This window comes from Candidatus Nitrosotenuis chungbukensis, assembly GCF_000685395.1.
Taxonomy (GTDB): Archaea; Thermoproteota; Nitrososphaeria; order Nitrososphaerales; family Nitrosopumilaceae; genus Nitrosotenuis; species Nitrosotenuis chungbukensis.
In genome coordinates this window covers 1-57,671 of the sequence record NZ_AVSQ01000021.1, presented here as the reverse complement: position 1 = coordinate 57,671, position 57,671 = coordinate 1, and the positions used below count along the sequence as shown (strand labels likewise).

Sequence of the window (57,671 nt, the reverse complement as noted above, 5' to 3'; positions counted from 1 at the left end):
ACCCCGGCACAAAAACGCCTAATTTCATGGCGCAATTAAATGATTCTACAATTATTTTGGTTCAGGCAGGTTTTGGCAAAATCTGAAAAATGTGATCTGGTTCAAAAAATTACTGGGACATTATTTCTTTCCAACTGGTGTTTACGTTTTTTACCCAGAGGAATTTTCTCTGAAGCGAAGTGGTGTAGAGTTTTTCCCACTCTGCTTTTACCTCGTCTGTCCAAGCCTTGAATACGCGTGGGTCGATATAGTTGCGAAGCGACGTTCCCAAGTTGTAGTCCTTTGTCTGCTCTGTGAGCGTGATTGCAAGCTCGAGTTTTTTCGCCCTTTCCTTTAGGCGCTCTTTTTGCTTGTCTGTTTTTACCTTTACCTTTTCAAGATTTTTCAGGGTCTCTCTTTTCTTTTGCAGCGTCTCCTCAAAGTTCTTCGGGATGGTCCTCTTGTGGTTGCACATCATTGCGGCCTGCAGGTTTGCCATTTTTGCAATGTATAGTTTCTCAGTCTCGCTTTTTCCCTTTACGTCAAGCTTGTCCTTGAGATAGTTCTTCACCTGTGTCGTGGCAAGGTATGTTCTGAAGACCTTTGCAGTCAGGCCCTTTACTATTCCGCCCAAAAACGCGTTTACGTGCCTTGACGTGATGTCGTGAAAGATCTCGTCCTTTGGGCTCTTGTTTGCAGTCAGTTTCTTCAGGTTTTCATACAGCGACTTGTCGTTTCCCTCGGCACGTATGGTTTCCTGCCATCTGACACTGTCTTTTCCCAAAAAGTCAAAGTGAATCTTGTCATCTTCAAGCTTTACGTGCTCCTTTCGGAGTGTTGTGGCACCGACGGTGTCTGCCTCGTCAGGGTCCTTTTCGTCTCCGACTCTCATCGATGTCCTGTAAATGATATAGCAAACAGTTGCAATGCGGCTGACCTTTGGGTCCTTACTGTTCATTCCTTTTGTGATGGCGTCCTCTATCTTTTTGATCTCTTTTCCAAGCTTTGCAGCCTTGTCGTATTTTGCCATGTCTCGCTCCTGCTTGAGTCCTGCCGTGTCTGCAAGCCACACGTACTTTATCTTCTCAGAAAGAACATCGGTCCAACACGCAAGCCACATGGAATCGTGTTCATGCACTATTTTTTTCCAGTCTCCTGGAGGGACCTTTGCCTCCTTGCCTAAATTCAGAATTACGTCCCTATGAGTGATCTTCGGCTTCCACTTTCCCCTCATCGGGTGATCTCCCCTCCCTATGAAAATTCCAGGCGGCTCTGCCATGTAGTTTGCAACCTCCACCTCATGTCCGTCAAGTATCGCCTTTCCGTAGATTCCTTTCATCTTTTCTCGCAGCTCCTTTCTTTTTTGCGCGATTGATTTTTTCTCCTCCTTTGTCATCAGTTCACGGGAGGACTTTTCCTTGTCCACTAGCTTGAATGCCTCGGTAAAATCGATATCAGAAATGCTCAATCCCTTGAACTTGCCGCCAAACGTGGCAGCAAAGTCCGCAACAAAGTTCTTTTGAAAAACTGCGTCCTTGACATACGGCGTGTCCTTTTTCTTTGCCCACTGGTATGCCATCTCCTCCTGGTTTGCGTCAAGCTTTACTGGCTGGCCCTTTATCTTGATCGTAAACCCCTTTGGCTCGTAATCAGGCGGAAATATTATCCCATTGTGTTGTAGTGTTTTCCATTTCATAATTTATCATGCCTAAATTGCAGACTTTGATAAAAACTCGTTATCTAGCATATATCAATTTAACCACTGGTGGCTTTTGCCGAATCTCATCCTGTCAAATTATCTGTTCAGTATGCCCGCCTTTTTTATAAAAATCTGTGAAATTTTAGAATTTAGGGGGTAACGTACATTTACAAAAAAACCATCTGATGTGCGCGGTTTTTATTTTGAATAAATGCCTAAAATCTGATCTAGAACAGTTCTTTTTTGAGATAGTTCTCAAACTCGATGTCAGTTTTCATCTTTTTTGCCTCAAGGAACATTGCAGCGTCATTTCCTACCGGGTATCTTGGAAGCGGGTTTTTCTCCTTTAGCACCCGAACTATCGTGTCTGCCACTTCTTTTGGAGGGGTTCCCATCTGCGCCATCATCTTGATCCCGCCAACCACCTTGTCTGTGAGCTCCTTGTACGGCGAGTCAGGCCTTGGGCTCTTTGGCATTCTCATGGAATCAAGAAAGTTTGTCTTTATCACTCCCGGTTCAATGATTATGGTGTTTATTCCAAACGGCGCCATCTCGTACCTCATGCACTCGCTTAGCCCCTCTAGTGCAAACTTTGAGCTAATGTAAGCAGGTGAGCCAGGAAATCCTATTCTTCCGGCGACAGAGCTCACATTCACAATTGTGCCCGCCTTTTGATTTCTCATGATTGGCGCAACCTCGTGAATCAGTCTTACCGCCCCAAAAAAATTCGTCTCAAACTGTTCCTTTAACTCCTCAACTGAAATATCCTCAAGACATCCGAAAATTCCATATCCTGCATTGTTTACCAGAACGTCCAGCCTGTTTTTCTCCTTGACTATCTGTGACACTGCGTTTTTTATCGAGTCCTTGTCATCGACGTCTAGCTGGATTACCTTTAGAGTGAGGTTTTCTTTTTTTGCGGCCTGCTCAATTTTAGACGACTTGGATGTGTTGCGCATTGACGCATACGTAAAGTAGCCGTCACGTGCAAGTCCTAGTGCGGTCTCTAGCCCTATTCCGCTTGAGCATCCAGTAACCAGGGCAACTTTTTCCATGTGTAGTGTTTGTTTGTGGTTCTTAATTAATTGTAAAATCACTTGCCTTGCAAATTATACCAGCGGCCTATCTCCCTCTGTTGGCTCTATGATGTCTGTGATTTCGCCGTCGTTGATTCTCTGCAGTATCTCGTTTGAGGCCTTTTTGTGCAAGAATTCGTTGTTGTTCCCGCATCTGTACGAGAACGTGCAGCGGGGGCATCCTGCCTCGTTTGTGCACGGGCACTCCTTTACGATGTGCAGGCTGCGCTCTAGTGCTTTTTCCAGCCTGTCGTACAGTGCCTTGCTTGCGCCATTTCCGCCTATTGCCCCGTCATAGATGAAAATTAGCCCAGACGTTCCAAGCGATATTCCGCCCAAGTCCTGCGACACTCCGCCTGTCACCATGTTGCTTCCCTCAATTATGATGTGCTCTGTCGCGTGGTACCCGCTTGCCTCCGTGTATTCAGAGTTTTCTGACTTTTTCATCTCGTCTGTAGGCCTTGGCGCGTGTATCACGATTCCCTTTGTCACAAAGTCGTATTCTAGCGGATTCTCAAGGAGGATCTTTTGTCCCTGGGTCACCTCCTGCCCAAGCTCGATGTTGACATAACCGTATACCTTCTTTTGGATATGCAGCTTGCAAAAGCAGACCTCTGCACCAAATGCCCTCCTTTTCTCGTATATTGTCTCAATTGTAGGCCATTCCTCGGTAAGCGCCCTTGTATAGTACGGGTAGTTCCGCGGGATGGAAACAATCTTTGCAAACTGTTTTTTCGGATAATCGAACTCCTTTACCTTGTAGCGCATTCCTGCAAGAAAATAGATTGCAGACTCGTGCAATTCCTCTAGTGCCATCGGGAGGACCCTGTCGCCTACCTTTTTCTCGTTTAGGAAAATATCAATTGACTTTCCAATCCCGCGTATGCTGTATTCACTTTGCATGTCCTTTATGGCAGGATAGTTGGGGACATACCGGTTTTCCTGCAAAACCAGTCTTCCCGACTCTACATGTTTTCTTATCGCCTCTGAATGCTCTGCCATCTCGTGCATGGCAATTGGCTTGTCGCACGCCATTGCAAGCACTTGGAACTCCTCCACAAACGGATTTTTTGGATCGATGTATGTCTGCTCTACGTCCTCAAAATAGTTGTCAGGGTGGTTCTTGTAGTACTGTGAAATCGGATCATTTCCAAGCGCCAAAAAAGCAAATCCCCGCTGCCCCTTTCTTGCAGCCCTCCCTATTCTCTGGAGCAACCTGTTGATCGGGATGGTGGACGATATCACGCCGTCAACGTTTCCTACGTCTATTCCAAGCTCAAGTGTTGGGGTGCACGATATTGCAGAAAGCCTGTCCTCCTTGAATGACCTTTCTACAAAGTTCCTATAGTTTGCCATCAGCCCAGCTCGGTGCACCTTGATGTCTATCTTCTTTTTTCTTGCCTGCATCGCTATTAGCTCAGAGTTTAGATGCGAATTTGAAAACACCATTGTCTTGTGCTTCTTTGATGTCAGTTTTTCAAGCAGGTCGATCATGAGCGCCCTCTGGGTCCTAAGCGACGGAAATATCATGACCAAATCCGTCTCGCCTTTTTTTCCGGAGCCCTGTATGAGGTCCATCTTTGCGCCAAAGAGATCCTCGCAAAACTCTTTTGCGTTATCCAAGGTGGCAGACGATGCGACAAACTGGATTTTCTTGCAGATTCGTTTGAGGCGCTTTATGATATAGTGCACGTTTGAGCCAAATATGCCAGAGTACACGTGCGCCTCGTCCACCACTAGGAACTTTGCAGTGGTACATGCGGACGCAAACTTTGTCCTGTACATCATGTGATAGTGCAAGACGTCAAAATTTGTAACTATTATCTGGGGAGGGAAGTCAATGATTTTTGCCCGCTCTGATTCCTTTGTGTCGCCGTCAAAGACGTCTGCCAAGACGCCGACGCTTTTTGCAATTTCCATGATCTTTGGGATCTGGTCCCGGGCAAGTGCCTTTGTAGGGTACACAAATATCGCAAGTATTCCCCCCTTACTGCTGTCGCTTGCAACTTTCTGTATCACTGGGATGGCAAATGCCTCTGTCTTTCCAGACGCAGTTGGCGCAGTAATTACAACGTTCTGGCCGAAAATTATCTCCCGTATTGCCTCTTCCTGGAATCTGTAGAACTGAGTGATGCCCTTTTCACGCAGGTATCTTGTCATTCCGTCATCTAGCCCCAAGTCCTCGACTGGACTTCCCATTTCTGGCGGCGGGCTTGTCACTGCCTTGTAATATGAGATGTAGTCTTTTTTTGAATAAAGCACCTCCTTTGTTATGGGATCTGGGGAGGCATTTCCGATCATCTTCTTTATCTCAGATTCGTCGCGGATTATTCCTGATTCTTTTAGCTCTGCCTTTAGCTGCTTTTTGCCCGGAGTGGACCCATCGTCGTACCTTGCCAAGAACTCCAGGTACACCTCGTCCATGTTTTTTGCAAACTCGACTAGGTCCTCAAGGCCGCACTTGCACGTTATCATGTATTTTTTGTTGAACGTCTTTTGGATCTCAAGTGCCGACTTGCACTTTGGGCAGGAATACTTCATGTCTTCCACCCTCTTAGGTATGGTATGGATTTATCGTTTGGTGGTACGGTGGTGCTAGTTTGGGGTCATGCATTTGGTCTATTGGGGAATAACATACCCATTGGATCTAGTCAACCTTAACTCAGTAAATATGACAATATGGTAAACTTCGCCTAGTTATGTATAATGATCATCCCCTACGTCTCATGGGAAGTAGTGCAGGAAGCTACGCAAGAGGCGTAGCTGCAATTCACAAAAAATACCAGTCTGCCATAAAACATGCAAAGACAAGGCAAGCGGTTCTGAACGCCTATTGGAAGCACAAGAAGGAATCAGAAACATTGCTGGCAAAACATCTCAGAGAAGAGATGGGCGAAGTCAAACGCATAAAGGCAAAAATGGAATATAGATAAACGGAGACCGACAGGACGCCTAGTCCGAAATCTCCCTACTCTTTTTGTATCATGCTTTGAGCCGGTACTGGTTCCTATCTAGCCTGTTCTTGGCAAAATCATAGTATTCAGGGACGATTTCAAATCCGACATACTTGCGCTTTAGCATCTTGCTTACCACTGCAACCTGTCCTGAGCCCAGGAAAGGATCAAACACCACGTCCCCAGTCTTTGAGGAATACTGGAGAATTTTTTTTATGATTTCCGCAGGTAGTTTGGTCGGGGTCTTTTTGTCGCCAGTCCAGTACTCGCGCTTTATTTCCCAGACGTCTTCCTTGTCCCTGTAGTGGAGGCTGTGCCCGTCTTGAGTCCTGTCTGTCTTTTTGAATCTCACAAACGGGTAGAACTTTCTTTTTTTCTCGTCCTTGCAAACATAGATGCAGTGGTAGTGCGACGTGACGTATTTTCTTGACGTGACTACGCCAAACTGGTATTTCCAAATTATGTGGTTTATCGTGGTAAATCCGACGCTGTCTAGCGCGTTTAAGATGTCCTTGAGGTTGTTCCACCCAGAAAAAACATACATGCTTCCGGATTTTTTCAGAATTCTAAATGCCTCTGACATCCACTGGAATGTGAAATCGTAATAGTCCTTTTGCTTGATCTCGTTGTACCCCTGCATCACCCTTGACGCAGTCCTGTTGTAGTTTTGCCTGGTTGCCTTAAAGTCGATTGCAAACGGCGGGTCTGTCACTATGAGATCTATTTTGTTTGGCAAAATGGATTTCATTCCATCAATACAGTTCGTGTTGTAAATCCTGTTAAATGAAATGTTTTTCAAGACTGCTTTTTGTCCTTTTGGCCGGGGTCGTTTTTTGGCATTTTTTCCGATACTGCCTTTTTTATCTCGTCGTCTGTCTTTGCTGCAAAGTCAATGCCAAGTGACTTTGCCATTGCCTCCAGCTTCTGCCTTTCGTTTTGCACGGGATTTGTTATGTTGAGGTTTGCGTTTGTGATTCCTGAGATTTGGTTTTGAATCTCCTCCTTTGCCCTGTTGTATTCGCCGACTGTCCGTCCAAGCTTTTTTGCCACGTCTGGGATCTTGTTTGTACCAAAAAGCACGATTAGGGCCACAAGTACTATGATTACCCACTCGCTTCCCAAGATGTTAAGGGCGTAATCCTGCATGGTTGATTTTTCACCTGTCGAAAAATAAAGTTTGGCACTAGTCTAGATCTGTCCAGCAACCACTGCACAATTATGCACAATCTAGTTAAAGATCCTAACGCCTGATTCCATTTCATAGGGTTGAAAACACTAGCACTAGTCCTGTCACTGTTGGTAGTAAGCATGGCAGTTTCTCCTGCATTTGCCGTGATTCAGACGCTTCAAACAGACAAGATGGCATACAAAAAGGGAGACAAGATTACCTTTAGCGGCACAACCGATTCCGAACATGCAAACAAAATGGTCTCAATCAAGATTTACGGCCCCAATGGCCAGTTTGTCACACTGCTTGGCGGTACGTCTGATTCAGACGGAATATTAAAAATTAATCCTGTGGACACCTCTTTGGAGAAATATTCTACCAAGTTTGCACAAAAGGGGGTTTACAACGCAACTGCGTTTTATGACGCAGAGCCAAACTACAAAGGCAAGTTCACGCTATTTGATTATTCTGCCGATGGTTCCCCTGTCAGCCCGTCTGCAGCCGACTTGATGAAAGGAAAGTCCTCAACTACAACTACACCTACAACGCCAACTACACCCACGACACCGACAACACCCACGACACCGCCGTTACAGCCGCCGACAACTGAACCACCAAAGACAGAAACCCCAAAGACTGAGGAGCCAAAGACGACAGAGCCTGAGCCGCAAGAAAAACCAAAAACAGTCATACCGGGATTTCCAGATCCTAAAAAAGACCCTCAGACGTATGTTGACAGATACAAAAATGAACCTGCGTTCAAGGAATGGTTTGACAGGTACTTCCCAGGCGAATCGATCTATGATGTAGTGGGGCTGCCTGATCCTGCAAAGACGCCGGCAACAGTTCCGGGATTTCCAGACCCGTCAAAAGACCCTCAGACATATGTTGACAGATACAACAGCGATTTGGCGTTCAAGGAATGGTTTGACAGGTACTTCCCAGGGCAGACGATCTATGAGGTGGTGGGACTGCCAGAGCCCCAGCCGATAGTTGGGGTGTGTGGCGAGGGAACCGTTCTTCAAGACGGGGTCTGTGTAGTCGAGCAAAAGAGCGGAGGCGGATGCCTTGTAGCTACTGCAGCATACGGGACGGAGCTTGCGCCCCAAGTGCAGAACCTAAGGGAGTTGCGCGACGGCATGCTGTACAGGACAAATTTCGGCTCTGCATTTATGGACGGATTTAACGCATTTTACTATTCGTTTAGCCCCGCTGTGGCTGACTGGGAAAGGCAAAGCCCACTGTTCAAAGAAGCGACAAAGGCCGCGCTGACACCGCTGCTATCCTCACTGTCAATTCTGAACTATGCAAACATCGACTCAGAACAGGAACTGCTCGGATACGGAATAGGGGTAATTCTGCTAAATATCGGAATGTACTTTGCACTTCCTGCGTTTGTCATACTGAAGATTAGAAAGCGACTTGCGTAAAGGCACGTCAAATCTGCGCCTTGATCTTTTGTAAAAAAACACGCTGATTAGTTGGCTGCCAGTTTCAGGCGTGTTTTTCTAATCATCCTGACCTAGGTGACAGATTAGTCAATCATACTGACAAACTCATCCATAAAACTAACACAAACGTAAGCGCGGCTTAATAGCATTGCATGCAAACAGACTGCATGGCAACTGTGAAGCGAGTCCTTGTACTTCCTACCGTGATCGCCATGATTTCCATGATGTTTTTCTCCGTCCAAACCGTTGCGGCAGACCCCGTGGTCACAAGTAACCTAAAAGTATCCAAAGTTTGCGGCGACGGACTGTGTCCTGCAAAACCATACCCCACGTCTGATAAAGTGACATCTGACAATAAAATGTACGATAAAAAAACATCCCACAACAAAGTATACGACAAAAAAATGTCCGACAGAAAGGTAATTGGTAAAATGATGTATGACAGTAAAATGTTTGACAAAATGATATCTGAGAAGAAGGCAATGTCTGACAAGAGAACGTTTGAAAAAATGATATCTGACAATAAAATGTACGATAGGATGATGTCTGATAGTAAAACTTATGATAAAATGGTATCTAACAAGAAAATGTCAGATAAACTAATGTCTGACAAGATAATGTTTGATAAACTAATGTCTGACAAGAAAATGTCCGACAAACTAATGTTGGACAAGAAGATGTCTGACAAGTAATCTGAAGTAACCGCCGTTAACCGTATCAGATCAAAATCGCTGATTTTATAAAAACGTGCAAACTAGGATGCCTGTTCTAGCGACTTTCTTTTTATCGCAGTCATTGCAGAAATTCCAATCCCTGCCCCAAAGAACACCAAGTACGGGATTGCGTTTCCTGAGAACTCTGATATCAGGCCTGATGCTATTGGGCCGACTGCCCACCCAATCCCAAACGTGGTCTCGTACGCGCCAATTATCACGCCTGACGTTTCCCGCCTGACCTTTCTTAGGATTATCTCAAGGGTGAACGGGAAAATCACACTAAACCCAAATCCCATGATTGCCATCGCTATCCCAAACTGTATGATGGATTCTGAAAAAAACGACAGCAAGAGTCCTGCCGAAATGCAAAGGGTTGAGGAGACCATGGTTCTTGTAATGTGCCTTGCAAGTCTTTCTGCCAGTGCAAGCGTTATGACGCGCGAAACACCAAACACGAAATACAGTATTTCTATTGCAGTTGCCGACATGTGACGGTCGTTTAGAAATGCAGGATGTATTGCCAGGATCATCCCAAACGATGAAGCGCAGTAAATCAAAATTGCAATCACGTGAGGAAACTTGGTCATCTCCATGATTCCTGAAAACGAAAACTTGGAGTGGGGCAGCGGCGTGTGATTTTGTGCAACCTTGATTGAAAATATTATGGATGACGCAAGGACAAACGTTGCAATCTGGAACAAGAGCCTGTATGACGCATCCATCCCCTCGAGGAGAAACGACCCTATTAGCGGGCCAATCATAAACCCGCTGACAAAAAACCCCGTGAACCTTGCGATGTTCTTTATGCGGGACTCGGGCGTGCTTGCGTTTGATATGATTGATTCTGCAGGGGGCCAGAAAAACGCGTGCGCCACGCCAGTCATTGCCCTAAATGCCATTACCTCTGGGACAGACCTTGCAAGCGCAAGCAGGTACACTGACGACGAGTTTATGATGATTCCAAGTGACAGGATTCTTCCGTTGTTGAATCTTCCAAGCAGAGCCCCTACAAAAACCGGGATGAATATGTACGGGATAAAGTTTGCAAGGCCAATCAACCCCAAGTCTGCATACGATGCCCCGAGCTCGTTTTTTGCAAATATGGGAACAAGCGGATTGTGCATCCCGTAGGAGGTGCCAATCAAAATGGCCGTGATGTTTACAAGGACTAGTGTTCTGTTCATTTGTATGCTGCAACCATTATTGCGCCGCCCATTAGATCCGTGTCAAATTCGACGCGGGAGAACTTTTCTAAGATCAGCGATTCGAGCTTTTTGTTTTGCGGCCACCTCTTAAACGTCCCGTGCAAGGTCCCGAACTTTAGTCCGAGCCTGCCGCCTACTGCAAACGCAATGATTGGCAAAATAACTCTGAGATAAAACGAAACGCCTGCGCGGATTAATGCGCTGTCTGGCTTTCCCAAATCAACTATAACAAAGCGGCCACCGTTTTTTAAAACCCGGTGAATTTCTGAAATTGCAATTCTGAGATTTATTGCATCCCGCAGCGAGTACCCGCACAGGACTGCGTCAAACTGCCCGTCCTTGAACGGTATGTGCTCAAAGACCCCGCACGACAGGTCTGGAGTTTTTTGAAAATACGTGCTCGTGTTTTTCAGCATCGGAACAAGCGGGTCGTAAAGTGTAATGGCAAGTTTGCCGCCGCAGATTTTTTCTGCAGTCCTTGACATGTTCCCAAAGCCGGAGCCTGCATCCAATATCGAGTCCCCTGGATTTACTCTTCCATTTATCCCCCTGTTCCTGTGCTCCGTATCCTTTCCAAGGGAGATGTACTTGTTTACCTTGTCATAAATCGGGATTATCTGCCGCAGGACCTCGATTACCTCTCCCCAATAGCTTCCAAGACCCATTAGTACTAGGTACTAATCAGCTATAATTTGTATTAATCCTCCGGAACCGTGCAAAAGCCCAGTCTGGTGTGATGAAATTCCAAAGTGTCATTTCATTTTGATCACGATTCCCTTTCCAAAGTCCGGCGCAAAAATCGTATACTCGTGCATGTTGATTATCTGCTGCATGAATTTGGCATTGTCCAAAAATTCCGTGTTGTATATTTTCAGGACAGAGATGTCGTGCTTCTCAAAGAGTGTCTGGATGTATTCTTCAAGTGACAATAGATCCTGCTGCTGTGCCCTGGTGAACCTGTCGTGCTGCAATATTATTCGCGAATGCTCTTTTGCGTTTTTCACAAACTCTTCAATTAGTTTGGAGATCTGATCCTTTCTGTGATTAGTTATGTTGTGAATTTTCAGGCTGTTGCTTGCCTTGTAGCCGGCCACGTCGATTCCAGCAGAGGCCATGTCTGCCTCCACGTTATGTGTGGCCTCGCACGAAAGATAAAGGCACATGTGACCGCTCCTCAGCCCTATGTCCAAGAAAAGGAACCCAAGCGACTTGGCGTAGCTTTGGTTGTCATAAAATACGAGCAGGCTAGATTTGTCCTTTAACTCTCGTATGAATTTTGCCGGCTCGCTTTCGTTTTGTGTCAAGAATTTCTCAGTACCTGATGTTCATTGATTTCATAGTTTGGGTAAATCTGCGCAACTGCTCAAGGAAAATCATCCCCTTCTCTGTTATGAAAAAAGTGTTCCCCCTGCCGTCCTTGACTGCATTTACAAGGTTTGCGTCAACAAGCTTTTGGCATTTTTCGTTTACCGAGCTGTGCGAGACGTTTGCCGCTTTGGTTATTGCCGATATCATGATTCCGTTTCTCCCCGAGTCTGCAATTACGCCCAAAATGTCGTTGAGTATTCCTATTTCTGAGCGGTACTGCTGCTTTGCCATCATGATCCCACCATAGCCGATGCGCCCGAAGTGTTAACTTCCATTAATCTGAATTTCAATTCACGCTGGATCTGTTTCATAATACTATAAGATTTTTGGTAAAATGTAAATTTATTTGTCGCCCGCAAGCAATCTCTAGGCAGCATCATTTGCAAGTATGTTGTCAGTTGCCCTATTTAGCTTGTTAATTAGGTAGGAAGTGCGTACTAATTTGGCGTCTGCGGTTGAGTCAAGTCGTCAAATGATAACTGAATGATTAGGTGCGCGGGGGTCTAATTTTGACTGCTCTTGCCTGAAAATGACTGCATTTGGAGCCAAACAAATGCGACGGAAACCTGTTGTTTGAAAAAGAACAAACTCCTGAATATAAGAAAATTAGTCCAAACTATTCTGTTGATGCAAGATACCCAGATTGTCTGCCCTGCGATGCCTGAGTGCAGGGAAGTCTCGCCATCGCTAATCAAGCACATACTGGTGCCCTTTGACGAGTCGCAGATTTCATACCGTGCCTTTGAGCTTGCACTGGACCTTGCCAAGAAATACAATTCCAAAATTTCGCTAATCACGGTAATATACAGCAGCATAATGTCAAGCTCGTTTCTTGACATGGCGAGCCACCAAACGATAATCGAGCGAAACAAAATAAAGCAAATGCAGTCCTTGTTTCAGGTCCTGCACAAGACTGCAGAAAGATTTGGGGTAAAAACCAAGTCTGACCTGATTCTTTCCAATCACATTTCGGACTCACTGCTTGCGTTTTCAGCCCAACAAAAGGTGGACCTTATCGTGATGGGGACAAGGGCAAGGGAAGGCCCAAGGCGGTTCATGATGGGCAGTGTTGCAATCGAACTTGTACAGCGAGCTAAATGCCCCGTAATATTGGTAAAATGATTCTTGCAGATCATTGCGTGAAATGGCTGGTAAGGCTAGGATGATTTTGGATACTTTTCTTTTGCAACCTTGGCGTATCTTTCCACGTCTGCGTCTGAGATTTTCTCAAGCGTTTTCTTGCTGTCGGTGATTTTTGCCATCTTGATGTGCTTTGATTCTTCCTTTTGCTCGCCTTTCATGTCTATTGCCGCAATTGCAAGTGCTGATGCCTCCTCAATTGACATGTCGTCTTTGTAGTTCTTTTCCAAAAACGAGTTTACGTCTTCAGAGCCTGCGCCTATTGCCACTGCCGCATATGAAAGAAACGTTCCGCTAGGATCTGTCACATAGATGATGTGCCCCCGCTGGTCTACCCCTGCAACGATGAGTGCTACGCCAAACGGTCTTACCCCTGAATACTGGGTGTACTGGTGGCACTTGTCTGCCAGATGCTTTGCAACTGTTTCTACGTCTACCTGCTCATCGTAAATGAGCTTGTGGCTCTGAGAAAAGGTGCGCGCGTCGTCCACCTGGGTTCTTGCGTCTGGAATGTAGCCTGCTGCCGCGACTCCTATGTGGTCGTCAACTTGGAATATTTTCTGCGTGACCCCAGCTGACTGGAGCTTTCGCGGGATCTCCTCTACTGCCATGATTACGCCGTCTTTTGCCTTGATGCCTATTGCAAGCGTTCCTCGCTTTACGGTCTCGATGGCATACTCTACTTGGTATATCCTTCCGTCCGGCGAATACATTGTAGGCGTCATGTCGTAGCCGCGTGCTGGCATCATAATGACTCAGCTAACCCCGTTGTCAATTTAAGCGTTAGTTGCTTTCCAAGCCTCATTGTTTTGGGTGAGATCTGGGGCGGATTTGGAAATAGTGTTTTATGCAATTGCGCGGCTCTGTATTTCACATGGAGCTAGTTGATATACGAAATCTGGCAAGGACGCGATCTGCTGCAATTTCGCACACCCCTGATCGAGATGCAAGGCGACTCTTGCTGTACGTGTTCACAGGAACGCGGGGCGGCCACACAAGACTGAAAATAATATCCCTGCTGTCTGACAGGCCGCTTAACACAAATCAGATTGCATCTGAAATGAACTTGGACTACAAGGCAATTCAGCACCATCTTGAGGTGCTGGAGAAAAACAACCTCGTTGCCAAACTGGGGGGAAAATACGGCGCACTGTTTTACCTTTCGAACTATCTTGAGGTAAACATTCTTGCGCTAGACGAAGTTGCGACAAAACTGGAGCGAAAGCTAAACGCAAAAAAGGTTTATCTGTAAAGTTTGCGCTTGTGCTGATCTAAAAATTCCAAAAAGACACCGTCTTACCGTACATGTCTATCCACCAGTGAAGATAGTTGTTTCCAATTTTCATATAGTCAATAGCAAGGTCAGCTTGGAATTTTTTATAATTTGCATATGCATCCATCCACTCCATTACGCCGCTAGTGCTTTTTTCGCAAAGCTCGCCGTACGCATCGATGACTCTTTGATCAATTCCCATTCTGTCAAAGTACCTCTTCTGCCAGATATAGCACGTGCCAAACAAATTGTCAATGGAATGCAGAAACTCTGAGTGCATCATGCTGTAGGCCTGAAGATAAATTGGCGTTTGGTATTCTGTTTTTGTGATTATCTTGTGAACGCTTTCCTTCCAAATGTCGCAAACAGAAAAATATTTTGCTAGTTGGGCCTCGCCGTCAGAAACGCCGTCTATCTTTTCCCACTCTGACTTTGCATCCTTGGCCTTGGCGTCGCTTACCTGCACACAGTAATATGCCCTTGAATGTAGATAACGACCAGTTTGTATTTTATGAACATGCTTTAGCTATGGCCGCTGACTGTGCTTGCCCTGAACCGCTTGCCTGCAATTTTGTGCCGTTTTAGGAAACTCCAAAAACAGGAAAGTGCAGCATTGCAAATTTACGAGCCGTTAACCAAAGACGCCGTTTTGGGCAGCCTGATTGTAAACCGCGCATATTTTCCAAGCTCCGTGTCTGCCTCGATTGAGCCTCCGTGTTGCTCCAGTATGGCCTTGCAGCTTGGGAGGCCAAGCCCGGTTCCTATCTGCCGCGTGGTGAATAGGGGATCGAAAATCTTGCTCATGTTTTTTAGGGGAATTCCAGGACCTGTGTCAGTCACGGTGATCTTTATCTCGTTTCCGTCTTGGGCCGTCTGAATTGTTATTGCTCCAACCCCGCTCATTGCCTGAATCGCGTTTGAAATCAGGTTCACAAAAACAATCTGAATCTTGTTTGTGTCGCACTGTATGGCCGAGTCTCCTATTACTTGGATCTTTACGGTGTCTGGAACTGCCACATCCTCAATTGAGTCGCCTATGATCTTTGATACTGTGGATTCTACAAGTCTTAATGGCCTTGGACTGACATAGTCTAGGACGTTTTCCACCTGGTAGTTGATCCTCTCCACCCCGCGCCCTATTCTTTCAAGCCAGTCTCTTGTCCTGTCGCTAGTGTTCTGGTATTCTGCAATCCTGATCATCTCTAATCCGTTCTTTATCATTGCAAGCGGATTTCTGATGTCATGCGATATGCGGGATGTCAGCTCTCCAATTACTTGGAGCCTCTTTATCTTTGGCCAATGGATTACCTGCTTTTCTTCGTTAATCTCTGAGATGTCAATCATGACGGTGTTGCTCCCAAGCAGGGCGCCACTTTCGTCATATGCGTTGGCTGCTGAAAGTAAAACCGGAAATATGGTGCCGTCCTTTCTTTTGAGCCATATCTCCATGTTGTGTACTGCGCCTGCGTTTTTCCACGCCTCAAATGCTTTTTGCAAGTTTGCTACGCTTTCTTGCGACACATGATCAAAAATTGACTTGCCTATGATTTCGTCCTTTGAGAAATTAATCTTGTCTGCATACATTTGGTTGCAATCCAGAATGACTCCGTCGGTGTTTACCCTTCTCCACATAAATGGCGCGCTGTTTAGAAATTTCTCCAAGCTTTCTTTACGTTGGCCTTGCCTGCCAGACACGTGTCTTGTACGATATTACTTTCTTATTAGAATATGGTGTTTTTAGAAAGTCAGATTTAGTTCATGGCATTTGAAATTGTTTGTTTACAAATAAACCAAAACAGCGGCATTCTGATTACGGTGTGATGATTTTTCTATTCTCTCAAATCGAAATCGCAATTACGACAGGCTCGCCCTTTCTTGCAACGAGTGCCCCGACTAGGCGCGCCTGGAGCCCGTACTTTTTCTTTCGAAGCTTTAGCGCCGTTTCGGCTTCGTCCTTTTCTGCAAACCTCGCAGTCCCCAAGACCCATTCCCCCCTCAGCTCACCCCTGAACCCGCACGGCGCAATTCTGACGTTTTTGTTGTTTTGGAGCCGCTTTACCTTGCCTGTCTCCTTTGTCGTGATCACGTAGATGGTATTGTTGTCCGTGACAAACCACACGGGGGTGCACACTGGTTTTCCACTTTTTCTATATGTCTCCAGGTTGATGTACTTCTGATCTAAAAGGCTGTCACTCATTGCAGTCAGTTGCCTGCTACTGTAATATCGATTTTGTGAAATCGTTTCTGATCGGCGATCCGAGCGACTCTTCCTCGAAAACTTAAATAGAATCTGGCTTCAGGATACTCGATAAATTTGATTTCAGCAGATCCATGGAAGAATGCATTAAAGCAACTTGACGACGCTTGCTCGATTCTAAAGATTGACAAGAGCCTGAGGGACTATCTGGCAGAGCCAAACAAGGTTCTAAGGGTAAAGATCCCAGTCAAGATGGACAACGGAAAAATTAGAACATTCATTGGATTTAGAAGTCAGCACAACAACGACAGAGGCCCGTACAAGGGCGGCATCCGATACTTTGATCCTGAAGGCGGAGTCGAGTACATGGAAAAGGAGGTCAAGGCGCTATCGTCTTGGATGACTTGGAAGTGTGCAGTAGTCGACGTTCCGCTAGGCGGAGGAAAGGGGGGAATCTACCTCAACGCCAAAAAGGAAAAGATTAGCGCAGCAGAGCTTGAGCGAATCACGAGACGATACGCCTATGCAATCTCTGAGATAATCGGACCAAAGAAAGACATCCCAGCTCCAGACGTTTACACGACTGGAACTGAAATGGCTCAAATCATGGACGTTTACAGCAAGTTGCATGGAAGCGAATCTGATCCTGGCGTCATTACCGGCAAGCCGCTCTCTATTGGAGGCTCGCTTGCAAGGAATGTGGCAACAGGCCTTGGGTGCGCATACTGCATCAGAGACGCCGCAAAGACAATCGGCCTCAAGCTGAGGGGCGCCAAGGTGGTGCTGCAAGGGTATGGAAACGCTGCAACCTTTGCTGCGGAATATCTGGAAAAGATGGGCGCAAAGGTAATCGCGGTATCTGACTCAAAGGGTGCAATCATAAATCCAAAAGGAATGGACTCTAAAAAAGTTCTGGAATTCAAAAACAAGACCGGCTCTGTTGTCGGATTCCCGGGCAGCAAGAAAATCAGCACCGAGGAACTGCTAACAACAAAGTGCGACATCTTGGTTCCAGCAGCACTTGAAAACCAAATCACTGCAAGCATTGCAAAGAAAATAAACTGCAAGATAATTGCAGAGGCGGCAAACGGCCCAACCATGCCAGACGCAGATCCAATTCTGTACGGCAAGAAAATACTGATGATTCCGGACATTCTGGCAAACTCTGGCGGTGTCTGTATCTCGTACCTCGAGTGGGTGCAAAACAACATGGGATACTATTGGACATTTGACGAGGTTGCAAAGAAGATGGAAGACCACATCACGCGCGGATTCCGCGACACGCTTGCCTTGTCAAAGAAGCACAAGGTGGACATGAGACGCGCAGCAATGGTTTTGGCAGTAAGTCGAGTTCTTGAAGCATTCAAAGCAAAGGGCCTCTGGCCATAAAATCCTCTTTTTCATTTTATAATAATCTGTGAAAGAACTCTAGGTTTAACCCGTTTGCCGGTTTTTTGTGATATCTTTGCAATTATCTCATGCCTTAATCTACGTGTAATTGTTGCATACTTATGATGCTAATTTTAGCATCTCGTCTATCGTTATGATCTTGATGGTGCGAAAGTTTTCAAGATTCAGTAGGTCTCTATCACCAGAAACTATGTAGTCTGCATTTCCATCGTACGCAGTATTGATTATGATGTTATCGTCAGGATCATCGGTTATGACTTGGAAATGTGATCTGATCGACACGTTCTCACTTGACGCTACTAGTGCGGATATGATGTGTGCAATATCCTCGCCAGTCGTCTTGAATTTCGGTCTTTGAAGAACTTCGGATACTTCTTCTAGAGTTTCTCTTGATGTCAGAATTTGATATTTCCCGTTAATTCCAAGCTGGAGTAATTTTCTGGGCTTTCCATTATGAATTATCGCGCTCACAATTACATTCGTATCGAGCACGATCCTCAACATCAAATCAGCCCGTTGATTTTTTGTGTTTTTCCTTCCTGTACGACCTGATCTCTTTTGCGATTTCCCTTTCGTCTAGTTTGAGGTGTTTTTTATCCATTGTCTGGAATATGCTTTTCCATTCTTTTTTTATGTCTGGCATGTCGAGCTTTCTCATTATTATGTTGTCGCCAACAACATATACTATGAATTTGGTCTTGGGCTTTATTCCAAGATGTTTTCTCATCTCCTGAGGTATGACTACTTGTCCTTTTTCACTCATCGTTGTAATCTCTGGGTCTTCTAATATTCTCATCAGTAAGACTATTTTACTTTCTTACTATTTATGATCATCGTAGATTAAAAGGGCCAAATACCTAAAATTACACCTAGGCCACTTTATCATTCGTGGCAGACAAGCACACCATAATAGTGATAGTGTCAATAATCGTAATTGCGTCCTCGCTTGGCTACTCGTCTCTGAATCTTGTTTCTGCAAGCAGCTTGCAGTTCAAGTGGGCCTCTGATTTTGACTATCTTTCAGTGCTGCACGGCAAAAACATGGCAGTCTGCAACGACTCTGACTATCCTGCAGTCTTTTCAAAATACCATTTTACCATATTCTACGACTCGAAGCCGATTGGGAAATTTACCGCCTCCGGGACTGCGGTGCAGCCGTACTCTGAGGCGCAAATAAGTGGCAAGTTTGAGGCAGATGACAAACAAGTCTCGCAGATATTTTTCTCGTTTCTTGACACCGAAATACAGGGAACCGACGTTACCCGCGTTGACACAGACAAGATGAGGGTGGTTGCAACACTAGAATATTCGCTGTTCTGGGCAATTCCGCTCTCTGTCACGCACGAGTATTCCGGCCAGGAGTTCTTGGAGATGATGAACAAGGACACAATCTGCTAAAGATGTCAGACATACTTGTCGTACAAAATGCAAGGCTTGAGGGGCCTGGGGAACTAGGCAGGTTGCTGGAATCTGACGGGTTTCGCCTGGATGTTGTTTTTGCAAAAAAGGAAAAACTCCCAAGCCTTGATCATTCCGCGGTGGTGGTGCTTGGGGCACCTGAGAGTGCAAACGACAATCTGGAATACCTCAAAAACGAAATGAGCCTGATCAGGGAGGCGTCTGGGAAAGACATTCCAGTACTTGGGATCTGCCTAGGCTCGCAGCTAATGGCAAAGGCCTTTGGGGCAAACGTGTTCTCGGGACCAATGAAGGAAATTGGGTTCTATGACGACATACGGGTGGACTCGGCATCGAACTTGTTCCGGGGAATACAAAGCCCGTTTACAGTGTTTCACTGGCACGGCGACACATTTGACATTCCAAAAAACGCAACCCGACTTGCATATTCTGGACTGTACAACCAGGCATTTCAGGCGGGAAGCGCAGTTGGCGTGCAGTTCCACCTCGAAGTTGACAGGGAAACAATTCTGTCCTGGCTTGAGAATGCCGCAGACGATCTGGCGAAAATCCCGTACATCGATCCAAAATCAATCCAAAACCAAATGGATCAAAATCTGCCCGGTGTCCAAAACAACATGAGAACTTTTTACCGGAACTTCAAGTCCGAGTTTAATCTTTGACCAAAGTTTAATATATTGAATCTGGAGGGATTCGATCACATTATGAGTTCTACTCTGAAAATTTTTGAAGAAACAATAAAAACAGATCACAAGGTAATCACCGAAGAAGCCTCGAAATCAATCCTCAAGACATACGGGGTAAAGGTGCCCCCATACGCGCTTGTCACGTCTGCAGACGAGGCAGTCAAGGCTGCAAAGAAAATCGGCTATCCTCTGGTGATGAAAATAGTTTCCCCGCAAATCCTCCACAAGACAGACGTTGGCGGAGTCAAGGTGGGAATTGACAATGACAAGGACGTAAGAAAGACATTTACCGACATGTACGGGCGACTCTCAAAGAAAAAGGGAGTCCACGTAAAAGGCGTACTTCTGGAGAAAATGGTTCCAAAGGGAATCGAGCTGATCGTCGGCCTTCAAAACGACCCGCAGTTTGGCCCCGTAATGATGGTCGGACTTGGCGGCGTGATGACCGAAGTGTTCAAGGACGTGGCATTTAGGATGCTCCCAATCACAACATCTGACGCAAAGTCGATGCTAAGCGAATTAAAGTCATCTAAAATATTCAAGGGCTTCCGCGGAAGCGAGCCAATTGACCAAAACATGCTTGCAAAGGCGCTAGTCCAAATCGGTAAAATCGGCGTTGACAATGCAAAATATGTCAACAGCATCGACTTTAACCCCGTAGTAGTGTACCCAAAATCATACTATGTGGTTGATGCGAAAATCATACTATCAAAGGAGGTAAACAAAAACGCAATATCAAAGGCAAAGCCAAACGACTCTTTCATGGAAAAATTCTTCACGCCCCAGTCTGTCGCACTGGTAGGCGCATCTGCCACACCTGGAAAGGTCGGAAACTCGGTCCTTGACAGTCTTGCAAAGCACGACTACAAGGGAAAGGTCTACCCGATTAACCCCAAGGCAGAGGAAATACTCGGAATCAAGTGCTATCCTTCTGTCGATGCAATACCTGAGCCAGTTGATCTGGTTGTGGTGTGCGTTGACCTGTCAGTCACACCACCGGTACTCGAAGCATGCGCAAAGAAGGGAATCCACAACGTCGTAATTGTGTCAGGCGGCGGAAAGGAGCTTGGAGGGGAGAGGGCCGACTATGAGGCGCAAATCAAAGAGTTGTCAGAAAAGCACAAAATCAGAATTATCGGTCCAAACTGCATAGGGATGTTCAATGCCGCAAACAGGCTGGACTGCGCATTCCAGGGACAGGAAAGAATGGTTCGCGCAAAGCTGGGCCCAGTCGCACTGTTATCGCAAAGCGGAACAATGGGAATCAGCTTTTTGGAAACTGCGGATTCCTTTGGGCTGTCAAAAATGGTAAGCTACGGAAACCGCTCTGACGTGGACGAGGCAGACATGATTTGGTATCTGGCAGGGGACGACCAGACAAAGGTGATTGCATTATACGTAGAAGGATTTGGCGACGGACGAAAGTTCATCGAGACTGCAAAACGGGTGATGAAGGAAAAGAAAAAGCCAATCGTGATCTGGAAGAGCGGAAGAACGGAGGCCGGCGCAAAGCAGGCAGCATCGCACACCGGCTCACTTGGCGGATCCAACGCCATCATAATGGGAGCATTCAAGCAGGCAGGAATCATCTCAGTTGACAGCTACCAGGAATTGGCAGCAGTGACAAAGGCACTTGCATGGCAGCCTGCTGCAAAGGGAAACAGGGCAGCAATGTGCAGCAACGGCGCAGGCCCGATGATTGGCGGGATAGACCACTTTGAGAGACTGGGACTGGATCTTGCAAAGGTAACTCCAAAGACATTGCAGGAAATGAAGGCGCACTTTCCGCCAACGTATGTGATTGGCAAGGGAAACCCGGCTGACGTGACTGGCGGCGCAAATGCAGAAGACTATAGGTATACCATTCAAAAGTTCATGGAGGATCCAAACGTGGACATCGTAATGCCGTGGTTTGTGTTCCAGGACGACCCGCTGGAGGAAACAATCATCCAGCATCTGGCAGAGTTCTCAAAACAAAAGAAAAAGCCTTTGCTAGTCGGAGGAAACGGGGGACCGTACACCCAAAAGATTTCAAAGCTGATAGAAAACGAGGGCGTCCCAGTGTATGACGACCTTAGGGACTGGGTGGCAGCTGCTGCAGCGCTTGCACAATGGGGCAAGCACCTGTAACCTACGCAATCCTAATCTATATTTTCAAAACTGTGGCTCTGGTCAAATCTGGCAAAGATCGATTTTACAAACTGGTTCTCGTGGGGATATATCATAAAATATTTAACCATTGAGTATTGAATTAATCCAACGTGGTCGTAGAAAGCAAGGCAACTATAATCTATGTTCAGCTACTCAAAGAGGATCTTGTAGTTTTACGTATAGCCCCAAACGACGGCATCATTCCAGACTATCTGGCAGGCCAGTTCATTACGCTTGGCATCCAGGTGACTGCTGAAAACTACAAGATTGTCCGCAGGGCGTACTCTCTGGCATCCCATCCTGAAAACAAAAAGTATTACGAGTTTGTGATAAGGTGGGTCAGAAAGCCTCTGCCTGGCCGTGTGACGACGCAGCTGTTCTATTCAAGCGAGGGAGACGAGGTGTACTTGGGCAAGCCCACTGGAAACGCCCTGACAATTAACCAAAGGCTGCCAGACGGCCGCAAGGATGATAGAAGAATAGTCTGCATTGGCGGCGGTACTGGAATTGCGCCCTTTGTTAGCTTTGCAAAGCACCTACATGCAGTGGGTGACAAAAGGGAGATCGTGGTTTTGCACGGTGCAAGTTACATTGATGAGCTAAGCTACAAGGAGACATTTACCAAGCTAGAGTACGAGTCCCTAGATAGGGGAAAAGACAAGTGGAATTTCAGATATCGCGCAGCAATCAGCAGGCCGCACGAATGGTTTAACCGTGCATGGAAGGGGCCAACTGGCAGGGTTGAAAACTTCCTAAGGGCACGCGACAACGGCAAGTCACCACTTGAGGAACTAGTAGGCGAAAAAATCACCAAGGACAACACCATGTTCTATATCTGCGGCTGGCAGGGAACAATTGATGGCGTGATGGACTTTTTGTCACCACAGGGATTTGTCACGTTCCATGACAAGCGCGACGACGGAAGCTTTGAAGTAAAGTACGAGTCGTACGGATAGATATTTCTCCCAAAATTATTTTACGTGTCTTTGGCAAACTGAATTTTACATCTGGTAATTTATTTTAGAAATAATCTTAGCCCTTTCTTATTATGAACTGCATGAGTGCTTCTTTGGAGTACTCGATTCCGTGCTCGTCAGTCGAATGCTTGCTAAATTCCTCAATTACCTTTTCAATGCTGTCTGCTTTTGCAACAAAATCACAGTCAAAACCATAATCCCTGCAGATGAATGTGGGCACTGTTCTTTGGTAAAAACTGATAATATTTATCTCATTTCGTTGGCTTTACGAACGATCAAAATATTGCCTGTTGTATTTGGCTAAACCGATTTGGTGTCGACTTGGGCTAGATTCTAGTTATGGTTACAAAATACATCATTATATCTTCCTGTTCAAACCGTTTCTTCAACACTTTCTTAAGTTTGTGGAGAAATTCCACATTCTTTTTTGTTTTCTTGCAAACTACCCAATAAGTTGTGTTTGTATCATTGATTCTATCCTTTGTCTTTGGATCTACCCATCCTCCTAATAGGGGGGTATCATCGACAGTACATCCCCCAAATCTGTCCATGAGATCATCAAAAGTCTCTGTAAATTTTGAGCCCTCTACTTCCTTACGCTTGCCTGATTGATCTTGATTATAATAAAGCGGAAGTAAAATCTCTACTTTAAGATCAGACAAAATTTATGGGATTCGTTCGTATTTTATGTGCTTACTTTCAAGAAACTGACAGTCCTTTTCTTGAATGATGATGGTATTCTTGTCAACACCACTAAAATGTGTTTTAGAATGAATAAGTTCGTAGAACGCTTTTTCCTTTTCAGATTTGTTTGGGAAAGTTATCATGCATGTCCCGAGATTTGACTTCATATTTGTCATATTACAAATGACTTCTTTCAATATAAGACTTGTTTCTGTATGCTTGAATCGCTTTTTGATTAAACATAAACCTAATCTTACTTTGCTTAACAGATGTTCAACGATGATACGTGCAATCGCTAAACAAAATATCTGAACTCGTTATTTCTATATTCTTCTTCGTTAGTTTGTACTGTGTTGTAAGTTTGCTACAACTTGTTGTAATCTGCATTGTCAAGATGTCGTCGGAGTGGTTGAGAATATCTTGAGCTCTTCTTTTGTTGGGGTTATCTGGACTCTCAAGCGGTAATCCTTAGTCAAAAAGAGGCACTCCCCCTTACCAAATGACTTTAGCATGTCTGCCTCAAGATCTGATAGTACCATCGCATTTTTTATCTTCTCAGAGGCCTGTTCTGTATTTTGCAAAAATATCTTTGTTCCAGCATTGTCTGCAATTGCCCTGCCAAAGTCATTTTCTATCACATCCTCCGGCCGCTGTGTAATGAACATGAAAATGACATTGAACTTTCTTCCCATCCTTGCAATCATGTTTAAGAATCGTCCAGCGCTAGCCATCTGGAACAACATCCATCCTTCATCGATTACAAGAATTTTAGGTATTCTTGTAGGCGACGAATTGATTTGTTTCCATATCTTGCCAAGTGTCAAGAGCAGCAGCATTGACACGCGCTCCTCCCCCGAAGTCCCCCTTAGGGAAATCACCATTCTGTCCTCAAATCTCGAGTCCCCTTGGAGCACGTTTGAAATTGGGCCCTCGACTAAATCCACAAGAAATTTTTTGGCCTCCTCGCTTGTCTTTTCGCACAATTCTTTTACACTGCTACATTTTTCGGCTTTCGCCCTGAACTCCTTTCGTACCGTGTCTGGCGCCTTTGTAATGTCGCCAAGTATGTCTGCAGCGTCAGAAGGAGTAAACATCTTGAACGGCTCTAAACCTAATTTTGATTCTTGCGTCACTCTAATTGAATTTAGTTTCAGGTATTCGGCAACTGCTTCATATTCGCCATTGGGATCGATTATGAATATCATGGCGTCTGGATATTTGCTTGATAGTCTAGTAAGGCATGTCTTGGCAGTAACTGATTTTCCTGCACCTGATGCCGCTAAGAACAAAATGTTATAGTTTTCTCTTTGGGTGTAATCGTATATGACTGGAGCCATCGTATTCAGATTAATTCCAAGTGGGACTCCGTTTGGAACCTCAATCATATCTGCACTCACAAATGGGTAGAAAATTGCAGTTGAACCTAATTCAAAATACAAAACTTTTCCAATCCCCTCGATTAACATTTGTTTCTGCATTGCAGATATGGCATCGAATGAAGCCAAGTTTGCTCTCATCGTAGTTTTGAAATTTTTGTCTGCAATCTTTAATGAAATTAAATCTCTTGTTACTATTGTTACAACGACTGAACAACTGAATAATTTTGTTTCTTGACGTGACAGTGCTTCTAGCACTTCCTGACTTTTTTGGAAAGAATGTTTTGCATTATATGATTTTGTAGCACCTGTACCAACTAATCCAGTGTATCTGATCATCTGAGATACAGCTTTATGATTCTCAATTGGTTTGATCCAAATAGAGACCATGTCTGTCCTTGATAACAATGAATGTGTCCACGCTGCAGGTAATGTGGATGGAATTTTGTATAATGTGTAGCACTTTGCGAAATTATTGTTCTCTAAAATAACATTGTTTAGATTCTCTGATTTAATCTTCCAATCTGGAACCGAAGATATCATCGAATACTCTAATCCGATTTGTTCGAGGATTAACTCTAATGGTTCGTTAGAAACAACATATGTTCTTGGTATTTGCAAATATCTTGTCTCATTTCCTATCTCTAATTCTAATGGTTCCTTTAGGATTATGATCCTAATTGGCTTTTGAATGGAACTTAGTGTTTGAAAGAACTTTGATAGAGCGAGCATTTTTTTATCGTCTGGAAGAGTGCCGAAATTAGTAGGTTTTATCTCATAGGCAAATGTTGAAATCTTAATTTTTTCTGGTAATGTTATTTTTACTGATCTCTTCATTAAAAGTAAAAATTTGTATTCTTTTAAACCTCTCATTGCATATTATTTATGAAATCATATGATCGCTATGGTAATAACAAAAAAATCAAAATTCGATCTACCAATCCATCAAAGTTCAACTTAATCCCAAATTTTGATGTTATCTGCCACGTTGCATCATATGCAGAAACTGACATAATAGATTCATACAAAGTTGGAGACGCAATTGTCTTCATAACACGGTTTGGTAAATACTTGATTTCAGAGCCTGTACTGAATACTGAAGCTCATACTGTGTACTCCAATATGATGCAACAGTTATTTTTATCAATGGAACCCATGATGAAAAATGACGACCCTGTAAATTATATTGAAAAACATCTCTGGGAAGAAGCACATCAACAAGGAATTACTGAAATTGTCTCAAAAAATTTTAGCCAACTTAGGTATTATCTTATTCGCGATGTTTTGGGATATGGAATTCTAGATGTATTGATGAAAGATAAAAAACTTGAAGAGATTACCGTAGAACGATTTGATAGAAATGTGGGCGTAATTCATCGACAATTTAGCGAATTCAATATTCTTGATACCAATGTCGTATTTGGTACCGTAGAACTAATGAATTCATACATTCAAAAATTAATGCAAAAAACAGGAAATAGTGTATCTTCTGCAACCCCTATCGTGAACGCTATGACTCCTGAAGGGCATCGAATTATAGTTACTTATGAACGCGAAGTTTCTCTTCCAGGTCCGACATTGGACATAAGAAAATTTGCCGAGGATCCGTACACCATAGTTCATCTCTTGAAGTGTGGTGCATTGAATGATTTGATGATTGATTTTAGAACACTTGAATACCTTATTTCCAAATGTGGAAATGAAATATACAAGTTGTGTGTATATTTGATTGGGATGTCATCGTGTTTAGAACAGATACATGTCACCAGAGTACAAAATTAGTCACACTTGGAATATGTTTGGCAATAATGTCTGCATTTTTTGGCGCAATTGCCGACGTATTACCAAAACCAATCCTTGACGAGCATGTTGTAAAATCAACTTTCAATCCATTTTCAATAACTGCATTGATGTTTTTGGTGTCTGCCATTTTGTTTACATTCTTAATTAAAATAATTTCAAAATCAAAAAAATTATCGAAATACAAACAAATTTCATTTTCCAAAATCGGGAAAAACGACAAGATCATGCTTTTGACTGTTTCCATAATTGAAGCTATTGCCACCACAACATTCTACTTTGGCTTAGAAAAGACATCTGCTACGAATGGGGCTATTTTAGGAAATATGGATATCGTGTTTACCATGTTGATTGCTTTTATTTTTCTCAAAGAAAAATTACGTCGATATGAAATATTTCCATTTTTATTAATAATTGTGGGGTCTGTGTTAGTTCCAGTGTTTATCGATACATCGATGCATGATTCATCACATTCGTCTATTGCTGGTGATTTTCTTGTGATTCTTTCTTGTTTTTTTTATGGGATTGAAATGTTGTTGTTTAAAAAAGTCGGCGAAAATATTGGCTCATTACGAATGATGGAAATAACTTCCTATATCACGGGGATCACAGCTTTGGCCGCTGCATTGTTTTTTGGTGGAATTTACCTAGGTTTTGAAGAAACTCTACTTGAAGAAATACCAACTGTGTTATTTACCGGGATTTTTGGAGTTGGGATCTCTATTTTATTTTTGGTTGCTGCAATTAAAATAATTGGACCAACGAGAAGCATAATCTTGTTTTCAACCACCACCATATTTGGTGTGATGCTTTCATATTTCATTTTGAGTGAATCTATACGTGAATTACATGTGGCCGCTGTAGGGTTTATCATTTTTGGTACGTATTTTCTGCGAGGAAAAATGGCCGCGTTTTAATCATTAAATTATTTTTAAATTTAAAATAGGTTATTTTATTGATATTTCTTTTTACATTGACACCCGCATGATGGTGCGACACAATCCTCACAAAATCCGTACTGACACGATTCGCAGATCAATGTATTCTCAAAGTATCTCATACACTATTAGTGTACACTTAAAGTGTATATAAGACTTTATACTGTTAGTGCGCACTATTGGTGTTGGGGGAAGTAACTAGAAAAATTTTGAAATGTGATAGGTGTGGGCATGAATGGTTATCACGAGACAAAGAAAAACCGACGCGTTGCGCTAAATGTAAGAGTCCATACTGGGATAAGCCCAAGAAGTGATCTGTTGAAATGATTTTTGAACCGTTACTAACTCCACATGAGATCGTAAAATACGTGCTCTAAAAGATGTAGCATAATCAACCTTCACGCACTTGACTCTTGTCGGATACGGCAATGAAGTGCGTCTTATTCACATGTCTGGAAGAGGCATAATGTTTCGGAACTACTACGGAGTTACGAAAAACGTAACATCTTAAGCGAGTTTGAGTTGTTTTGCCGCAGGACGTATGAAAAGATAAATGCTGAGAAATAAGAGATTGAGTATGTCCTCCAATCGAAATTTTGACGAAAGAGGCGTTATGAAAGGCGCTTATCAAGTAATAGACGTTTTTTCTGGGATGGGATGCGCCTCACTTGGATTCAAGAGAGCCGGTTTTCAAATAGCCGCCGCGCTAGAGATCAACCCGCTGCGATGCCGCATATACGAAAAGAACATCGGCCTCAAACCGATTCAATCAGATGTCCTGAAAATTGACGGAGAAGATCTTCTCGCAGAGGCAAAATTAAGAAAGGGAGGAAAATTTTGCATGATCGGTTGCCCTCCGTGTCAATCATTCAGCAAGCTGTCGGATACGAGGAGTATAAACGTCTTGAAGGATCCGAGAAGCAGGTACGTTAACAAATTCGCCAAACTAGTCGAGGAAACCAAGCCCACCGCAGTAATTTTTGAAAATGTTCCGTGGATGATAGAAGGGCCGGGAAAAATTTTCTTTAAAAGATACTTGAGGACACTAAAACGAGCAGGATACGTAACATTTTACGGCACTGTGAACGCGGCTGATTTTGGAGTTCCACAGAACAGATTCAGAGTGGTCGCAATATCCATAAAAAAGAGATTTCTCACCAAAAAGAAAACAGAGGAAATTGAAAAATTTTACAAAAATAAAATCAAAAAACCAAAAACTGTTCGTGATGCGATCGGAGAGCTAAAATCACTTCGACCAGGTCAAACCGACAGAAACGATTCGTTACATTCCGCAAGAAATCACAGTGCAAAAGTTCTGAAAATGATAAAACACGTTCCAAAGGATGGTGGGAGCAGGACAGACCTTCCTAGAAGCATGTGGTTGGAATGCCACAAGAAAATTAAACATGGTGCGGATTCAGTTTACGGTAGGATGTCATGGGACAAGCCGTCTGGGACAATAACTGGTAGATGCACTACTCCGGCCTGCGGAAGATTCATTCACCCATCACAAAGCCGCGCAATCACGATAAGGGAAGCGTCCCGCATTCAGACCATTCCGGACAGTTTTGAGATGGAGGGATCCAAACAAGACTTAGAAGAGATGATTGGGGACGCAGTACCTGTCTTACTGACTCAGAAAATAGCGGAGAATTTGCTGAAAATACTGCCTTGATCACTTTAACGCCTTTTTGATTTCGTCGATGCACCACTCGGGTCGCTTGTAAACGTCCGTGTCCCAAAATCTAACAACTATATAACCGTCATTCCTCATCTTCTTGTTTACCATCTTATCACGTTTCTTGTTTTTTGCGATGTGAGAAACCCAGTATTGTGGATTGTTACCGCGTGACAGTTTTTGTTTCAATTTTCTCCAGTTTCTTCCGTGCCAAAATGAGCTGTCACAGAAAACTACCACTTTTTTCTTCACTACAAAATCTGGATTTCCAAAAATTTTTGGATATTGTCTGAATGTAAAGTGTGATTTTGTCAAAATCTTTGCCATTGAGCAATCAAGCTTGGTATTCTTGCTTTTGATCTTGCTCATGATTTCACTTCTTTTTTTCTTAGAAAACATATCATTCATGATAAAGCACTTTATCTGACGGTTATGCTAAATGTTTATTCTATTTTCATTTGGATCTCTTACGTTCCTTTCTTTTTTTGCGTGAATATTCTGGTGCTATTTTTTGCAATCTTTCGTCAACCAACCCGTACACTTTTTCAGATGTGTGTAACAGATCTCTAAAAGTTTCAACTCTTATGTCTTGACCAGCTAGAGCAGTCTGTTTGTCCTGGATCGTGGAATCTCTGCTTAGGCGGCCCACTATGAGCAATCCCGTTGCATATCTTGGAGAATCTTTTCCGGTCCCAACGACATTTTTTCTTACCCATCGCACGTATCTTTCAATTTGATCCAAATCGGCCCAACTTAGGGTTTTGTCTGGCCTCTTTATTTCTACTACGTGCAGAGTGCCTCCAACCTCATACCCCAATATGTCGATTCTTCTGTCTTTTTCAGTTAATTTTGAGGATTCCTCAAATTGCTCCCTTAACAACTTTGAATATCTGTTTTGACCAGTTACTTCATTCCACGATGGGTTTACGATCCATCCATGTTCCTCAAAAATTGGTTGTATGTGTTGGACTTCCAACGCTCCTCGTTCAACAAGATCATCAAGTTGTTCAATGATTTCAAATCTGCCATCAGAAAGAATTAGATGCTCACGTGCTTCTATTATTCTCCAATCGTTAAAGAGTTTGATCAAAGTTTCAACACTGATCCCTTTTTCTCCAATCTCTTCCACCAGATCTTGAAAAGCTTGGTATTCGATATTTGTTTTTAGCATCTCTAACAACGGTTTTGCAGATTCGGGTTCAATATTTTCATCGTTTATTATGGCATCGAAGAATGTCTTTGCTACCTTTTGTTCTCTTGTAGTTCTAGATTGATACCAAGTATGAAAATTTGTTAACTTTGCTATTTTGTCTTCTTTTTCTTTTTTTTGCATCTTTAGCCATTCGGCAAAAATATACTTGAGAACTTCTTGGCCCCATTTTTCTAACGCTTCACCCGGTAATGTTTCCCATTGAACTGAACTTCTTCCAGTTCCAACGAAATCGCCTTTTTGTGTATCAAGAAAATTAGCGGTAATCTCTCCAACAACATAGGATCTTGCAAATTGCGTTGTTGTAGTTTTCAAATTAAACATAGTGTTGAGCTCAGCTGCTTTTCCTCTCACAAAGATATCTAATCCGCGTTCTGTTTGAGACGTTTTTGATGTTACACCTATCCATCCATCCACCTGCCAACCCGCAGATTGACTTATGATATTTCCCATGGGGAGGTCATTGATCTCCCATGATTTTTTGCAGTCTTCTCGAAGTCTTCTATCAGCTTTTGTGATCTTTGTTCCGTTCACATACACTTCAAAATCTTTCTTGGTAACTATGATGAACCTTCGTGCCAATTCCTTCCGAACTATTTCGCTTACAATGGGTGTGGAACGCTGTATTTGACGAATTCTTAATTCGGTTCCATTTTCTTCACTTGTTTTTCCAGTTCTACTGTCTACTACTACTGGTTGATAATCTCCTTTTTCTTTGGGCCATGTTTTCATGTCATTAAAATTTAATTTGATGCAAACAGCCTCGCCATTTTTTATGGAACGCAGTTCTACTTCATTGGCAACGCCAAAAGCAGCCAACTTTCCTATTCCCTTCCTACCCATTATGTCTCGTTTTTTGTTTTTTGTGACTTCTCTGCCAAGTTCAACCCTACAATTTCTACCGATTTGAAGATATGCGTCGTTTATTTCGTTAGGATTCATACCGTTTCCATAATCTCTAACAACTATTTCCGTGTCTGGGGTGATACTTGTTTCAGGAATTGTAATCTCCACTTTCTCTGCTTCAGCATCCCAAGAATTAGAAACCAGTTCTCCGATTACCGGAGCGATTCTAGTGTACAAGCTGTGTCCCAAATGTTCTATCGTAGTTGGTTCAAAATGCATCCTGAACTCAGGTAGGGTCATTGTTACCATTTGCTAAAGTAACGTATTAAAGATATTTACAGGAACTTTGAGCGTTGTTGGCCGTGTCCAATCTTAAACCACAAAAAACTCTCGGAATGTCATTCTACCAAATTAATACAACGTAATCAATTGGTTTTGTCATTAATATTTAGAAACTCTTTTGGATAATTCAAGGAATTTAAAAACAACGGAATTTGTGAGAACGACATAGGAGATGATGGCCCTATGCACATGAACGAATACTTCGGCTTCGTGTAACTGCTTTTAGGATCTTGGAATTGCTGATACAGGCGTATTGCCGAATCGTTTCCAGCCAATAATTCCCTTACACCGCTAAGTTCGATACCGTAAGCTAGACCATACCCTATGAAATACATTCGAAGCTGTTCGATTATTCTTCTGTCTAGACTGGACAAGGTTTGGCTGATGAACATCCAACCAAGATTATATTTTCTGGTTTCTCTTACCGCAGTGGTAAGTGTATCTCTTAGTTCGATGATTTCCTCTTCGTCAGTTCTTTCCCTTGGCGCGAATTCATGGGCTTCGTCAAGTACAACGAGAGAATTAAGAGATCCACCTTCATTATATTGATCCTTAGCCACTTCTGCGATTCTCTGGAGAATTTGATTTATTGCAACTTTTTTGATCTCTTCGTTCCAAAATAGATAATCTGGAACTTCGGCTTCTGACAAGTTGATTATGATGATTCTACCGTCTCCGCGTTTTCCAATGGCCTTCAAAATGAGAGCCAAATTGTTAGACGGTCCCATTCCCTCTCTGCCAAAAAGACTCGTCACTTTTCTCCATTTTTGATAAAAAGCCTCCAAACGTTCTGGATTTCGCGTTATGTCCTGCATGTCGCTAAAAACTTTATCTCTGTATGACGGGGTCGAGTAGATTCTTTCAATTACAATAGGAATCTGTTCACCATTTCTTGGCCGCGTGTGTGTCAGCCTTTCCCAAACATGATCAAAAACAGGTCTTTGGTAAGCATCCCATAGGTTTATCCTGCCGGTAATTCCGCTTGCAATCGAGTGGCCCCAATCATGACTTAAAATTTTGGCTATTTCGTCTGCCCCATCTTCTTGATTATCCATGTTTTTTATTCCAAGATCTTTGAGAAATTTTGATTTGACAAGAATCTGTTTGAATAATTCTATTTCTGGAAGAAGAACTAGTTTCGATAAATCATAAAATTCAATTTTTCTTCCAAGTGTTTTTTCAACATAATCCATCAAATTTTTGTCATTTTTCATTTTGGAAAACTCTCCTTGCGGATCGACCACTAACAAGGTCATCTGTTTGTGCCTCATGTATGAGGCAAGAATCATTTTTCCTAGAAACGATTTTCCTGAACCGCTTTTTCCGAAAACTCCTATGTGCATTGCCTCACCAAGGCCCCCTTCCGCTTCGTTCCCAAAATTCCTGAAAAGGCTTGGCATGAGGACATCAGTTCCAAAAATTTTTCCTATGTACGAGATTTCTTTTGAATATGGAGAAACTAACTTATCTACTATGTCTTGGTTAATCGTCTTAATCCGAGAACCCGTAGATGGAACAGTGGAAAACGAGCTCGGATCAAGTCCGTCTCCGCTTTCTTGAAACACGGCGCTTATCAACATGTCAGCACTGTGCGTGTCTTGCCGTTCAGTGATGGGTTCAACGCTACCACGTTGTCGTATTATGGACCTCATAGTAGGATCCATCACAAAAGGGTTGTAAAGAGAAACTTCCGTAATCTGACCCAGAGCGTAATTTGCGTGACCGTCTTGAGTGTATTTTAGCACCGCCATAGAACCGACAAGTCTCTTGTCAGCCGCTCTGCCCAAAATGTCCAACTTTAAGTGAGAGGTGGAAGATGGAGAACCCACTACACCTATGTCTTCGGCTTTGTCGACCAAATTGGAAAGTTCAGACATTATCTGAACCCACCAGTCCGATACGAATGCATGGACACGTTGATGTCAGAGGTGCTTCCCTCCCACTTCTCTACCATTTGATTCATGGAAATTCCTTTTATTACTGGCAAAGCCTTCGACAAATGCTTTACCATCCTGTCCGCAAGATAAGTTGGATAAGGTTCCATGATTCCAGGATACCCAGTTTGCAATTTGACTGCGTCAAACAACATCGCCAAACGCTCTTTGTTTTTTGCTACCGCCGAGCTCATTTCTAATCTGATGGCAGGAAAATGTTCTTTCGGTTTGTAGTACGTGACATGAATCTCACGGAGAAGTTTTTCTATGTCATCTGCTACCGATTTTAATTCATCGTGAAGGCTTGCAATTAGAAATTTACCCGGATGATCCCTTTCAAACTCAAAAGGTTCAATGAATTCGCCAGGTTTGAGAATGACAGACAAAAATCCTCTGTCGTCGAATCCTTCTTTTCCTATGCTTTTGCAAACGTCGTTTTTTACGGTGTATTTTGGAGCTGCAACCACCATTCTGTCGGTCCTTTTGGCCGCTAGAATTTCCTTATAACATTCCAACGTGTGTTTTATTCCCTGAAACTTGGCTCTGTCATCAGAGTATTCTTTTTTATCTCCATTGATCAAAAAGTCTATTAGTTTTTCGGGAGATTTTTTGTTGAGTGCGATGTTATAAGAAATGCTCAAAGTCAGAAGAGAGCCGTCAATAAAAATCACATTGTGTGGAGCCAATGCAGCAAGCTGCATTTCCATGGAAAACATTATTGCTTGAGATAATACTGCCGTATTTTCATCGTGCGGTAAACTTTCAACTTTGACAAAATGACGCGGTTTTTTCCAAATTGGTTCCATCATCTTAGGAGGAGTCAGTCCCTCTACTGCCACTGCAGCTATTGCAACAAAATCAGTTGCTAGTAATTTATCGTAGCAGTTAGAACCATCAGTTCCGGCCGTGGTCGGAAAAGATTGCACTTTGATAACGTCTGATTCATGTCTCATTCTGCCTTTCAATTCGTCACGAAACTTGTCTTTGTCCTTTTGCAAATTAGTTATGTCGTCAGATACCTTTGATGACAACCCTTTGTAATCAGAAAGCATTTCCTCAACCATGGCTTGAGGAAGATCAGAAAAAGATGATTCCGGATCGTAAGTCTCCATTAAAAGAACTTGGTTTGCAAGCTTTTATTGATTATGCCGATTGCACAACAACAGATCCGAAAAGTTAAGAGAATGTCATACTTGCTTAATGTGTATGGACATAACGTGGCAGTACTTTCCCAAATCGGCGGCCATGCCAAAGCATCTTCAAGGCGTGATAGACGTTTTTGTAAAAAATGAGCAGCACGTAGGTTCTCAAACAATGACACTCGTCAGTAACAAAGTACTTTCGTTTCTCAGAGAAGGCCTTACCGAACTCGGGTACGAAGTTGAAGCTTCTGCGAAAAGGGAAAACATTGTCAGGATACCGGTGTTGTTTGGCAAGAACGGAAAAATGGACAAGTCTTTTAACGCCGATGCGTACAACGGGGAAACGAAAACCGTTATTGAGGTAGAGGCAGGCAGGGCCGTTGCCAATAATCAATTCCTCAAAGATCTCTTTGAAGCGTGCATGATGAACGCAACGGATTATCTAGTCATTGCTGTCAGAAAAGTTTACAGGGGCAAAAAGGATTTCGAGGCAGTTAATCTGTTTTTTGATGTTTTGTATGCCAGCAGAAAGCTTGAGTTGCCACTGAAAGGGATTCTGATCATAGGTTATTGATGATCATTTCTAATCATTGAAATACATTTTAGAAAAAAATTCGACTCATCTTAATGTGCTCAAGATTTCAAGAATTTTTTGGAAGTCGCTCGTATGTATGTTTAAGAAGATGATTTATCACTAGAACCGTTTTCTTTAATATCTCTAATGCCTTGTCTCTGGTAAACCAAGACTCTTTCTCAACAAGATGGTTAAAATCTCTTTTATCCATCTTCTGCGCGTAATGCGCTACAAAATTTCCCGCCTCCCTGATTTCGTTTATGACCAGCTCAAGATTTTCGTTAATATCACATTTAGTTTTTGCGACTTGAAAAATTGTTCTCCACTGATCTCCAATCTCAAGCAATTTTTTTATTTCCAATACTGTTTTGTCTTCCGGAGAATACTTGTTAACATATCTTGAAACCAGATAGTAGATTCCAATCTCTGTCGTAGCTCTGCACATTAATGCTGTAGCCATGTATGCGCTGTTTTGATAACATGACTGTGCTTCCCTAAAAAAATCAATTGTAGGACCAAATAGGGCGTACGTTTCAACAAAACCCTTATTATTTGTCAAATCCTTCCAGACGTTTTCAATATCCATCTCCCTAGACATTCTTGCTTCATCGCATTTGCTCGGGCCTATGAAATCCATAACGATTAAACATTTAGTTACCGATTCCTAAATTAAATTTACACCGGCTTCCGCTCATAGTTCACTGCGATCTCAATTCATCTTACAAAAGTTAAATTCTTAAAAAAGAATCAACTTGTCCATGACGTGGAAAATCCAAAGCCAAAAGTAGAAAAGGCTATCATTAATGGAAAATCAGATGTTTCAGAGAAGGTAGAGTGGTATCTAAATGAAGTAAGCAAATCGCTTGATTCTGACATGTGGATATGGGTCAAGGAACGGATTGAGAAGAATATGCATGTCTGGCTTGGGGAAAAGCTGGGCCAACTCAAAGTTAGTATTGTGATGGACACTAACATTGTGAACTCGACCCTCAAACGTTATGCCAAAGGCGAACCATCAATCATTTTCAAACTGGCGGAAAATCCTCTCTTTACGTTCTACTCTCCAAGAGAAATAGAATCAGAGGTGCAAAAGTTCATTGGAGGAAAGAAGGCAAAAGGATTGGACAGGGAAAAACTTAGGGAAGGATGGGAAAAAATAAGGCAGATCATAATTATCAAGGACGTAGAGAATGACGCTGCAAGAAATGCAGCCATGAAGATTATAGGGGATAGGGATCCGTCAGATGTTCCGTTTGTCAGCCTTTACATAGAGATGGGCGCTCATGCAGTTCTCACATACGATAATGACTATGAGATACCTTCTGTTCGTACGTTTAGCATGAAAGGTTTGAATGACACTGTCGGAGTGTTTCACCGCGGCATGTTCTCGTTTTTCATCATGAATGATGTCTTGCCGTTTGTATTAGAAATCCTAGGTAAGGTGATAATTGCAATAGTTAAAGGCATATTCGAAATACTCCAACTTATGTGGGATTTGCTCAAAGGGATGACATCTGGCGCTGTTGACAAAGTCAGCGACTTGATCTCAAGAATCCCACCAAACGCTAAGAAGATTCTAGGCATTATCTTGGGCATTGGCTTGGTTATTCTAACAGTAATCCTAATCTCTCGCAAAGAAACTCGTAGCAAGTTTTCAGAGGCAATAAAATCAGTTCTGAATTTGATAGGCGATAACGCTGAAAAGATGATCAACTGGATCATTGACGTAGTATCTATGCTGATTGATCTTGCGAAAAAAGCTGGACCATATGCAGGGATGTCATTGACAGTACTCACAGAAATTCACAGTCATTTGACTACGCTCTCGGAAGAAATCAAGAAGATGGATTTAGCAAACGCGGCGCATTATTCCTAGAATTTAGTACACTTTTGTTTCTCAAGATTACAATTCTTAGACTATTCATGATCTGATTTCTTTATTATTTTCTCATTTGCAAATATCTTTATTTTTTTGTCTTTCAAGGAGATGCCGAAGATGGCAATAGGTTCTTTGAAGTTTATTTCTACATCCTCGAATACATCTTCGTCTTTTCTTTTAGATATGTCCAACCTTATACCATAGAGACATTGAAGTACTTTCGATGCAAAACTGCCCCAACCATCACAGTATCTTAACATTTGCGGTCTCAGAATTCTCACAAAGGGAAAAGAAGCACGTTTGAATAGACACCTGTGGATCATAACCTCCATCTCCTCTCTCTGATTACTCTTTGGAAGGCAGTAGAAAATATACGGCTTGTCTGCAATATTGTCATGCTGAACTTGGTCTAATTCCCAAGATATGTTGGTGTCTCGCGGATTTGGTCTCTTGAACTGTAACATAAACACCTTATTCAAGCCTTTTATCTCGTATCTCCAGTCATAGCCTTCCCGTCTCTCCACATTCCTAGAAATTGGAATTGACGTTACATCAAATCCACGTTTTCTAAAATAATCGACAATTTGATTAGTTATGTGGTGAGCATATTCGTCTTCTATCGGGTAATTACTCATTGCATATAGTTTGAATGCCCATACAAAAATCTTTTAGGTAATTCTACTGTTTAATGTGTGTGATTTACTAATCTAGTGTAGGCCAAGACTTCAATTTTCGATAATATTCCTTTGACAAGATATCATCAGCTTCCAAATAGTAACTGAGATATTTTTTGGTAGGCTTTAGTCCGTTCTTTACTTTGTCATGATGCGCAATATAGGCGAATGCTTCAACAACGGATTCGTTGTCTAATTGAACCATGACTGTAATTCTTTCGTAATGGAAAGGATATCCTTCGACGCAATCAAGTTTGTTTCGATCTATAGGTTTAATATCATACAATGCGCCCTCAACTACTCCCCCCGCACTACATACGATGTTTCCCTTTCCTTCTCCAGATTTGGCAAGTTTACCGGTAGCTATTTTGTTGAACTGAAAAGAATAGTTGTTCAGCACCGCATGGCGCCTATTGAGAAAATTTATTTTTCTCTCTTCTTTCATCCGAACCTGACTCATGTTAGAACCATATGCAAAATATTTCATTATTTCATTATCACTTTAAACTATTTATTCAACTTCGCTCATGATCTCTAACATTCGATTAACTTTAGTTCAACTCCGAATATAGGCAAGCCCCCTGATTCTTTGTTAAATTGTTCGAGCATTCCCTTATCGGTAAGAATCATCAATTTTTTGGGTGATTTAGATGCCATCAGAATTAGACAATCTATACAGATTTCGGCAAATCTGTAGGGGCTAATTCGTCCAGAAGATGAAAAATCTTTGCCGCTTTTGACCTGAACCGCGATCTCTCCATCGTCTGAGAGTAAGTCGATTTCCCGGTCATAGTTTCCAATAGTGATTTTTCTCTTTGAAAATTTTTTACCGTGTTCTTTCTCAAGTTTTTCTTTTACTACTTCTTCGATTTGAAACCCCGTGAGTTCATCCATTGTTCAACAATGATTCTAGTTTAATGGTATTCAAGATTTCCGCCTGTGCCTCACTCATTCTCCGTTTCAGTCCGCATTCGCTGACCCGTTCCTGAGGTATCTGGACTAACGTCGCTGAAACGGAGATGACTCCCTGCCGTTGATTTGTGAAAAAGGTGCCCGATACCACATTGAAAACGAGTCCGAAGGGATGTTGTGTTTTCTCTTATCTACATATTCGTTAATTTGCTGCAATCATTTCTTTCTCGGACTTCTATATATCAGAAAACATATTGAACTTAATTCAATCCTGGGCTATTTTGTAGTGTAATAACGAATCTTACATCGATAGCAATGTGAAGAAACTTTAAAAAATTGAAATGTCTTCTATTTTTGTGGTTTGGTTTCAATACAAAAATAAAACTATCGGATTAATTCGTCGAAAAACAATTCCTAAATTCCTCAAAAAATTTCAAAAAGATGGAATGCCCGATCCAGATTATTTTGGTGCTGGTATGTATGCAAATTATGTATCTGAACCACCAGACCTAGAAATCATAGCATATGAAATATTTCCTACATTAAAAGAGAATAACATTCCTCTTTCTCATATTGTAACTGAGGCGATAAGGTCGTTTGAATTGTACAAACATGATGACTCCGATACGATTCGATTAGTGATAAGATCTACCTTGCAGGACATTCAAGGTTATGCCAAATCATTAGGACTTGAATACCGGGACACTGGATTAAAGATGCTGCCAATTCTGAGTGAATCTTCATCTTCTAATCACCATGCCTATTTTTTTGATTTTGAGCTCGCAAATCAATTCAATTTTACCTCACTTGAACCCCTACAAGAACCAATAATCAATAAATTAATTCGTGCAATGAACACTAGTAAAAATTGTGGAATTGTTGTTCAGTTTGTTTTCACTAGATCTGTAAAATGGAATCAAATTGCAAAACTCACATCTTCAAAATTAAGTCGATATCTAAAATCTATGGAAGAAGGGATAACAAAATATGTTTTCACTGGAATCGGGTATAATTTTATTCCTACTGTGGCCACTAAAACATTTCCAAGAACAAAACAACTCTCTTCATCTATATATCAAACAGGAAAAAAGCTGGAAGAAATTTATCATCAAAAAGCTCAATCTGTACCAATAACTCTTTCTATTCGAGGAATAATTGTGGGGAATCAAAATGATTTCAAAGCGGCAGCACAAAACTTGGATGCTGTTTTTTCAAGTATTAGGATCATCGGAGACTCATTGGAGTATTTTGATTATCCTGATCTTGATGTTGCATACAAATGGCTTGAAAACAATACCATTACTAGTAAATACGCCGTTGAAATATTGGAAGAAAACGCAAACATGTGGAACAACATGAATTGGGGCATTGGTCGTGATTTTGTGCAATTTTTATGTCTCGCGCCAGACGAATTTCCTATTTTTGTTTCATTGCCAACTGACCCAACCTTGCCTATCTCATATAGGCGACAGAAGCTAAAGGGACTGAATTATGACAAGATGGTGTTTTCTTTGGGATCTGTACTTTGATGAACTGATAATCTGGATATACACAAAAAAATCGTGTAATTTAGTATGATGTTAATAAAGTACTAAAAGCGGATCTTTAAGAACAATAAATACTATATCAAAATCAGTCGAAATGGAGTTTGGCAGCCTATCCAATTCGTTGAAGGAAAACATAGTGGGAATCGCACCCGAAGACCTATCACGACATTTGTATCTTCTTGGAGGTTCCGGTAGTGGCAAATCCACTTTGATCCGAAATTTGTACAAACATCTGGAATGCGCAAATTACACTGACACTCTGCATAGTTCCGCTATCTATATTGACATTAAAGATGAAGACGCAATGCTATTTTTGCGTCAATGCGATAAAATCTCATTTGATAACAACAATGTAACCTATTTGGATATCAATCATATTGATTTCGCTGTAAACCTACTTGAACTTCCAAAGTACCATGAATCACAACGTAATAATGTCGTGAGCCGAATGGTTGGACATCTAATAGAGATGTTTCGAGACCTGTATTCACAACATCAAACATATGTCCAAATGGAACGAATTTTGCGTTTGTTATTGCATTATCTGTACTCAAATACTGATTCTCCGATGATCATAGATCTATATTATATGATTATAAAATTGCAAAAATATGGGCCTGCGGAGCTTGGACAAATTAGACAAATTTTCAAAAATGTCACTGGGCCTGAAATGGAAGTTGCGTTGGACTCTATCTCATCACTTCCAAAAGATGCATGGATTCCACTTCTGAATAGGCTTGAGGTGTTTGTTACCGAACAGTATTTGAGAAAGAAATTTGGGGTCAAGAAAACAACTGTTGATTTTGAAAAAATATTACAGCCTGGAAATATTACAATTTTTAGAATATCTGACACTGAGACACCAAAACATGTACGTGGTTTGGCAATAATGACAATCGTGATAAAAATTTGGTTTATGATTCAAGAACGAGCTAGTAAAATTGAATCTGACAAACGAAGTCTCGTTATTTTAACGCTGGATGAATTTCAAAAAATATCTGATATGTCAATTTTATTGACGATTCTTTCTCAATCTCGTTCATATAATCTAGGTTTGATTTTATCTCATCAGAATATAGCGCAGATAAGCCCAGAAATTCTTGAAACAGTAGTGGGTAACACGTCTACGCAGATTTATGGAAGAATGTCTGGATCTGATGCTGGAAACATATCTAGAATAATTGATCCTCGTTTTTCACAAGAAATTACTGATCAAATAACAACACAACCTGATTTCATCTTTACTGCAAAAATCCGACCTCCTCTTGGATGTCAACAAAATATGCCAATTCAATTCCATGCACTCCCTCCCCCACCACTAGTTTTGTCTGAATTTGAAACAAATCAATTTATTCAAAAAATGAAAGATCAATATGGCTCAAAAGAGATTATTGAATCTACGTTTGATTCAAAAACGAGCAAGAAAATCGCATGGCTGAGTCAACTCGATGCAGAATTTAGAACTAAAGATGAATGGGATGTTATTTTATTTTTGCGTAATAGAAATGGAAATCTAGCACAAATAGTAGAAGGTGTGAAAAGTATTCACAGGGATAAAACAAGTGAAGTTATTCGAGCACTCAGTAATGACAATGTAATTGTAATCTCCAAGTCAAAAAAATTTGGTCCTATATTCATGCATGAGTATGCTCTTTCTGAAAATGCCCGAAAATGTTATTTTCCAGAAACATTCGAATCCATTGGAACTGCAGAAGACATAAACGAAATAACACATAAAGTGTATGATTATTATCTTGAAAAGAAATTCTTTATCTCTTTAGCTAATCAATATATCAAAGAACATGAAATGCGACCTGATCTCATAGTTCACGATTATGAAAACGATATTACAATCTCAGTTGAAATTGAATCAAAATCGCATGCTAAGGCTCATCCTGAGCAAGTTAGATTAAACATGACAAAATGGAAAGATTTGGGATTTGATGAATGTCATGTGTGGTCAAAAAGTAAAAGTATTCAGAAGATAAAAGACAAACTTGGCAGTGAAGCTGAAAATGTTACAGTGTTCGTCATCCCCCATCACAACACAAAATATTCTGCATCTGGATGATGCACCACGATGGCCGCAGTGGACTGCTCCGGGATGATTTGCCCTGCCTCGGTAAGTGTCATGCCTGATTCTTCAGGCTGTAATATCTTCCACACCAAATGGTGCTGGGACACATCTGGGCAGCTGGGATATCCCCACGAGTACCGCAGGCCCCTTTTTCCTATCCCCAACTCGTCCTGGATTCTCTTTTGTGTCATTTCTGCCAGGGCTTCTGCTGTCTCCACTGCCAGTCCGTGCAGGTAATACGCATCGGTGTAATGGTCGTCCTTGTTCCATTTGTCGATTATGTCCTGGGTTCTCTGCCCTACCGTCACTGCCTGAAATGCCACGACGTCATTTTCCCCAAAGTAGTCGCTAAGACACAAATGCTTGCTCTGCGCAGACCGCGGAAAGTCAAACTCTACGCAGCCTCCTGGATAGTCTACTGCCAGCCTCCCGTCTTTGTTGTGGCATGCAAAATACCCGTACACTATTTTTGGCTCGAACAGTTTTTCTGCAACCACCTTTTTCTTCCATTCCCCTAGGATTTTCTCGCCTTCTGCATCTGCGTCCTTCATGCTGTTTCCACGAAGGCCCCACGACAGCGAAAACAGGGATTTCTTGGAAAGGTATGACCACACCTGCTCCAAATCAATGTCGCCCGGCCCTAGCCGGATCGGCCTTCCCAATATGGGTGCGACAGGAGGGGTGACTGGCCTTATTCCGCTGTGGGGAAGATCCGAGTGATCTGCCTTTTCCACCTTGGTCTCCTTCCACTTTTCCACTTTTTCCTTCCATTCTTTTATCAAAACGTCTTTTTCTGAAATAATCCTGTCCATTGTCTTTAGCCCGTCAAACATTGTCCTGCAGAAAAACACGCCGGACTGGTAAATGCCGCCCTCCTTTGCTATTCTGTTGATGTAGTTGCTATTGATGGCGGCGCCCCCGCACAAGACGGGAATTTTCATTTCGTTCTGCCTTGCATATTCCACAAAATACTGCATCTGCTTTGACGTTGAGACCAGCAATGCTGACAGCCCTATGGCGTCTGGCTTTACCTCGTTTATCTTTTCTACAAATTTCTGGAGCGGCACCTGCTTTCCCATGTCGTATACCGTATAGCCGTTGTTCTCAAAGATGGTCTTGACCAGGTTTTTTCCAATGTCGTGCACGTCCCCGTATACCGTTCCTAGGACCAGTTTTCCCTTGCTTGTTCCCTCTTCTTTTAGGAGGTATTTTTCAAGTTCCACAACTGATGCCTTCATGCACTCTGCTGACTTGAGGACAAATGGCAGGATAAGCTCGCCTGCGCCGAACTTGTCGCCTACCTCCTTCATCGCAGGTAATAGATCGTCATTTAGGGTCTGTATCGCGGCAGCATGCGTTGTCTCTTTTTTTGCCCTGAGGACAGGTATTCCGTTTACCTCCTCAACTGGTATGTCCTGCGGGATCTTTTCCTTTATGGCCAAGACCACGTCTCGCTCTATTCCGTCCTTTAGCCTGTTTACTATTCTAAAGTTGGCGCGTCTTGCCGCACTCCACGTGGGGTCGACCTCGACTTTTTTTGATAGGCTAGATACCTTGCCCGAGTTTTCAAAGTGCGATATCACGTCTGCAAGGGCGTTCTGCGTCTTGTTAAATATGAGATTCTCGACTAGCGTTTTCTCCTTTTCTGAAATTTCAGGATACGGGATGATTTCCTTTGCGTTGACTATTGCCGCATCAAGGCCTGACTTTACCGCGTGATACAGAAATATTGAATTGAGAATCTTTCTAGCTGCAGGTGATAGCCCAAAGCTGATGTTGCTTAATCCTAAAACTGTGAACGCGTTTGGGAACCTCTGCTTTACCAGCCTGATTCCGTCTAGCGTGTTTTTTCCAGCGTCCAAAAATTCCGCCTCGCCTGTTGCAAGCGTAAATGTCAGAACGTCAAATACGAACTGGTCCTCTCTTAATCCGTATTTTTTCCCAGTCTGGTATAGCAGTTCTGCAGTTTCCACTTTTTCCTGCGGGGTCTTTGCCATTCCCTTGGGTCCGATGCACAGTGCGACTGCAGGCAGCCCGTACTTTGCCATTAGTGGCGCAAGCCTGTGGAACCTGCTGCCGTCGCCTTCCAGGTTGATAGAATTGATCATCGGCCTGCCAGGTATCTGCTGTATGGCTGACTCTATCACGCTTGGGTCAGTAGAGTCAATGACTAGCGGCGCGTCAATCTCAAGTGACAGCCGTTTTACCAGTTTTTTCATAAATTCCAGCTCGTCTGCCCTCTCTGTCGTGGCAACGCACACGTCAAGGCAGTGCGCCCCGTCTTCGACCTGCTCTCTTGCCAAGTCGATTAGCCCGTCAAAATCGTCTGATAAGACTAGCTGCTTTGCCCTCTTTGAGCCCTGGGTGTTTAGCCTCTCGCCTATTATCAGGGGCGCGGGTGTCTGCTTTAGCTCGACTGCCTTTAATGCTGAACTAATCCTTGGGATCTTCAATTGTATCTACTGGAATGGGGTTTTTCTAAATATATACTGGTTTTGTCACGTTCTGTTGCCGTGATGATTGTGGAATAATCCATAATCTGTCTTCTGGCTCATGCTGCGCCTAAAGAGTTAATGTGCCAAGTTTTATGTCTTAAATATATTACATATGTCTTAAATATAGGACAAACATACTATGAGACCAATGCTGCTACACGTATATCTGGAACACGTGCTTGGAAACAAGGTAGCCATTGCCTTGCTTAGAACGATGATACGCTATAGGGGCAAGGTCTTCACTGTCCGGGGGCTCGCTAATACGGCACACGTTTCTATCAATGAGACTGCCCTGACGGTTCATGATCTTGAAAAACTTGGCATCATAAACATTCAGCCAATAGGAAGAGCATACCATTTGGAGCTAAATGAGAAAAGCTACATTTTCAACAAAATAATAGAGCCAATAGTAAATGCAGAGAAAAACACCATCAGTGAATTGATCCAGACTTTAAGAAAACACCTTGACACAAAAAAAATCATAACTGCTGCAATTTTTGGAAGCGTGGCAAGCGCTGAAGAAAAAATAGATAGCGATATTGATCTACTCATAATATCAAATGATCATGATCATGCCATTGCACTGGTAGCTGAGGCGGGAATGCCAATATCTACCAGATTTAATGGAAACCTGTCCCCAATAATATTCACGGAAAAAGAGTTCAAGGCTAAGCAAAAGGGATCTCTTGTGCAGTCAATCATCGGCAATCATATCATGATATCTGGCAAGAGGATCGTTCCTGGCAAATGACAAGAGATCTTGACAAGGGAAAATATGCCGGATACCTTGCCAAGGCAGAGAAATCACTTAAAGTTTCAAAAATCGCACTAAGAGAAGGAGCGTACGATGCTGCAGTCATGAATGCGGTTCATAGTGCCATTAATGCACTGGATGCCCTCACTACATACTTTCTGGGAAAACGTTCCTCCGGACAACATGCAAATCCGCCATCGCTTACCAAATCCATACTTACGCCACAGGAGCAAGATGACATTGAAAAGCAATACAAGTCACTAATTCGCCTCAAAAATGCCTCCGAATACCAACCCGACATGATGAAGCCAAAGGAGGCGGAAAACTCGATAAAAGTGGCAGAACGAATACTTGACAAAGTCAGGATAAAACTGCCGGGATAGGCCTGATAATCTTTTAAAACGCTCTTCTTTGCATTGACTTTGGACGCAGTAATCTAGTGCTTTCATTAATGTTGTGCCAATGAATGACGCCATAAAAATAAAGAAAAATGACAATGATTTTCTTTATGTGCGAAACTTGCCGTGATTTTCAATAATTGTGGATTAATGCAGGATCCAAGTCCCAAAACTGTATCTTGGTCCATTAGACCCATTCCAGTGAGTGCGGGTTTAGTGTGACGGGCCTTTAGAATCAAAAAAGTATGGATTCAAACTCTCGGGTTCTTTTGGTTTGAAAAAATACTTTCATGCGTACCTTTTAAATTCGAGTTTTACTATTGACAAGAGTGAGAACGGCACTTATCTTGTCTACAATGCTTTTGGCAGGCGTGTTTTCACCACTAACTTTCAATTCAGATTTTCACTTAGTCGATACCGTATACGCACAGTCTGATACGGCAAAACAGGCCCAAGAAAAGGCAAAAGAAGCCTCACAAAAATCAGAAACCAAAGACGCCGAATCAAAGCCCTCTCAAGCGCAATCAGAAAAGCCCCAGACGCAATCAGAAAAGCCCCAGACGCAATCAGAAAAGCCCCAGATGCAATCAGAAAAGCCCCAGACGCAATCAGAATCAAAGCCCCAAGCACAATCAGAATCAAAGCCCCAAGCACAATCAGAATCAAAGCCCCAAGCGCAATCAGAGGTAAAGCCCTCTCAAGCGCAATCACAATCTGGTGCACAAAGAGAACAAAAAACAGAAGGGCAAAACGCATCCCCGCAAAAACCAAAAACAGAACGGGTTCCAACCATAAAGGAACTGTTGCCAGTTGCAGCCGCAACAGAGGATAGATACATTGTTGTTCTACAAGACGGCGTATCGCCACAAGAGGTTGCAAGATCTCATGGTTTGATCCCAGCATCTGTTTACAGCAAGGCGCTCAACGGACTTGCAGGAAAGATTCCGTCTGACGTTATTGATAAGCTGAGTCGGGATCCCCGTGTAAAGTTTGTCGAAAAGGACCAAGTTTTATTTAAATTTGAACAAACATTGCCGACTGGCATAAATCGAATCGATGCAGAAAAATCCGTTGCAAAAATTGACGGTATGGACGAGCGCGTACCAGTCGATGTGGCAATTGTAGATTCCGGAGTAGATCTTGCTCATGCTGATCTTAATGTCAATGTTGCAAAAAGTGTGGACTGTACAAATGATGGCACGTTTGTGATGTGTGTCAAGGGTGGAAACGATAGTATGGGTCACGGAACACACGTTGCAGGAATTGCGGCAGCACTTGACAATGATTTGGGTATAGTTGGAACGGCCCCCGGCGCTACCATTTGGTCAGTAAAGGTTCTCGGCGACGATGGTGTTGGACGGATGTCTTGGCTTATCGCAGGAATAGATTATGTTACTGGAAATGCAGGTGAGATCGAAGTTGTGAATCTAAGTCTTGGCTGTGAGTGCAAAAGTGAAGCACTTGATGACGCAATATCGCGCTCAGTTAGCAAGGGTATAGTGTATGTTGCGGCAGCGGGAAATGAGGCAAAGGACGTGTCGACATTTAGTCCTGCAAATCATCCAGACGTTATTACTGTTTCTGCAATGGTTGATTTTGATGGCAAGCCAGGCTCACAAGCAGCAAGAGGCTGCCTCGACGATCAGGATGACACATTTGCATTCTTTTCAAATTATGGAAGAAAAATTGATCTTGCGGCTCCCGGCACCTGCATTCTTTCAACTTGGGCAAACGGGGGATACGGCGTGCAAAGTGGCACGAGCATGGCAGCCCCTCATGTTGCAGGCATTGCCGCACTGTATCTTTCAGAAAATCCAAAGCCACACAGTACCGACGAAGTAAGGATGGTAAAGCAGGCCGTAATCGACATGGGATTTCCTGCATCGGGAAGTGACGGATATTTCTCCGATGATCCCGACGGGATGGCAGAGCCGCTTGCCAATGCAGGCGCTATGCTTTTGCTGGAACAGCCAGCAGAGGAAACAGGGACGATTCCGGAGGAACCAGGCCAGGAGGAAGTAAGTGAAGAAAAACCAGTTGACGAGCCGGAAGAAGATTCCGATGTTGCCCAAAAATTCAAAGGGCGTGGGCTTGAGATTGCCGAGAAAATGCGCGAAAAAGGACTCGGTCCAAAAATGGCCGAGCGCGGACTTGTAATAGCTGAGATGATGTCAGGTCAAAATTTTACAGCGAAAATTGAAAAGCTTTCAGCACTAAAACTGTCCTCAAAAGTGGCAGGCCTTGGAGATAACGCGTTATTGGGAGTAAATATCAGCGAAAAGCCAAAAGAAAGAGAAGTCTTTGCAAAGGCAAAATCCGAAGTTATTATCAACGAGCTTAACGACAAAAAAGAAAATGTCGAACAAAGGGTGCAGGCTCTTCTCTCAAAGCTTGAAGCAGGCAAGTATTACGGTCAGACTTTGGAGAACCAAACACAGTCGTTTAATGTTATTCTTGACGGTACGGCAAAGGCTGTAAACAAGGCAGGATTGTCGTTTTCAGGAGAGATCTTTCTTGAATCCCTCACGCAGGGACCAATAGCAAAATTCAAGGTAACAGGTGGGGAGCTGATAATTGGCGATTCCGTGTTTGATGTAATATTTGGAAAAGGAAGGCTCATGTCATCTGGAAACGGGTCGTCGCTTCTTTTAATATCCCAAATCTCAGATCTCGAAGGAAATATCACGACTGCAAAAATCGTGCTTGAAATTGATCAATCATTATATGATGTAGACAAAGAGCCAGCTCAGATAACAATAAAGACCCCGCAAAGCAAAGTTTTAAGATCGTATTTTGTTGATGGCACAGGACAAATCTCAAAACTGTCCTGACTTGCAAATTAATTCTTGATATCTTTGTAGCATGAGGAGAACCATCGTTCACAAGCTTAAATAAGAAAAAAAAGAATTGTATGATATGGAGACTGTCCAAGTTTTCAATGTCAAGGTAATTAAAACACCGGAAGGTTTTACCGGAAAATGTCTTGAGCTTCCAGGGGCAATAAGTGAGGGAAATACCTTAGATGAATTGAAAACAAACATGAAAGAGGCAATTGATTTGATGCTGGAGGCAATACGAGAGTCTTCTAAAAACGACCAGAAAATTGTCATCGAGATAAAAATTGAGCCTCCGAAACAATGACTGGCGAAACGTAGTTAGAGTTCTTGGCAAATTTAATTTCCAAATAGTCCGACAGCGGGGAAGTCATCTCATTCTAAGCGATGGCGAAAAATTTATTTCAGTACCACGACATTCCCCAATCGCAATGGGAACATTGCGAGAAATTCTACTTGAAGCTAAAGTCTCAGAAGCAAACTTTGTAAAGAAACTGTGACTGTCACTGATGATTTTAGGATTTTTTCATCAATTACTTTTCTGTGCAACAACGTATCCTTATTGATCTATGGACAGATCTACCGCCTGATTTTTATCCCATTTGATAAAAATAAAACTCGTTGAAAACAAAGTCCCCAAATTTTAAAAAAGACGTGGCATATGCAAAGGACGAGTCTGCCTACAAAGCGGCCGACAAGAAAGAACTCGTCAAACTCCTAGTCTCAGGCTCGCGCTTTTATGACGATGGGAAATACCCAGAGGCAATCTCGGAATTTGACAAGGCGCTAGTCATATCGCCAAATGATCCTATAGCCCTTTCCAACAAGGCAGGCGCCCTCATTGATATGAACCAGTATGAAAAAGCCATCCCGTTATTGGAAAAAGCGCTATCTGTTGATCCGCTCATGGCTGGTGCATTATACAACAAAGCGGCATACCTGTCCATGATGGGAAACGTCGATGAGTCCCTGTCATACCTTGAGAGGGCAATCAAAATAAATCCAAACATGGCAAATCTTGCAAAAAATGACAAGGATTTTCTTTATGTGCGAAACTTGCCAGGATTCTCAATAATTGTGGATTGATGCAAGAATCAGATCCCAAAAGCCTCAATCCAGCAATTCCAACTCAAGACATGCCTGAATCAATAGATGTTATGATCATGTCTTACAAATTATTATATACTATGGTATACCATAGTTTACCAGTGAATACCACCATAAAAATAAAGGGCAAGACCCGAACAAAGCTCGAAAATCTCAAATTGCACACAAAGGAGACATACAATGATGTGATAGAGAGACTGATGAGAGCACAGGATGACGAAATAGACACTAAGACAATAAAAAACCTGAGAAAATCACTTGACGATATAGAAAAAGGCAGAACACATTCCCTCGAACAAGTAGAAAAAGAACTTGGCCTATAGCATCCGCATAACTGATACTGCGAAAAACCAGCTGGCAAAGCTTGACAGACCGACTGCCAAAAGAATAGATAAAAAACTACGTGAAGTGGCCCCTAACCCATTCCAATACGTGTCAAAGCTTGCAGGTCTTGAATTTTACAAACTGCGCGTTGGCGATTATCGAATTTTGATGAGCATTCAAAGAAATAATCTGATAATTCTTGTAGTTGAGATAAGCCATAGGCGTACAGATAATTCTAAAATCTAATGTCATGACTGCAGTTTTTCCGAAATACTGAAAACTTGGCTCCAAATATGCGTCTCATCGTACTATGATACTGACAGATTAGTCCATGAAACTAACACATTAGTCCATGAAACTAACACAAACGTCAGCGTAACCTATAGCCCGTTAGATGTTAGGAACTGTATTGGTTTTGATTAACAAAAAAATTATCATATTTTTTGCAATGGCTATAATGTTCTCCGTCATGCTGTTCTCAATCAGAACTGTTACTGCCGTGGACCCGTTGGACGTTACAGGGGTGGGCAACTTTGCCGTTCTTGCAAACACGTACACCAACTCGGGCGAAGGAACAATAATTGACGGGGACCTCGGGTATGCCGTGGCGCCTTCAAACCCTCCGACTGTCACTGGCAATACGTTTGCGTCCCCTGATCCTGCTTATCTTTCGGCGATGACAATTCAGGCCAATCTGCTTGCGTCTGCAAACGATCCCGCGCAGTCTGGAGATTGCACGACGAATCTTTCTGGCGCAACAGACCTGACTACCATGTTGCCGCTTGCGTCTGGTGTCTATTGCATTGACGGCGCTGTCTCAATAACAAACGGGGTCATTCTTGACGGCGATGGCATCTACCTCTTTAGAATAACTGGCGCACTAGATACTTCGGCAAGCTCAGCTGTTGCACTAAATGGAGGCGCACAAGCCAACAACATATTCTGGGTGCCTGCAGGAGGAACAACGCTTGGCGATGACAGTATTTTTGCAGGGAACATACTGAGTGATGCATCCATTACCTTGGGCAACACTGTGGTCATGAACGGAAGAATCCTGTCAAATGGGGCAGTTACCACGACAGGACCGTTTGATGTCATTATAGCTCCAATCACAGATCCAGTTGGCATATCGTCAATATTTCTTAGCAAGACTGCCAGTGCGATAATTGTCTTCATAGGACAATCAGTGACATTTACATACACTGAAACAAACGACGGTAACCGGCCGCTCACAAACGTCTCCGTCACAGACGACTCGTGTTCGCCTGTCACGGCAATTCTCTCAGGCGGATTCAACGCAGGAGATACTGATCAAGACAACGTACTTGATCCTGGAGATGCATGGAAGTTTGAGTGTACGCAGACATTCCCAACAGCTGGAACATTCACAAACGCGGCAATAGGCAGTGGAACTGACCCGCTTGGAAATGTCATAACATACCCATCTGACTTGCAAGCGCGCGCAGACGCAACAATAAACGTAGTCGCTCCGCTGTTCTGCGGATTGCCGCTGTCGTCATACGGAACTAACGTGTTCCTTGGGGGGCCATTCTCTGATGTGCTAATTGGCACTCCTGGGATGGATCTAATGCAGGGATTTGGCGGCAATGACAGCATACAAGGTAGGGGAGGCAATGACTGCATAATTGATGAAAGCGGTAATAACACCATAAACGGCGGAAACGGAAACGACACCATAAACGGCGGAAACGGAAACGACACCATATCTGGCGGAAACGGCAACGACATCATAAACGGCGGAAACGGCAACGACATCATAAACGGCAACGCCGGAGATGACGTGATTAACGGTGGATTGGACAATGACGTGATTAATGGAAACGCAGGCGCTGATACGCTCAACGGTGATCTTGGTGACGATGTGGTGGATGGCCAATCCGGCAATGACATCGTAAACGGCAACGACGGCAACGACACTGTGACTGGCGGTCTTGGGGCAGACACCATATCTGGTGGAAACGGCAACGACACCCTAATTGGAAATGCGAAAAACGATGTGATTTTTGGCGATGACGGTGATGATCAGCTGTTTGGTAATGCTGGCTCTGATGTCTTAAACGGCGGACTGGGAAATGACTCTTGTAACGGCGGGCAGGGAACTGACACTGGTCTGGCATGCGAATCTATCGTCATGATACCGTAATCAGAAATTCTATCGGACAAATCTTGTTTTACTGGAAAACTATGTCTTTTCAAAATACGTAATGTTGAGTCATTCTGATTTTATGTAAATCAGTACAAATTCAATCAGTACTGACAGATCGGTCCATGAAACTAACACAAACGTCAGCGCGGCTTATTAACACTGCCGACAAACTAACTGATGTCTATGAAAATAATTCAAATGTTTATGGTGACTCTTAATTGATCACCAAACTTCTAGCATCTCTCTTAATCGGTGTTTTATTGCTGGGAATAATTCCAATGTCCCTGCCAATTGTAACTGCAGCTGAGAAAGACGACAGTGATGACAGAAACGGCAACGATAGAAATGATGATGACAGAAACGGCAACGATAGAAATGATGATGACCGAAAGGGTAATGATAGAAATGATAGTACTAACAATGATAATACTGACTGCCAATTCACCACAAAGAAAACTGTAATGACACTGAATAATGACTGTATTACAGATAAAACCATACTGATTCCAAATGGATTTACGCTTGATGGAAAACGCCATACAATAACTGCAGTTGATCCACTGGGAGGACATTTTGTCGGCGCTGTGGTCAAAAACCAAGGCACAGTTGCACATGTGACTGGACTCAAAATCGCAACCAGTGGCCTGGCCAATGTCTGTGATGCCGGTAACGACAGACTGCGAGGTATCATGTTTGAGGGCGCATCTGGCTCTATAATGCACAATACAATACTCAGCCTAAATCAGGCTGCAAGCGGATGTCAGGAAGGAAACGCAATTGAGGTGCGCAACGCTCCATTTGATGGGACTCATCCTGGCACACTGTCTGTAGAAATTGGCCATAACAAAGTTTCCAATTATCAAAAGACCGGAATCCTCGCAAACGGGGATGTAAATGTGGATATACACCACAATGATGTCGGCTCCACCGCAACTCCTCAATTAGCTGCAAACTCGGTTCAAATCGGGTTTGGCGCAACTGGAATTATCCAGAACAACAAAATTGACGGAAATCAGTGGTGCGGCGCAAGTGATACAGTGGCAACAGCTGTGCTTATCTTTGATGCAGATAACTCTGTAATTCGCAAAAACCATATTGGTGGAAATTCTGACATTGGAATCTACGCGTATGCTGACAATTTGACAATAACCGGAAACAATGTTTTTGATAGCGCAACTATTGCCGACTGCAACCAGTTTGACTATGATATCGGAATTGGTAACTATGGGAATAATAACTCTATTACCAAGAACACGGTAAGTGGCTTTGACACTCCTTTTGATGGCGACGTAGGGGAAAAGAACAAGGTAAAGGAAGAGAAAGAAAAGACACAAAAGATAATGGACTAGTATCCGATAATCTCTAAAACTTAATTAGATTCCCAACAAAAATGTCTGGTGACTATGAAAAAATTATACTTTCTTGCAGCTGCCGCATTTTCTGTCATGCTTTTCTCAATCCAAACCACTACTGCTGCCGGCCCGTTGGACCTTACGGGCGTCGACAACTTTGTAATTCTTGCAAACACGTACACCAACTCCGGAACTGGAACCGTTCTTAATGGTGATCTTGGCTACACCGTAGCGCCTGCAAATCCTCCGACTGTCGCTGGTACCACATTTGCATCTCCAAATCCCGTCTATGTTTCGGCAATGACAAAGCAGGCCAGCCTGCTGGCATCTGCAAACAATCCTTCCCAGTCTGGAGCTTGTACGACAACGCTTGGCGTGGCAACCGTACTTGACACTCTCTCGCCGCTTGCACCTGGGGTCTATTGCATTACTGGCGCAGCTTCCATAAACAGTGGGATCGTTCTTGACGGCGATGGAACCTACATCTTTAGAATAAGCGGCACACTCGACGCACTGGACTTCTCACAGGTTTCACTGGCAGGAAATGCAAAGGCTGACAACGTGTTCTGGGTACCTGCAGGCGGAACGACCCTTGGCGATGACAGTATTTTTGCGGGGATTATACTGAGTAATGCAGCTATTACACTGGGAAGCACTGTCGTTATGGATGGAAGAATCCTGTCAAATGGCGCAGTCACCACAACTGGGTTTTTCGATACGATTACTGCCCCGTTAGTCACAATTGCACCTCCATTAGACATAGTAGACGTAACATCCCGCAGCGACTGTGATGACTGCATACCACCGACATTGGGGCTGGACAGCAACAACTTCCGCAGGGTGGATCTGGGATTTTCATATAACGGGCATTCATCAAACGTGGGGCCGTTCTTAACACCACTTACATTGAGAACAACCGAAGTCGGAGCTGTCAACAAGGCAGTTTTCAAAATATTTGAGGAAGACGCGCCAGACGAAGTGAGGCATTTTGATTTGATATTTGGTTTAGCTAAGGGACAAGTACTTGGCGATAGCAAGGTTATGATCGAGTTGTACAGATCATGGGATGAGATTAACACGGTAAACGTCATAGATCCGGAACATGCCTTGAAAGATGTTAGGGTAGAAACGTCAGAAGGACCGTGTAGAGCAGACGCCGTTTTCAAAAATGACTGCCTGATTGTAACTGTTTATCACACATTCAGAACGCCGCTTGAGTTCAACATTATGGCAACAAATGTTTGGGACGAGCATAGAAACGCAAGGCAAAACTACTTCACCCCGGGCGTCAAAGTCGTCGAATCAATCACTGAACCAGAACCAGAGCTCGAAATTCCAGGGCTGGCAGTAAATGTCACAAACGACGACGCGTACAAGGTGCTAATCTCTGACTTGAATGTCACGAAATCACAAGTGGTGGTAGGCGAAATAATACGACTATCCTTCAGAATAACAGACGGAATTGGAAACATCATTCCTTGGATTACTCCTGATGTCGGCATATGCAAAGAATCTGCCACCAAACCTCACTATCTTTTTGTCAAGCCAAAAAGTGTCCTGGCGCAAGACATTGACTGTCCTTTCTTCCACTCGGATTTTATTTCATCTTCTGATAGATTTAACATAAGCATGGTTATTCCGGAAGGCATTCCTGAAGGAAAATACAAGCTTGATGTGTGGGCAGATCCTGATTACATTAATGATGGCAGATTCGTAGGAGATCATCAGTCTATTGACATTACTGTGATATCTGCAGAGGCAGTTCCTGTTTCCACGGGTGATCTTATTGAATCCCCCCTAAAACAATTCAAGGCAGGAATCACTCTTGATAAAATACAGTGCAAAGAAAACCTTCATCTTGTAATCAAGACAAGCAATGAGAATCCTGTTTGCGTCAAACCTGAAACCAAAATAAAACTCATTGAGCGTGGATGGGCAAAACCACAAACCTAATCTTTTATGAACATGCGATCCAAGATGATCATATAATGCCATTTGGCAATCCAATCAATAAGACAACAAATATTGGCACATTTTGTATTCTAGTAGGAAGTTAGGAAAGTGATGGCGAAATTGGCTAAAACCATAATGGCAACCTGCTGTCCAAATTAAAATCGACTGTCTTCTATGGGAACACGAAGAATTCAAAAAAATAAAAGATGGTGACTTTTAAAGGTCAAAGCAGGTCGTTCTGACGTCAAATTCCCAAATGTTGTGACATCGATGCGAAAAATCAGTTAATACTATTGACAGATTCGTCAATGAAACTAACACAAACGTCAGCGCGGCTTAATAGAATTCGCAACAAAGTAGTAGATGTGAAAAAAACTTTCATGCTTTTTATAGCGGTAGCAGTATCTTTTACCCTGTTTTTCTCCATCCTAACTACTGGTCCATTGGATCTTACAGTCGACAACTTTGCACTTGCCAATTCACACGCCAACTCGGGCGAAGCAACCTTGCTCAAATTGAGTACAAATAGCGGTGGCCTTTAATTGGTCACTAAAGTTCTAGGACTCATTTTAATTGGTATTCTATTACTGGGAATAATCCCGACACCACTGCCAATCGTAGCAGCAGCCGAACAGGACGATGCGGCCAAAAAAATAGCAGACGATGCGGCCAAGAAGGCAGCAGAAATCCAAAAAGCGGCAGACGATGCAGCTCAGAAAATAGCAGATGATGCAGCCAAGAATGCAGCTGGTATCAAAAAGGCAGCAGAAGACGCAGCCAAGAAGGCAGCAGAAGACGCAGCCAAGAAGGCAGCTAGTATCAAAAAGGCAGCAGAGGACGCAGCTCAGAAAACAATAGATGATGCGGCCAGGAAAATAGTAAACGATGCGGCCAAGAAGGCAGCAAACGATACATCTGCTCAGAAAATAGCAGACGATGCGGCCAAGAAGGCAGCAGAAATCCAAAAAGCGGCAGACGATGCAGCTCAGAAAATAGCAGACGATGCGGCCAAGAAGGCAGCAGAAATCCAAAAAGCGGCAGACGATGCGGCTCAGAAAATAGCAGACGATGCGGCCAAGAATGCAGCTGATATCCAGAAGGAAGCAGACGATGCAGCTCAGAAAACAATATCTGATGCAGACAGGAAAATAGCAGACGATGCAGCCAAGAAAGCTGCCGGTGATGCAGCTCAGAAAGCAGCTGAAATCAAAAAGGCAGCAAACGATGCATCTCAGAAAATAGCAGACGAATTAGTCCAGAAAACAGAAGACGATAAAAACAAGCAAGAGCAAGACGATGGAAACGGGCAAGGCGATGACGATGGAAACGGGCAAGACCATGACGATGGAAACGGGCAAGACCATAACGATGGAAACGGGCAAGACCATAACGATGGAAACGGGCAAGATCGAGACGATAAAGATAAAGATAAAGAAAAAGTGTTTACTGGAATTGGGATTCCATCTCCAAAACTTGGCAAAAATGGTAATATCTATATCGATTCCTCAAATGGTGATGTTTATTTAAAAATTTTTGGAGTTTGGGTTCTAAAAGGTAATTTAACCGGATCTACAGGTCCTATTGGTCCGCAAGGTCTGACTGGTGCTACAGGTGCTACGGGAGCTACAGGAGCTACAGGTCCACCAGGTCCCCCAGGTCCACCAGGTCCGCAAGGCATCCAAGGTGAAACTGGCTTAACAGGAGCTACTGGTCCAACAGGAGCTACAGGTCCTCAAGGCATTCAAGGTGAAACTGGCTTAACAGGAGCTACTGGTCCAACAGGAGCTACAGGTCCGCAAGGCATT

57 protein-coding genes and 1 tRNA gene (1 of these 58 running past the window's edge) are annotated in these 57,671 nt (G+C 43.0%); 29 read left to right on the top strand and 29 right to left on the bottom strand.

Going from position 1 to position 57,671, the window contains the following annotated elements; translation table 11 throughout:
- The 4 genes from NKMY2_RS09335 to NKMY2_RS09320 all read right to left on the bottom strand — a co-directional run.
- Nucleotides 1-8, bottom strand: a tRNA-Met gene (locus NKMY2_RS09335); it reaches 85 nt to the left of the window's first position.
- A gap of 101 nt (nt 9-109) precedes the next feature.
- Nucleotides 110-1,675 (bottom strand): DNA topoisomerase I, encoded by a 1,566-nt coding sequence (locus NKMY2_RS09330; protein WP_042687580.1) that lies wholly within the window; start codon nt 1,673-1,675, stop codon nt 110-112.
- Between the two features lie 230 nt (nt 1,676-1,905).
- Nucleotides 1,906-2,733 carry an SDR family oxidoreductase gene (locus tag NKMY2_RS09325; RefSeq protein ID WP_042687577.1) on the bottom strand — a complete coding sequence of 276 codons (828 nt, stop codon included), beginning with the start codon at nt 2,731-2,733 and terminating at the stop codon, nt 1,906-1,908.
- A 54-nt stretch (nt 2,734-2,787) separates the two neighbouring features.
- Nucleotides 2,788-5,295: a DEAD/DEAH box helicase gene (locus NKMY2_RS09320; RefSeq protein WP_042687574.1), complete on the bottom strand. Its 2,508-nt coding sequence runs from the start codon at nt 5,293-5,295 to the stop codon at nt 2,788-2,790.
- Between the two features lie 185 nt (nt 5,296-5,480).
- On the opposite strand from NKMY2_RS09320, the gene NKMY2_RS09315 reads away from it, so the two are divergent.
- On the top strand, nt 5,481-5,687 hold the full coding sequence (locus tag NKMY2_RS09315; protein WP_042687570.1) for a hypothetical protein: 207 nt from the start codon (nt 5,481-5,483) through the stop codon (nt 5,685-5,687).
- Between the two features lie 49 nt (nt 5,688-5,736).
- Here the strand turns inward: NKMY2_RS09315 and NKMY2_RS09310 are convergent, their stop codons facing one another.
- Nucleotides 5,737-6,507: a DNA-methyltransferase gene (locus NKMY2_RS09310; RefSeq protein ID WP_042687567.1), complete on the bottom strand. Its 771-nt coding sequence runs from the start codon at nt 6,505-6,507 to the stop codon at nt 5,737-5,739.
- Nucleotides 6,504-6,854: a twin-arginine translocase TatA/TatE family subunit gene (locus tag NKMY2_RS09305; RefSeq protein ID WP_042687563.1), complete on the bottom strand. Its 351-nt coding sequence runs from the start codon at nt 6,852-6,854 to the stop codon at nt 6,504-6,506. The genes NKMY2_RS09310 and NKMY2_RS09305 overlap by 4 nt, the downstream gene beginning before the upstream one ends.
- 120 nt (nt 6,855-6,974) lie before the next feature.
- On the opposite strand from NKMY2_RS09305, the gene NKMY2_RS10400 reads away from it, so the two are divergent.
- Nucleotides 6,975-8,306 carry a CFI-box-CTERM domain-containing protein gene (locus tag NKMY2_RS10400; RefSeq protein ID WP_052347748.1) on the top strand — a complete coding sequence of 444 codons (1,332 nt, stop codon included), beginning with the start codon at nt 6,975-6,977 and terminating at the stop codon, nt 8,304-8,306.
- 188 nt (nt 8,307-8,494) lie between these two features.
- Nucleotides 8,495-9,019, top strand: a complete 525-nt coding sequence (locus NKMY2_RS10395) for a hypothetical protein (RefSeq protein WP_157832528.1) — start codon at nt 8,495-8,497, stop codon at nt 9,017-9,019.
- A 62-nt stretch (nt 9,020-9,081) separates the two neighbouring features.
- Here the strand turns inward: NKMY2_RS10395 and NKMY2_RS09290 are convergent, their stop codons facing one another.
- The 4 genes from NKMY2_RS09290 to NKMY2_RS09275 form a co-directional block, all read right to left on the bottom strand.
- The gene (locus tag NKMY2_RS09290) at nt 9,082-10,227 is read right to left on the bottom strand and encodes an MFS transporter (RefSeq protein WP_042687560.1); all 1,146 of its coding nucleotides are present in this window, start codon (nt 10,225-10,227) and stop codon (nt 9,082-9,084) included.
- Nucleotides 10,224-10,913 carry a class I SAM-dependent methyltransferase gene (locus NKMY2_RS09285; RefSeq protein WP_042687558.1) on the bottom strand — a complete coding sequence of 230 codons (690 nt, stop codon included), beginning with the start codon at nt 10,911-10,913 and terminating at the stop codon, nt 10,224-10,226. The genes NKMY2_RS09290 and NKMY2_RS09285 overlap by 4 nt, the downstream gene beginning before the upstream one ends.
- An 87-nt stretch (nt 10,914-11,000) precedes the next feature.
- Complete coding sequence (locus NKMY2_RS09280; RefSeq protein WP_042687555.1) at nt 11,001-11,552, bottom strand: MEDS domain-containing protein; 552 nt, start codon at nt 11,550-11,552, stop codon at nt 11,001-11,003.
- A gap of 7 nt (nt 11,553-11,559) precedes the next feature.
- Nucleotides 11,560-11,850, bottom strand: a complete 291-nt coding sequence (locus tag NKMY2_RS09275; protein WP_238549823.1) for a winged helix-turn-helix domain-containing protein — start codon at nt 11,848-11,850, stop codon at nt 11,560-11,562.
- A 393-nt stretch (nt 11,851-12,243) separates the two neighbouring features.
- On the opposite strand from NKMY2_RS09275, the gene NKMY2_RS09270 reads away from it, so the two are divergent.
- The gene (locus NKMY2_RS09270; protein ID WP_238549824.1) at nt 12,244-12,738 is read left to right on the top strand and encodes a universal stress protein; all 495 of its coding nucleotides are present in this window, start codon (nt 12,244-12,246) and stop codon (nt 12,736-12,738) included.
- Nucleotides 12,739-12,773: 35 nt separating this feature from the next.
- Here NKMY2_RS09270 and NKMY2_RS09265 read toward each other — a convergent pair whose 3' ends face one another.
- Nucleotides 12,774-13,505, bottom strand: a complete 732-nt coding sequence (locus NKMY2_RS09265; RefSeq protein ID WP_042687545.1) for an archaeal proteasome endopeptidase complex subunit alpha — start codon at nt 13,503-13,505, stop codon at nt 12,774-12,776.
- A 125-nt stretch (nt 13,506-13,630) separates the two neighbouring features.
- On the opposite strand from NKMY2_RS09265, the gene NKMY2_RS09260 reads away from it, so the two are divergent.
- Complete coding sequence (locus tag NKMY2_RS09260; protein WP_052347778.1) at nt 13,631-14,008, top strand: ArsR/SmtB family transcription factor; 378 nt, start codon at nt 13,631-13,633, stop codon at nt 14,006-14,008.
- A 19-nt stretch (nt 14,009-14,027) separates the two neighbouring features.
- Here the strand turns inward: NKMY2_RS09260 and NKMY2_RS10390 are convergent, their stop codons facing one another.
- The 3 genes from NKMY2_RS10390 to NKMY2_RS09245 form a co-directional block, all read right to left on the bottom strand.
- Nucleotides 14,028-14,495, bottom strand: a complete 468-nt coding sequence (locus tag NKMY2_RS10390) for a hypothetical protein (protein ID WP_052347744.1) — start codon at nt 14,493-14,495, stop codon at nt 14,028-14,030.
- Nucleotides 14,496-14,650: 155 nt separating this feature from the next.
- Nucleotides 14,651-15,724 (bottom strand): two-component system sensor histidine kinase NtrB, encoded by a 1,074-nt coding sequence (locus NKMY2_RS10385; RefSeq protein WP_076613426.1) that lies wholly within the window; start codon nt 15,722-15,724, stop codon nt 14,651-14,653.
- 142 nt (nt 15,725-15,866) lie between these two features.
- On the bottom strand, nt 15,867-16,226 hold the full coding sequence (locus NKMY2_RS09245) for a PPOX class F420-dependent oxidoreductase (protein WP_042687542.1): 360 nt from the start codon (nt 16,224-16,226) through the stop codon (nt 15,867-15,869).
- Between the two features lie 117 nt (nt 16,227-16,343).
- Here NKMY2_RS09245 and NKMY2_RS09240 point away from each other — a divergent pair, with 117 nt between their 5' ends.
- Complete coding sequence (locus NKMY2_RS09240; protein WP_042687538.1) at nt 16,344-17,615, top strand: Glu/Leu/Phe/Val family dehydrogenase; 1,272 nt, start codon at nt 16,344-16,346, stop codon at nt 17,613-17,615.
- Nucleotides 17,616-17,735: 120 nt separating this feature from the next.
- Here the strand turns inward: NKMY2_RS09240 and NKMY2_RS09235 are convergent, their stop codons facing one another.
- Nucleotides 17,736-18,128 carry a putative toxin-antitoxin system toxin component, PIN family gene (locus tag NKMY2_RS09235; RefSeq protein ID WP_157832526.1) on the bottom strand — a complete coding sequence of 131 codons (393 nt, stop codon included), beginning with the start codon at nt 18,126-18,128 and terminating at the stop codon, nt 17,736-17,738.
- 16 nt (nt 18,129-18,144) lie between these two features.
- On the bottom strand, nt 18,145-18,432 hold the full coding sequence (locus tag NKMY2_RS09230) for an AbrB/MazE/SpoVT family DNA-binding domain-containing protein (RefSeq protein WP_042687533.1): 288 nt from the start codon (nt 18,430-18,432) through the stop codon (nt 18,145-18,147).
- 92 nt (nt 18,433-18,524) lie between these two features.
- Here NKMY2_RS09230 and NKMY2_RS09225 point away from each other — a divergent pair, with 92 nt between their 5' ends.
- The 4 genes from NKMY2_RS09225 (at nt 18,525) to NKMY2_RS09210 (ending at nt 22,848) form a co-directional block, all read left to right on the top strand.
- On the top strand, nt 18,525-19,034 hold the full coding sequence (locus NKMY2_RS09225) for a hypothetical protein (protein ID WP_042687530.1): 510 nt from the start codon (nt 18,525-18,527) through the stop codon (nt 19,032-19,034).
- 2 nt (nt 19,035-19,036) lie between these two features.
- Nucleotides 19,037-19,717 (top strand): type 1 glutamine amidotransferase, encoded by a 681-nt coding sequence (locus NKMY2_RS09220; protein WP_042687527.1) that lies wholly within the window; start codon nt 19,037-19,039, stop codon nt 19,715-19,717.
- Between the two features lie 42 nt (nt 19,718-19,759).
- Nucleotides 19,760-21,871: a 3-hydroxypropionate--CoA ligase gene (locus NKMY2_RS09215; RefSeq protein WP_042687714.1), complete on the top strand. Its 2,112-nt coding sequence runs from the start codon at nt 19,760-19,762 to the stop codon at nt 21,869-21,871.
- A 131-nt stretch (nt 21,872-22,002) separates the two neighbouring features.
- Nucleotides 22,003-22,848: an FAD-binding oxidoreductase gene (locus NKMY2_RS09210; protein ID WP_042687524.1), complete on the top strand. Its 846-nt coding sequence runs from the start codon at nt 22,003-22,005 to the stop codon at nt 22,846-22,848.
- A gap of 76 nt (nt 22,849-22,924) precedes the next feature.
- On the opposite strand, the gene NKMY2_RS10575 is transcribed toward NKMY2_RS09210, so the two are convergent.
- From NKMY2_RS10575 to NKMY2_RS09195, 4 genes are all read right to left on the bottom strand, one after another.
- Nucleotides 22,925-23,089, bottom strand: coding sequence for a DUF1059 domain-containing protein (locus NKMY2_RS10575; RefSeq protein WP_076613425.1), 165 nt, complete (start codon nt 23,087-23,089; stop codon nt 22,925-22,927).
- A 106-nt stretch (nt 23,090-23,195) separates the two neighbouring features.
- Nucleotides 23,196-23,531 carry a hypothetical protein gene (locus tag NKMY2_RS09205; RefSeq protein WP_042687521.1) on the bottom strand — a complete coding sequence of 112 codons (336 nt, stop codon included), beginning with the start codon at nt 23,529-23,531 and terminating at the stop codon, nt 23,196-23,198.
- A 3-nt stretch (nt 23,532-23,534) separates the two neighbouring features.
- On the bottom strand, nt 23,535-23,720 hold the full coding sequence (locus tag NKMY2_RS09200) for a hypothetical protein (protein ID WP_042687518.1): 186 nt from the start codon (nt 23,718-23,720) through the stop codon (nt 23,535-23,537).
- Between the two features lie 222 nt (nt 23,721-23,942).
- Nucleotides 23,943-25,766 carry a VirB4 family type IV secretion system protein gene (locus tag NKMY2_RS09195; RefSeq protein ID WP_042687515.1) on the bottom strand — a complete coding sequence of 608 codons (1,824 nt, stop codon included), beginning with the start codon at nt 25,764-25,766 and terminating at the stop codon, nt 23,943-23,945.
- 48 nt (nt 25,767-25,814) lie between these two features.
- On the opposite strand from NKMY2_RS09195, the gene NKMY2_RS09190 reads away from it, so the two are divergent.
- The 3 genes from NKMY2_RS09190 (at nt 25,815) to NKMY2_RS09180 (ending at nt 29,342) form a co-directional block, all read left to right on the top strand.
- On the top strand, nt 25,815-26,711 hold the full coding sequence (locus NKMY2_RS09190; protein WP_042687512.1) for a type II/IV secretion system ATPase subunit: 897 nt from the start codon (nt 25,815-25,817) through the stop codon (nt 26,709-26,711).
- On the top strand, nt 26,645-27,646 hold the full coding sequence (locus NKMY2_RS09185) for a DMT family transporter (RefSeq protein WP_320408965.1): 1,002 nt from the start codon (nt 26,645-26,647) through the stop codon (nt 27,644-27,646). Before NKMY2_RS09190 ends, NKMY2_RS09185 begins: the two co-directional genes overlap by 67 nt.
- 598 nt (nt 27,647-28,244) lie before the next feature.
- On the top strand, nt 28,245-29,342 hold the full coding sequence (locus NKMY2_RS09180; protein ID WP_157832524.1) for a DNA cytosine methyltransferase: 1,098 nt from the start codon (nt 28,245-28,247) through the stop codon (nt 29,340-29,342).
- Here NKMY2_RS09180 and NKMY2_RS09175 read toward each other — a convergent pair whose 3' ends face one another.
- From NKMY2_RS09175 to NKMY2_RS09160, 4 genes are all read right to left on the bottom strand, one after another.
- Entirely contained in the window at nt 29,343-29,744 is a 402-nt protein-coding gene (locus NKMY2_RS09175; protein WP_255347578.1) for a DUF559 domain-containing protein, read from the bottom strand.
- A 55-nt stretch (nt 29,745-29,799) separates the two neighbouring features.
- The gene (locus NKMY2_RS09170) at nt 29,800-31,701 is read right to left on the bottom strand and encodes an ATP-binding protein (RefSeq protein WP_157832522.1); all 1,902 of its coding nucleotides are present in this window, start codon (nt 31,699-31,701) and stop codon (nt 29,800-29,802) included.
- A 125-nt stretch (nt 31,702-31,826) separates the two neighbouring features.
- Entirely contained in the window at nt 31,827-33,620 is a 1,794-nt protein-coding gene (locus NKMY2_RS09165) for an ATP-binding protein (protein WP_042687496.1), read from the bottom strand.
- Complete coding sequence (locus NKMY2_RS09160; protein WP_042687493.1) at nt 33,620-34,789, bottom strand: DNA double-strand break repair nuclease NurA; 1,170 nt, start codon at nt 34,787-34,789, stop codon at nt 33,620-33,622. The genes NKMY2_RS09165 and NKMY2_RS09160 overlap by 1 nt, the downstream gene beginning before the upstream one ends.
- Nucleotides 34,790-34,883: 94 nt before the next feature.
- On the opposite strand from NKMY2_RS09160, the gene NKMY2_RS09155 reads away from it, so the two are divergent.
- On the top strand, nt 34,884-35,393 hold the full coding sequence (locus NKMY2_RS09155; RefSeq protein ID WP_042687491.1) for a hypothetical protein: 510 nt from the start codon (nt 34,884-34,886) through the stop codon (nt 35,391-35,393).
- 67 nt (nt 35,394-35,460) lie between these two features.
- Here the strand turns inward: NKMY2_RS09155 and NKMY2_RS09150 are convergent, their stop codons facing one another.
- Nucleotides 35,461-36,030, bottom strand: coding sequence for a DUF4145 domain-containing protein (locus tag NKMY2_RS09150; protein WP_042687489.1), 570 nt, complete (start codon nt 36,028-36,030; stop codon nt 35,461-35,463).
- A gap of 126 nt (nt 36,031-36,156) precedes the next feature.
- On the opposite strand from NKMY2_RS09150, the gene NKMY2_RS09145 reads away from it, so the two are divergent.
- A complete protein-coding gene (locus tag NKMY2_RS09145; RefSeq protein WP_042687487.1) occupies nt 36,157-37,269 on the top strand; it encodes a PIN domain-containing protein in 1,113 nt (370 codons plus the stop codon).
- A gap of 41 nt (nt 37,270-37,310) precedes the next feature.
- Here NKMY2_RS09145 and NKMY2_RS09140 read toward each other — a convergent pair whose 3' ends face one another.
- The 3 genes from NKMY2_RS09140 to NKMY2_RS09130 form a co-directional block, all read right to left on the bottom strand.
- On the bottom strand, nt 37,311-37,907 hold the full coding sequence (locus NKMY2_RS09140; RefSeq protein WP_042687485.1) for a hypothetical protein: 597 nt from the start codon (nt 37,905-37,907) through the stop codon (nt 37,311-37,313).
- Nucleotides 37,908-37,974: 67 nt separating this feature from the next.
- Complete coding sequence (locus tag NKMY2_RS09135) at nt 37,975-38,433, bottom strand: gamma-glutamylcyclotransferase family protein (RefSeq protein WP_052347738.1); 459 nt, start codon at nt 38,431-38,433, stop codon at nt 37,975-37,977.
- A gap of 47 nt (nt 38,434-38,480) precedes the next feature.
- The gene (locus NKMY2_RS09130; protein ID WP_042687483.1) at nt 38,481-38,840 is read right to left on the bottom strand and encodes a hypothetical protein; all 360 of its coding nucleotides are present in this window, start codon (nt 38,838-38,840) and stop codon (nt 38,481-38,483) included.
- Nucleotides 38,841-39,214: 374 nt separating this feature from the next.
- On the opposite strand from NKMY2_RS09130, the gene NKMY2_RS09125 reads away from it, so the two are divergent.
- Together NKMY2_RS09125 and NKMY2_RS09120 are read left to right on the top strand one after the other, a co-directional pair.
- Nucleotides 39,215-40,387, top strand: a complete 1,173-nt coding sequence (locus NKMY2_RS09125; protein WP_157832521.1) for a hypothetical protein — start codon at nt 39,215-39,217, stop codon at nt 40,385-40,387.
- A 112-nt stretch (nt 40,388-40,499) separates the two neighbouring features.
- Complete coding sequence (locus NKMY2_RS09120; RefSeq protein ID WP_042687480.1) at nt 40,500-42,476, top strand: type IV secretory system conjugative DNA transfer family protein; 1,977 nt, start codon at nt 40,500-40,502, stop codon at nt 42,474-42,476.
- On the opposite strand, the gene NKMY2_RS09115 is transcribed toward NKMY2_RS09120, so the two are convergent.
- Nucleotides 42,446-44,935: a methionine synthase gene (locus tag NKMY2_RS09115; protein WP_042687476.1), complete on the bottom strand. Its 2,490-nt coding sequence runs from the start codon at nt 44,933-44,935 to the stop codon at nt 42,446-42,448. The genes NKMY2_RS09120 and NKMY2_RS09115 overlap by 31 nt on opposite strands.
- Nucleotides 44,936-45,125: 190 nt before the next feature.
- Here NKMY2_RS09115 and NKMY2_RS09110 point away from each other — a divergent pair, with 190 nt between their 5' ends.
- From NKMY2_RS09110 to NKMY2_RS11055, 12 genes are all read left to right on the top strand, one after another.
- Entirely contained in the window at nt 45,126-45,728 is a 603-nt protein-coding gene (locus NKMY2_RS09110) for a nucleotidyltransferase domain-containing protein (protein ID WP_157832520.1), read from the top strand.
- A complete protein-coding gene (locus tag NKMY2_RS09105; protein WP_042687472.1) occupies nt 45,725-46,114 on the top strand; it encodes a HEPN domain-containing protein in 390 nt (129 codons plus the stop codon). The genes NKMY2_RS09110 and NKMY2_RS09105 overlap by 4 nt, the downstream gene beginning before the upstream one ends.
- A gap of 344 nt (nt 46,115-46,458) precedes the next feature.
- Nucleotides 46,459-48,960, top strand: coding sequence for a S8 family peptidase (locus NKMY2_RS10380; protein WP_157832519.1), 2,502 nt, complete (start codon nt 46,459-46,461; stop codon nt 48,958-48,960).
- A gap of 85 nt (nt 48,961-49,045) precedes the next feature.
- Nucleotides 49,046-49,270 (top strand): type II toxin-antitoxin system HicB family antitoxin, encoded by a 225-nt coding sequence (locus NKMY2_RS09095; RefSeq protein WP_052347734.1) that lies wholly within the window; start codon nt 49,046-49,048, stop codon nt 49,268-49,270.
- Nucleotides 49,251-49,463, top strand: a complete 213-nt coding sequence (locus tag NKMY2_RS10570; RefSeq protein WP_076613424.1) for a type II toxin-antitoxin system HicA family toxin — start codon at nt 49,251-49,253, stop codon at nt 49,461-49,463. The genes NKMY2_RS09095 and NKMY2_RS10570 overlap by 20 nt, the downstream gene beginning before the upstream one ends.
- A 121-nt stretch (nt 49,464-49,584) precedes the next feature.
- Nucleotides 49,585-50,049, top strand: a complete 465-nt coding sequence (locus tag NKMY2_RS09090; protein ID WP_042687470.1) for a tetratricopeptide repeat protein — start codon at nt 49,585-49,587, stop codon at nt 50,047-50,049.
- A 122-nt stretch (nt 50,050-50,171) separates the two neighbouring features.
- Nucleotides 50,172-50,393 carry a DUF7557 family protein gene (locus NKMY2_RS09085; RefSeq protein WP_238549822.1) on the top strand — a complete coding sequence of 74 codons (222 nt, stop codon included), beginning with the start codon at nt 50,172-50,174 and terminating at the stop codon, nt 50,391-50,393.
- Nucleotides 50,383-50,640, top strand: coding sequence for a type II toxin-antitoxin system RelE family toxin (locus tag NKMY2_RS09080; protein WP_042687468.1), 258 nt, complete (start codon nt 50,383-50,385; stop codon nt 50,638-50,640). The genes NKMY2_RS09085 and NKMY2_RS09080 overlap by 11 nt, the downstream gene beginning before the upstream one ends.
- 202 nt (nt 50,641-50,842) lie before the next feature.
- The gene (locus NKMY2_RS10375) at nt 50,843-52,558 is read left to right on the top strand and encodes an ice-binding family protein (RefSeq protein ID WP_177316546.1); all 1,716 of its coding nucleotides are present in this window, start codon (nt 50,843-50,845) and stop codon (nt 52,556-52,558) included.
- Nucleotides 52,559-52,779: 221 nt separating this feature from the next.
- Entirely contained in the window at nt 52,780-53,910 is a 1,131-nt protein-coding gene (locus tag NKMY2_RS09070; RefSeq protein WP_157832518.1) for a right-handed parallel beta-helix repeat-containing protein, read from the top strand.
- A 54-nt stretch (nt 53,911-53,964) separates the two neighbouring features.
- The gene (locus NKMY2_RS10370; protein ID WP_052347728.1) at nt 53,965-55,866 is read left to right on the top strand and encodes an ice-binding family protein; all 1,902 of its coding nucleotides are present in this window, start codon (nt 53,965-53,967) and stop codon (nt 55,864-55,866) included.
- 542 nt (nt 55,867-56,408) lie between these two features.
- Nucleotides 56,409-57,671: collagen-like protein (locus NKMY2_RS11055; protein WP_052347726.1), on the top strand; the 1,263-nt coding region annotated here is incomplete at its 3' end.

Bases quoted from the DNA above. Each gene is read 5' to 3' on its own strand.
- NKMY2_RS09290 (WP_042687560.1), bottom strand. From the start codon at position 10,227: ATGAACAGAACACTAGTCCTTGTAAACATCACGGCCATTTTGATTGGC.
- NKMY2_RS09150 (WP_042687489.1), bottom strand. From the start codon at position 36,030: ATGGATTTCATAGGCCCGAGCAAATGCGATGAAGCAAGAATGTCTAGG.
- NKMY2_RS09195 (WP_042687515.1), bottom strand. From the start codon at position 25,766: ATGAAGAGATCAGTAAAAATAACATTACCAGAAAAAATTAAGATTTCA.
- NKMY2_RS09285 (WP_042687558.1), bottom strand. From the start codon at position 10,913: ATGGGTCTTGGAAGCTATTGGGGAGAGGTAATCGAGGTCCTGCGGCAG.
- NKMY2_RS09135 (WP_052347738.1), bottom strand. From the start codon at position 38,433: ATGAAATATTTTGCATATGGTTCTAACATGAGTCAGGTTCGGATGAAA.
- NKMY2_RS09160 (WP_042687493.1), bottom strand. From the start codon at position 34,789: ATGGAGACTTACGATCCGGAATCATCTTTTTCTGATCTTCCTCAAGCC.
- NKMY2_RS09260 (WP_052347778.1), top strand. From the start codon at position 13,631: ATGGAGCTAGTTGATATACGAAATCTGGCAAGGACGCGATCTGCTGCA.
- NKMY2_RS09325 (WP_042687577.1), bottom strand. From the start codon at position 2,733: ATGGAAAAAGTTGCCCTGGTTACTGGATGCTCAAGCGGAATAGGGCTA.
- NKMY2_RS09230 (WP_042687533.1), bottom strand. From the start codon at position 18,432: ATGAGAATATTAGAAGACCCAGAGATTACAACGATGAGTGAAAAAGGA.
- NKMY2_RS09170 (WP_157832522.1), bottom strand. From the start codon at position 31,701: ATGACCCTACCTGAGTTCAGGATGCATTTTGAACCAACTACGATAGAA.
- NKMY2_RS09120 (WP_042687480.1), top strand. From the start codon at position 40,500: ATGGAGTTTGGCAGCCTATCCAATTCGTTGAAGGAAAACATAGTGGGA.
- NKMY2_RS10370 (WP_052347728.1), top strand. From the start codon at position 53,965: ATGAAAAAATTATACTTTCTTGCAGCTGCCGCATTTTCTGTCATGCTT.
- NKMY2_RS09175 (WP_255347578.1), bottom strand. From the start codon at position 29,744: ATGTTTTCTAAGAAAAAAAGAAGTGAAATCATGAGCAAGATCAAAAGC.
- NKMY2_RS10375 (WP_177316546.1), top strand. From the start codon at position 50,843: ATGGCTATAATGTTCTCCGTCATGCTGTTCTCAATCAGAACTGTTACT.
- NKMY2_RS09275 (WP_238549823.1), bottom strand. From the start codon at position 11,850: ATGATGGCAAAGCAGCAGTACCGCTCAGAAATAGGAATACTCAACGAC.
- NKMY2_RS09315 (WP_042687570.1), top strand. From the start codon at position 5,481: ATGGGAAGTAGTGCAGGAAGCTACGCAAGAGGCGTAGCTGCAATTCAC.
- NKMY2_RS09110 (WP_157832520.1), top strand. From the start codon at position 45,126: ATGCTGCTACACGTATATCTGGAACACGTGCTTGGAAACAAGGTAGCC.
- NKMY2_RS09215 (WP_042687714.1), top strand. From the start codon at position 19,760: ATGAGTTCTACTCTGAAAATTTTTGAAGAAACAATAAAAACAGATCAC.
- NKMY2_RS09155 (WP_042687491.1), top strand. From the start codon at position 34,884: ATGGACATAACGTGGCAGTACTTTCCCAAATCGGCGGCCATGCCAAAG.
- NKMY2_RS09320 (WP_042687574.1), bottom strand. From the start codon at position 5,295: ATGAAGTATTCCTGCCCAAAGTGCAAGTCGGCACTTGAGATCCAAAAG.
- NKMY2_RS09200 (WP_042687518.1), bottom strand. From the start codon at position 23,720: ATGAAGTCAAATCTCGGGACATGCATGATAACTTTCCCAAACAAATCT.
- NKMY2_RS09140 (WP_042687485.1), bottom strand. From the start codon at position 37,907: ATGAGTAATTACCCGATAGAAGACGAATATGCTCACCACATAACTAAT.
- NKMY2_RS09180 (WP_157832524.1), top strand. From the start codon at position 28,245: ATGTCCTCCAATCGAAATTTTGACGAAAGAGGCGTTATGAAAGGCGCT.
- NKMY2_RS09190 (WP_042687512.1), top strand. From the start codon at position 25,815: ATGAAATCATATGATCGCTATGGTAATAACAAAAAAATCAAAATTCGA.
- NKMY2_RS09165 (WP_042687496.1), bottom strand. From the start codon at position 33,620: ATGTCTGAACTTTCCAATTTGGTCGACAAAGCCGAAGACATAGGTGTA.
- NKMY2_RS09270 (WP_238549824.1), top strand. From the start codon at position 12,244: ATGCAAGATACCCAGATTGTCTGCCCTGCGATGCCTGAGTGCAGGGAA.
- NKMY2_RS09245 (WP_042687542.1), bottom strand. From the start codon at position 16,226: ATGAGTGACAGCCTTTTAGATCAGAAGTACATCAACCTGGAGACATAT.
- NKMY2_RS09305 (WP_042687563.1), bottom strand. From the start codon at position 6,854: ATGCAGGATTACGCCCTTAACATCTTGGGAAGCGAGTGGGTAATCATA.
- NKMY2_RS09130 (WP_042687483.1), bottom strand. From the start codon at position 38,840: ATGGATGAACTCACGGGGTTTCAAATCGAAGAAGTAGTAAAAGAAAAA.
- NKMY2_RS09265 (WP_042687545.1), bottom strand. From the start codon at position 13,505: ATGATGCCAGCACGCGGCTACGACATGACGCCTACAATGTATTCGCCG.
- NKMY2_RS09330 (WP_042687580.1), bottom strand. From the start codon at position 1,675: ATGAAATGGAAAACACTACAACACAATGGGATAATATTTCCGCCTGAT.
- NKMY2_RS09105 (WP_042687472.1), top strand. From the start codon at position 45,725: ATGACAAGAGATCTTGACAAGGGAAAATATGCCGGATACCTTGCCAAG.
- NKMY2_RS10395 (WP_157832528.1), top strand. From the start codon at position 8,495: ATGGCAACTGTGAAGCGAGTCCTTGTACTTCCTACCGTGATCGCCATG.
- NKMY2_RS09095 (WP_052347734.1), top strand. From the start codon at position 49,046: ATGGAGACTGTCCAAGTTTTCAATGTCAAGGTAATTAAAACACCGGAA.
- NKMY2_RS09220 (WP_042687527.1), top strand. From the start codon at position 19,037: ATGTCAGACATACTTGTCGTACAAAATGCAAGGCTTGAGGGGCCTGGG.